This window comes from Sphingomonas sp. 2SG (assembly GCF_005503285.1).
Classification (GTDB): domain Bacteria; phylum Pseudomonadota; class Alphaproteobacteria; order Sphingomonadales; family Sphingomonadaceae; genus Sphingomonas; species Sphingomonas taxi.
Genome location: NZ_SCMZ01000017.1, coordinates 1 through 57671, shown reverse-complemented (window position 1 = coordinate 57671; position 57671 = coordinate 1). Strand labels below are relative to the sequence as shown.

Here is a 57671-nt window from a genome sequence, read left to right as displayed (position 1 = left end):
GCATGCAGCACCACGCCGTCGGGCGCGAACTCGACCACCGCCTGGCTGCGGTCGAGCGCCGCGAGCCGCGCGCTACGCTCGGCATCGCTGCGCCGGCGATCGGTGACGTCGGTCGCGACCTTGACGAAACCACAGACCGCGCCGTCGTCGTCGGTCAGCGGATCATAAGCGGCATGCAGGCGGACCTCGCGGCCGTCCTTGGTGATGCGCGTGCATTCGCCAGAGACCGCGCGGCCGCGTTCCAGATCATGCCACAGCCGCCGATAGCCCGGCGACGCCAGTTCCTGCGCCGAGCAGAACACGCGGTGATGCAAACCCTGCATCTCCGCCAGGCCATAGCCCATCGTCGTGCAGAACCGCTCGCTCGCCCAGATGACGTGACCGACATGGTCGAACTGGACGACGTTGGTCGCACGGCACACCGCTGCCCAGATCTCGGCACCATGACGTTCGGCAGCCATATATTCTCCTGGCCCATAATCGGACCAAAGTGGACACGCCGTCAGCCGTTACCCGCTCCCGACCATTATGCAACCCGCGCGAATCATCGTTCCACCGCAACCGCATAGGGACGAACGCCGAGCGCGTCGTACATTCGGGCGGGCTGGTCGAACCAGAACGGGACCAGTTTGGCGGAATCGACGCGCTCGACGCCGACCGCGAAGGCCGCCGCACTCTGCCCCTCGCTGCCGCCCGCATCGTAGAGCAAATTGACCGCCACGACCGGCACGAACATCGCCCGCCCCCCGGCTTCCAGCGGCCGGATCTCGGCGCGCGGCAGCGCGGCGACGATCCGTACCCGCCGCGTCTCGCCCGGCGCGAGCGCGAACGGCGGCACCGCGGTACGGCCGACCGGCGCCGCGAATACCGCCGCCACGTCGCCCTCCTGCCCCGGACCGGCGCCGGTCAGCGCGACGCCGACGCGGATCGCCGTCGCGGGCACGGCGCCGATGTTGCGCACCTCCAGCTCCGCTTCGACGGTGGCGCTGAGCAGGTTGAGCCCGGCGCGACGTGGATGCAGCGCCAGCGTCAGCCGTGCGCGGTCGACCGGCGGCTCGGGCGCGAGCATCGCCGGCTGCGGCGCTGCCGGTGCCGGTGCCGGTGCCGGCACAGGTGCCGGGGGGCGCGGGCGAGGCGTCGGATCGACAGCCACGACCTCCGCAGGCTGCTCGCTCGCGCGGCGCCGCAACAGCCACCAGCCGACTGCAGCGGCGATCGCCAGCAGCGCCGCCCCGCCCAGCCACCAGCCCGTGGCGGACTGCGACGAAGGCGTCGCCGCATCGACGGGGACGGCCGATGGCGTCGCGACCGGAACCGGGGCCGGCGCGCTCGTCGCGATCGGTGACGGCTCAGCCGCCGGCGTCGGCGCTGCCGTCACCGGCGTCGCGCTGGGAGCCGGTGTCGGCGTCGGGCTCGGCGTCGGCGTGGCGCGTGGCGTCGGCGTGGCGGTCGGGCGCGGCGTGGGACGCGCGGCGGGGGTTGCGGTCGCCCGCGGCGTCGGCGTCACCACCGGCGCCGGGCTCGGCTGCGGCGCTGGCGTCGGCTGCGGAATCGGGGTTTGCTGCGACGGCGTCAGGCTGAAATTGTCCAGCCCCGGAATCGTCTGCGGCGCGGTCGTGTTCGACGTCTGCGCCACGCCGGGAGCCGCAGCCGCGCCCGCCACCAAAAGGGCGACCGCGCTGAGCCGCGCGCCCCGCTTCATGTTCATGTACCCTGATCTCACCCAATACGCTTGCGCGCTCCTTAGTGAACGGTTCACGACCGCCACCCTCGCTGCGACGAACCGCCCCCGTATGACGACGGGGCGAAGCCATGCGATGCCCGAAGGGTGGATACACCCCCTTTGACAGCGTCCACACCTGCGCCTATATCCGCGTCTCACCACAGCTTTCGGGACATGATGCGCCGTCGCGCAGTGCATCGTACGGATAGAGGGTTCTGGTTCATAGACGCCGAAGGCCGACGCACTGCGATGCGCTCGGCTTTTTTGCGTCGCACCTCGCGTCCCGCTCCGGGGGTTCCCGGGCACGATATTCCGGCCGACGCCCGTTTCCGACGGGCCGGCCACGACTGAGGGCATAACACCATGGCCAGCAAGGCGATCCAGGGCAGCACCGCGAAGCGGCGCATCCGCAAGATCTTCGGGGACATCCACGAAGTCATCCAGATGCCGAACCTGATCGAGGTTCAGCGCGAGAGCTACGAGCAGTTCCTCCGTTCGGACAAGAGCACCGGCCACGTGTCGGGCCTCGAAAAGACGCTGCGCAGCGTCTTCCCGATCCAGGATTTCGCCGGCACCGCCTATCTCGATTTCGACGACTATGTTCTCGAGCCGCCGAAGTTCGACGTCGAGGAATGCCGCCAGCGTGGCATCACCTATGCCGCGCCGATGCGCGTCACCCTGCGCCTGACCGCGTTCGAGGTCGATCCGGATACGGAGGCCAAGTCGGTCATCGATATCAAGGAGCAGGACGTCTACATGGGCGACATGCCGCTCATGACCGAGAACGGCACCTTCTTCATCAACGGCACCGAGCGCGTCATCGTCAGCCAGATGCACCGGTCGCCGGGCGTGCTGTTCGACCATGACCGCGGCAAGACCCATGCCTCGGGCAAGTATCTGTTCGCCGCGCGTGTCATCCCCTATCGCGGTTCGTGGCTCGACTTCGAGTTCGACGCCAAGGACATCGTCAACGTCCGTATCGACCGCAAGCGCAAGCTGCCGGTGACGGCGCTGCTCTATGCGCTCGGCATGACCAGCGAGGACATCCTCAATTATTTCTACAACCGCGTCACCTATGTGCGCGGCCAGGGCGGCTGGATCATCCCGTTCGCGCCGGAGAACTGGCGTGGCGTCAAACCGCTGTTCGACATCGTCGACGCCTCATCGGGCGAGGTGGTGTTCGCCGCGCAGCAGAAGATCAGCCCGCGTGCCGCCAACAAGGCGGCCAAGGACGGCCTCACCCAGCTGCTGATCCCGACCGAAGAGATCTTCGGCCGCTATTCGGCCTATGACCTCATCAACGAGACGACGGGCGAGATCTACGTCGAGGCCGGCGACGAGATCGGCGCCGAGAATCTCGAGGCACTCGACAAGGCGGGCATCGACACGATCGAGCTGCTCGACATCGACCATGTCTCGACCGGCGCGTGGATCCGCAACACGCTCAAGGCCGACAAGGCCGAAGAGCGCGAGCAGGCGCTCAGCGACATCTATCGCGTCATGCGCCCCGGCGAGCCGCCGACGCTCGAGACCGCCGAAGCGCTGTTCGCCGGCCTGTTCTTCGATCCGGACCGCTACGATCTGTCGGCGGTGGGTCGCGTCAAGCTCAACATGCGCCTCGACCTCGACTGCCCGGATACGGTGACGACGCTGCGCAGCGAGGACATCCTCGCCGTCATCAAGACGCTCGTCGGCCTGAAGGACGGCAAGGGCGAGATCGACGATATCGACAACCTCGGCAACCGCCGCGTGCGGTCGGTCGGCGAGCTGCTCGAGAACCAGTATCGCGTCGGCCTGCTCCGCATGGAGCGCGCCGTGAAGGAGCGCATGTCGTCCGTCGACGTGTCGACGGTGATGCCGAACGACCTCATCAACGCCAAGCCGGCGGTCGCCGCGGTGCGCGAATTCTTCGGCTCGTCGCAGCTGTCGCAGTTCATGGACCAGACCAACCCGCTGTCCGAAGTGACGCATAAGCGTCGCGTATCGGCACTCGGACCGGGCGGTCTGACGCGTGAGCGTGCGGGCTTCGAGGTCCGCGACGTTCACCCGACGCATTACGGCCGCATCTGCCCGATCGAGACGCCGGAAGGCCCGAACATCGGCCTGATCAACAGCCTCGCCTCGTTCAGCCGCGTCAACAAATACGGCTTCATCGAGACGCCGTACCGCAAGGTCGTCGACCACAAGGTCACCGACGACGTGGTGTATCTGTCGGCGATGGAAGAGGCCAAGCACACGATCGCGCAGGCCTCGGCAGAGCTGGGGCCGGACAAGGGCTTCACCGAGGAGCTGGTGTCGTCGCGTCAGGCGGGCGAGTTCCTGATGGCGCTCCCCGACAACGTCACGCTGATGGACGTCAGCCCCAAGCAGCTGGTGTCGGTCGCCGCGTCGCTTATTCCGTTCCTGGAAAACGACGACGCCAACCGCGCGCTGATGGGCTCGAACATGCAGCGTCAGGCCGTGCCGCTGGTCAAGGCGGAAGCGCCGTTCGTCGGCACCGGCATGGAAGAGACGGTCGCCCGTGACTCGGGCGCCGCGATCGCCGCCAAGCGCGCCGGCATCGTCGACCAGGTCGACGCCAGCCGCATCGTCGTGCGCGCCACCGGCGAGGTCGATTCGGCCAAGTCGGGCGTCGACATCTACACGCTGATGAAGTTCCAGCGCTCGAACCAGTCGACCTGCATCAACCAGCGCCCGCTGGTGAAGGTGGGCGACGTGGTCAACGCCGGCGACGTCATCGCCGACGGCCCGTCGACCGAGTTCGGCGAGCTGGCGCTGGGCCGCAACGCGCTCGTCGCGTTCATGCCCTGGAACGGCTACAACTATGAGGATTCGATCCTCATCAGCGAGCGGATCGTGAAGGACGACGTGTTCACGTCGATCCATATCGACGAGTTCGAGGTGATGGCCCGCGACACGAAGCTCGGGCCGGAGGACATCACGCGCGACATCCCCAACGTCGGTGAGGAAGCCCTGCGCAACCTCGACGAGGCGGGCATCGTCTACGTCGGCGCCGAGGTCGAGCCGGGCGACATCCTCGTCGGCAAGATCACGCCGAAGGGCGAGAGCCCGATGACGCCGGAAGAGAAGCTCCTCCGCGCCATCTTCGGCGAGAAGGCGTCCGACGTCCGCGACACCTCGCTGCGTCTGCCGCCGGGCGTTGCCGGCACGATCGTCGACGTCCGCGTCTTCAATCGTCACGGCATCGACAAGGACGAGCGCGCGATGGCGATCGAGCGCGAGGAGATCGAGCGCCTGAAGAAGGACTCGGACGACGAGCGCACCATCCTCAACCGCGCGACCTGGTCGCGTCTGCGCGAGATGCTGCTCGATCAGGTCGCCACGGCGGTGCCGAAGGGCCTGAAGAAGGGCGCGACGATCGACATGGACCTGCTCGACAGCGTCGACCGCCACGAATGGTGGAAGTTCGCGGTCGCCGACGACAAGGTCCAGGGCGATCTGGAAGCCGTCAAGCAGCAGTATGACGAAGCCGCCAAGCGGATCACGGACAAGTTCCACGATCGTCGCGAGAAGCTGGAGCGTGGCGACGAGCTGCCGCCCGGCGTGCTCAAGATGGTCAAGGTCTTCGTCGCGGTGAAGCGCAAGCTGCAGCCGGGCGACAAGATGGCCGGCCGTCACGGCAACAAGGGCGTCATCAGCCGCATCCTGCCGCAGGAGGACATGCCGTTCCTCGCCGACGGGACGCCGGTCGATCTGGTGCTCAACCCGCTGGGCGTGCCGTCGCGCATGAACGTCGGGCAGATCTTCGAAACGCATCTCGGCTGGGCCGCCCGCAATCTGGGCATGCAGGTCGCGACCGCGCTCGAGGACTGGCGCGAGGCCAACCCCGATGCCAAGGCGGGCGAGATGCCCGACGCGGTCCGGTCGCGCCTCGTGGAAGTCTATGGCGATCACTATGCCGAGGACATCCAGAGCCGCGAGCCCGAGGAGATCGTCGAGCTGGTCAAGAACATCCGGACCGGCATCCCGATGGGCACCCCGGTGTTCGACGGCGCCCGCGAGAGCGACGTGTCGGCGATGCTGGAGCTGGCGGGTCTCGACACGTCGGGCCAGTCGGAGCTGTTCGACGGCCGCACCGGCGACAAGTTCGACCGCAAGGTGACGGTGGGCATCATCTACATGCTCAAGCTGCACCATCTCGTGGATGACAAGATCCACGCCCGGTCGATCGGGCCGTACAGCCTCGTCACCCAGCAGCCGCTGGGCGGCAAGGCGCAGTTCGGCGGCCAGCGCTTCGGTGAGATGGAGGTCTGGGCCTTGCAGGCATACGGCGCCGCCTACACCTTGCAGGAGATGCTGACGGTGAAGTCCGACGACGTCGTCGGCCGCACCAAGGTCTATGAGGCGATCGTCAAGGGCGACGACACGTTCGAGGCCGGCATCCCCGAGAGCTTCAACGTGCTCGTCAAGGAAATGCGCTCGCTGGGTCTCAACGTCGATCTCAAGACGATGCAGGACCAGGTCGACGAGGACGGCATCGCGATCGCCGCGGAGTAAGCCACCACTCTCCCTCTCCCGTCGGGAGAGGGAGGGAGCGGCCGTAGGCCGCGGAAGGGTGAGGACGGTTCGCTGCCCTGCCCTCACCTTCCCACCAGCTTCGCTGGCGGGCCCCTTCCTCTCCCGCTGGGAGAGGAGAAAAGAATTCTGAGAGGTTCATCCCCATGAACGAACTGACCAACTTCGCGAACCCGATCGCAAAGCCCGAGACCTTCGACCAGATCCAGATCGGCATTGCCTCGCCCGACAAGATCCGTTCGTGGTCGTTCGGCGAGATTAAGAAGCCCGAAACCATCAACTATCGCACGTTCAAGCCCGAGCGTGACGGCCTGTTCTGCGCGCGCATCTTCGGTCCGATCAAGGATTACGAATGCCTGTGCGGCAAGTACAAGCGCATGAAGTATAAGGGCATCGTCTGCGAGAAGTGCGGCGTCGAGGTCACCGTCTCGAAGGTTCGCCGCGAGCGGATGGGCCATATCGAGCTCGCCGCCCCGGTCGCGCACATCTGGTTCCTGAAATCGCTGCCCAGCCGCATCGGCCTGCTGCTCGACATGCAGCTCAAGCAGCTCGAGCGCGTGCTGTATTTCGAGGCGTATATCGTCATCGAGCCGGGCCTGACCCCGCTTGAGAAGTTCCAGCTGATGACCGAGGACGAGCTCCTCGAGGCGCAGGACCAGTACGGTGAGGACGCGTTCTCGGCCGGCATCGGTGCTGAGGCCGTGCGCATCATGCTCGAAAGCCTCGACCTCGAAGGCGAGAAGGTCGCGCTGCTCGAAGAGCTGGCAACGACCAAGTCGGAGCTGAAGCCCAAGAAGATCATCAAGCGCCTCAAGGTCGTCGAGAGCTTCCTCGAATCGGGCAACCGTCCCGAGTGGATGATCCTCGAAGTCGTGCCGGTCATCCCGCCCGAGCTGCGCCCGCTGGTGCCGCTGGACGGCGGTCGCTTCGCGACCTCTGATCTCAACGATCTGTATCGCCGCGTCATCAACCGCAACAACCGCCTGAAGCGCCTGATGGAGCTGCGCGCGCCGGACATCATCGTCCGCAACGAAAAGCGCATGCTGCAGGAGGCGGTCGACGCTTTGTTCGACAACGGCCGTCGCGGTCGCACGATCACGGGCGCCAACAAGCGTCCGCTGAAGTCGCTGTCCGACATGCTGAAGGGCAAGCAGGGCCGCTTCCGCCAAAATCTTCTCGGCAAGCGCGTCGACTATTCGGGCCGTTCGGTCATCGTTACCGGTCCCGAGCTCAAGCTGCACCAGTGCGGCCTGCCGAAGAAGATGGCGCTCGAGCTGTTCAAGCCGTTCATCTACGCGCGCCTCGACGCCAAGGGTCTGTCCATGACCCTGAAGCAGGCGAAGAAGTGGGTCGAGAAGGAGCGCAAGGAAGTCTGGGACATCCTGGACGAGGTAATCCGCGAGCATCCCGTGATGCTCAACCGCGCACCGACGCTCCACCGTCTCGGCATCCAGGCGTTCGAGCCGGTGCTGATCGAGGGCAAGGCGATCCAGCTTCACCCGCTGGTCTGCTCGGCGTTCAACGCCGACTTCGACGGCGACCAGATGGCCGTGCACGTCCCGCTGTCGCTGGAAGCGCAGCTCGAAGCGCGCGTCCTGATGATGTCGACCAACAACATCCTGTCGCCCGCCAACGGCAAGCCGATCATCGTGCCGTCGCAGGACATGGTGCTGGGCCTCTATTATCTGTCGATGATGAAGGAAGGCGAGCCGGGCGAAGGCATGCTGCTCGGCGACATGGCCGAGGTGCATCAGGCGCTCAACGCAGGTGCGGTGACGCTGCACACCAAGATCATCAGCCGCGTTCCGCAGACCGATGAGGCTGGCAAGCAGTACCTCAAGCGCTACGAGACGACGCCGGGCCGCATGCTGCTGGGTGAAACCCTGCCGCACAGCCACAAGGTGCCGTTCGAGACCGTCAACCGCCTCCTCACCAAGAAGGACGTCGGCGACGTGATCGACGAGGTCTATCGTCACACCGGCCAGAAGGAGACCGTGCTGTTCGCCGACGCGATCATGGCACTGGGCTTCCGTCACGCATTCCGCGCTGGCATCTCGTTCGGCAAGGACGACATGATCATCGCGCCGGACAAGGACAAGCTGGTCGACGAGACGCGCGATCAGGTGAAGGACTTCGAGCAGCAGTATCAGGACGGCCTGATCACGCAGCAGGAGAAGTACAACAAGGTGATCGACGCCTGGAGCCGTTGCGGCGACCAGGTCGCGAACTCGATGATGAACGAGATCAAGGCTGTCCGTCACTATGAAGACGGTCCCAACAAGGGCCGCGAGAAGGACATCAACTCGATCTACATGATGGCCCACTCGGGTGCCCGTGGCTCGCAGGCGCAGATCAAGCAGCTCGCCGGCATGCGCGGCCTGATGGCCAAGCCGTCGGGCGAGATCATCGAGACGCCGATCATCTCGAACTTCAAGGAAGGCCTGACCGTCCTCGAATATTTCAACTCGACCCACGGCGCCCGCAAGGGCCTCGCGGACACCGCGTTGAAGACGGCGAACTCGGGGTATCTCACCCGCCGTCTCGTCGACGTGTCGCAGGATTGCGTCATCGTTGAGGAGGATTGCGGCACCGAACGCGCGCTGGAGATGAAGGCGATCGTGCAGGGCGGTTCGACGATCGCCTCGCTTGGCGAGCGCATCCTCGGCCGCACGACGGCGGAGGACGTGGTCGACGCCAAGACCGGCGAGGTCATCATCCCGACGGGCACGCTGCTCGACGAGGCGATGATCACGCAGATCGAGAAGATCGGCATCCAGGGGATGAAGATCCGCTCGCCGCTGGTCTGCGAGAGCAAGATCGGCGTCTGCGGCAAGTGCTACGGGCGTGACCTCGCCCGCGGTACGCCGGTCAACATCGGCGAGGCGGTCGGCGTCATCGCCGCCCAGTCGATCGGTGAGCCCGGCACGCAGCTGACGATGCGTACGTTCCACATCGGCGGCGCGGCGCAGCTCAACGAGCAGTCGAACCTGGAGGCACCGGTCGACGGTACCGCCCAGTTCCGCGACCTGCGCCTCATCGTCGACCAGCGTGGTCGCCGCGTGACGCTGTCGCGCTCGGGCGAAATCGCGATCCTCGACATGGACGGCCGCGAGCTGTCGACGCATCGTATCCCCTACGGCGCCTATGTGATGTTCGACGACGGCCACATGCTGTCGAAGGGCGATCGCATGGCGGAGTGGGATCCGTTCACCATGCCCGTCATCACCGAGAATTCGGGCATCGTGAAGTACGTCGACCTGACCGAGGGCAAGACGCTCACCGAGCAGACCGACGAAGCGACCGGTATCGCCCAGCGCGTCGTCATCGAATATCGCACCTCGACCAAGTCGAAGGAGGATCTGCGTCCGCGCCTGACCCTCACGACCTCGGAAGACGGCGAAGCGGCGCGCTACATGCTCGCGGCCGGTGCGGTGCTCTCGGTCGACGACAATGCCCAGGTCCAGGCCGGCGACGTTCTCGCCCGTGTCAGCCGCGAGTCCGCCAAGACCCGCGACATCACCGGCGGTCTGCCGCGCGTCGCCGAACTGTTCGAGGCGCGCATCCCCAAGGAAGCGGCGATCATCGCCAAGGTTTCCGGCCGGGTCGTGTTCGGCAAGGACTATAAGGCGAAGCGCAAGATCGGCATCCAGCCCGAGGATGGCGGCGACGTCGTCGAGTATCTGGTGCCGAAGTCGAAGGTGATCGACGTTCAGGAAGGCGACTACGTCAAGCGTGGCGACAATCTGATCGGCGGTTCGCCCAACCCGCACGACATTCTGGAGACGATGGGGATCGAGCCGCTGGCCGAATATCTCGTCAGCGAAATCCAGGAAGTCTATCGACTGCAGGGCGTGAAGATCAACGACAAGCACATCGAGACGATCGTTCGTCAGATGCTGCAGAAGGTCGAGATCACCGACGGCGGCGACACCACGCTGCTGAAGGGCGAGCAGGTCGATCGCGAGGAAATGGACGCGACCAACGAGAAGCTGGAGAAGAACCAGCAGCCGGCACAGGGCAAGCCTGTCCTGCTCGGCATCACCAAGGCGTCGCTGCAGACCCGCAGCTTCATCTCGGCGGCGTCGTTCCAGGAGACCACCCGCGTCCTCACCGAGGCGGCGGTCCAGGGCAAGCAGGACACGCTGATGGGTCTCAAGGAGAACGTCATCGTCGGTCGCCTGATCCCGGCGGGTACGGGTGCGGGCATGAACCGCCTGCGGGTCGCGGCGTCGTCGCGCGATGCGGCGATGCGCGTCCAGCAGCGTGCGATGGCCGCAGCGATCGTCGCCCCGGCCTCGGCCGCCGAACTCCGCGCCGCCGAGGCGCTGCGCTCGAAGCGTGAGGACGTCGGCACGGGCTCCGACCCGCTCGCCGAGGTCGTCCCCTCCGGCGACGGCAGCGACGAGGCCGCCGGCGAGTATCTGAACCAGGAGTGATCTCCCGGTTCGGGCTCCGGCTCGACTGAATGAAGAGCCGCCGTCCGGGCAACCGGGCGGCGGTTTTTCGTTGGGGTGGCGAGGATCGGCGAGCGTGACGATCTGGCCGCCGCCCCCCGCAGTATCCAATCGGACGATCCGCGATCGATACGGCGATATGCCGGCAAGGCATGTAAGACGCTGCCCATGCTGGGGCCGATCAGAACTATTCGCCTGAAAGTCGTATCGTTCGAAACTAACTATAGCACACGGCAATGTGCCGGCCCGATGACGACGAGCAAGAGCCGCATTGATCGATATCAAGGTTTGCGACTCGCCTAACGGTGGTACCGAGTCTTGATACCGTGCGGCGTCATGCCGACCTCGACTGCTAACGCGAAACGAAACGCCGCCCGGTGTGCCGTTCGGCGATTATTAGTTGCAGATGCGAGCGGACACTTCTCGACGCGCAACAAAAACTTGCACCACTATGGTCATGTTCCGAGTTATATCGTATATGATAATGAAGGCGGTGCTGATCATCCGCCGCGGATCACGGATACGGTGCCCCTGATATGACCTCGCAGTCGCAGCCTCTCGAAACGTTGGAAGCCCTGCTGAGCCAGGCATGCCAGATCGCCGATGCGCTGGGTCTGGACCTCGCCGCCATCCGCATCGAAGAGGCGCTGATGGTCGCGCGCGACCCCTGCGGCAGCAATCCGCTGTGGCAGGATTCCTGGGGCACGATGAGCGTCCTCAACTAAGCGGCGCGCCTGCCACCGGCAGGCGGCGTTCAGGCCCTCGCGGGGTCTTTCGCGACGTCGGTGACACGCACCGTCTCGCCTGCCGACGCCGTATCGCCGGGCATCGTCCGCGCGATCGTCTCGAAAGCGCCGTTGCGGATGCGGATCTCGTTGAAGGCGGGCGGCGAATTGCGCACCCGCTTCGACAGCGTGCCCGCGCCGATCATCCGGATCGTCCGGCCGGCGCGCTCGACGGGTACGTCGAACGGATCGTGGACGTGGCCCGACATCACCGCGTCCGCGCCCGCCTCGGCAAGCGCGGTCAACGCGCTGTCGCCATGCCGGGTGCTCGCCGTCCCCTTGGTGCCCCCTTCGATCAGCGGATGATGCGCGGCGACGAAGATCAGCCGATCCTTGGGCGCCGCAGCGATCATCGCCAGCGCCTTGCGCAGCGAGCCGGCGCTCACCCGCCCCTTCGACCAGTTCCAGCGCCATTGCGCCCGCGCCGTCGTCTTGAGCGGCACGATCGTCACCCCCGGCAAATCGAGCTCGCGCTCGATCATCTTCTCCACCGCGGCATAACGCTGATACGGGGCCAGTAGCCGGCGGAACGGGTCCCAATAATAGGGTATGTCGTGGTTGCCGACCTCCAAGGTCACCGGGACGCCCAGGCTGCGCAGCCAGTCGCCGCCACGCTGGAATTCGCCACGCGTCGCGCGCATCGTAAGATCGCCGGTCATGATCACCGCATCGGGCCGCTCGGCCGCGACGCGTTCGCCGAACCAGGCGATCGCGTCGGGATCTTCGGCACCGAAATGAACGTCGCTGACGTGGAATAATCTGATCATGGTGCCCGAACGCTGCTGCCGCCCGAAGGCTGCTAATCCCGATCGTCGTTCCGGCACAAGTTCGGCGCTCAGGCACTATCGTATTGATTTGTATCAACACACGTTAATTTGTAATGCGCCATGGGTCGGATCATGTCGGACTGACGAGTTACAACGGTGACAATGGCGATTCCTCTCGAGACCGACCCGACCCTGGACCTCACGGTCTGCGATCGCGAACCGATCCACATCCCCGGTGCTATCCAGCCCCATGGCCTGTTGCTCGTCGCCGCGGCAGGTGGCGAGCATCAGGTGCTCGCCGGCGCCGGCGCGATCGAGGCGCGGCTGGCCGCGGACTGGCAGGGACGCCGATTGTCCGACCTGCTCGGGCAGGACGTCGCGCCGCTGCTCGATCATCTGCCCGGCGGCCTCGACACGGTCGGCCAGCTCCCGGTCGAGGGGATCGGCGAGCGCTTTGTCGCCACGCTGCACCGCACCGGTACGCATCTGCTCGTCGAGCTCGAACCCGTCGCCGACGAGCCGACCTCGGTGGCGACGACGCTCGGCTGGCTCGACGCGGTCGCCGGGAGCTTCGAGCGCGCCGCCGATCTGCAGACGCTCTACGATCGCGCGGCCAGCGCCTTCCGCCGCCTGACCGGCTTCGACCGGGTCATGATCTACCGCTTTCTCGACGACGACGCGGGACAGGTCGTGGCGGAGGATCGCGACCCGGCGCTGGAGACCTTCCGCAACCATCGCTTCCCCGCGTCGGACATTCCCCGCCAGGCACGCGCGCTCTACGTCCGCAACCGGACGCGGGTGATCCCGACGATCGACTATGATCCGGCGCCGCTGCGCCCGGCCGGCTTCGCGCAGCTCGATCTCAGCGACATCGCGGTGCGCCACGTCTCGCCGGTCCATCTGCAATATCTACGCAATATGGGAGTCGAGGCGTCGGCGTCGATTTCGATCGTCAAGGACGGCCTGCTGTGGGGCCTCGTCGCCTGCCATCACAACGGCCCGCGCCGCTTGCCGCCCGATGTACGCAGCACCGGTGCGACGCTCGCCAGCGGCCTCGCCCGCCAGATCCGCGCCAAGGAAGAGGCTGCGGCCTATCGCGAGCGGCTTGCGCTGCGCGTCGCCGAGGATTCGGTCGTGCCGCGACTGAACAGCGAAGAGCCGCTGCGCGCCGCGATCGTCGCGGTGAAGGACGAATTGTGCGCGATGCTCCATGCCGACGGCTTCGCGATGATCGCCGGCGATCAGGTCGAACGATTCGGCCGCTGCCCCGACGATGACGTGCTGGTCGGTATCGCCCGCTGGGTGCGCGAACGCGGCGGCGAGCCGATCGCGACGCACGAGCTCGGCGCGCTGTTGCCGATCGCGCGCGGGCACGAGCAGACGGCGAGCGGCCTGCTCGCGGTACCGCTGCACGAGGAGGATGCGATCCTGCTCTGGCTGCGCGCCGAGACGATCGAGACGATCGAATGGGCGGGCAATCCGCACAAGTCGGTCGCGGTCGAGCCCGGCGCGATGCTGACCCCGCGTGCCTCCTTCGCCGTCTATACCGAGACGGTGAGCGGCCGCTCGCAGCGTTGGACGCTCGAACAGATCGAGGCGGGCCATCGCCTGCGCCGTCGCTTCCACGAAGCGCGCCAGCACCTTCAGGTCCGCATCCTCAACCGCGAATATCATCGCGCCTTGGCGGAGAAGGACGCGCTGCTCGCACAGAAGGACGTCCTGATGAAGGAGGTCAACCATCGCGTGCAGAACAGCCTGCAACTGGTCGCCTCCTTCCTCCGCCTGCAAGCCAAGACCGCCAACAGCACCGTCGTCGCCGATCATCTGGCGGAAGCGCAGGCGCGCCTCGCCGCGGTGGCGCTGGTCCATCGCCGGTTGTACCGCGACGATCAGGTCGAGAGCGTCGACCTGTCGCGCTACATCGAAGAGCTGATCGCCGACATGCGTGTCTCGCTGGGTGCGGAATGGGGCCGGCACATCAAGCTCGATCTCGCGCCGGTGCTGGTGCCCACCGATCGCGCGGTCAACATCGGGCTGATCCTCACCGAGCTGGTCATCAACGCCACCAAATATGCCTATGGCGGCGCCGCCGGCCCGGTGGTGATCGCGCTCGAACAGCATGGCGGCAAGCTGCGGCTGATCGTCGCCGACGACGGCCGCGGCAAGGGCGACGGCGAAGGGTTCGGCAGCCGGATGATGGATGCCATGGTCCAGCGCCTGTCCGGCATCATCGAATTCGGCGACAATGCGCCCGGTCTCCGCGCGATCATGACGGCACCCATCGCAGAAGTCTGACGATCACTGCGGGACGTTGCTATCGACGAGATGCCGAAATCTAAGGAAAACTTTACGGCCATTTGCTAGGACGGACGCGACATCGGCCATCGCGGAACGCCTGCAATGATTTTAACTTGGTATTACAAAGCGATGCGCCAAAGCCGTCGCCGCTGATGGCGATCGTGGCGGCACATGGTTCGCGATGGGCGCGGCTGACGGCATGGTGGGGCAACGGTCCCGCCGCCGCCACCGCCGCCGCGCCCGCAGCCCCGCCGGTGGCGGAACCGCTGGTGACCAGCGTCCGGCGCGCCGCGGCGCGCGAGACGTTCGCCCGCATCGGCGCCTTCCTCGACGCGCACGATTTCGCGCCGACGGTGGATCACTTCCACGTCGCCCGCTGCTACATCCTCGGGGAAGACATCGCGCTGACCCGCGCGGTCGACGATCATATCCGCGAACACGGCCGCCTCGACGCCGCCTTCCTCGCCCGGCCGGTGGTCCGCGAGCTGCTCGGCCCGCTGCATCCCGAGCGCATCGCCGAACTGGCCGACGCGCTCGCCGCGCGGCTGGCGGAATCGGAAACCGCCTTCCGCCAGGGGCAGGCGGCCGCCTCCGACTATGAAAGCGCCCTCATCGCCGAAGCCGCGGCGGTCGGCGCCGATCGCGACGGCGACGCCGACGGCACGATCAAACGCCTGCTCGCGCTCACCAACGAGTCCATCGCCCGCACCCGCCAGCTCGCCGACCAGCTGCGCGAGACGCATCGCGAAACCAACCGCCTGCGTCGCAATCTGCAGGAGGCGCGACGCGCGGCGGACGAGGATCATCTCACCGGCCTGCCCAATCGCCGCTGCTACGACCGCCGGCTCGTCGCGCTGGTCGCGTCGCGCCAGCCGGGGTCGGACCATTGCATCGCGCTCTGCGACGTCGACGACTTCAAGGCGATCAACGACCGCCACGGTCACGAGACCGGCGACCGCGTGCTCAAGCTCGTCGCGCGCAAGCTGACCGCCGGGCTCGGTGCCAAGGTGCTCGTCGCACGCCACGGCGGCGAGGAATTCGCCTGCCTGTTCGAGGATTGCCGCCCCGATCATGCTTTTGCGGCGCTCGACCGGGTGCGCGGCAAACTCGGCGCGCGCAGCCTGATCGACCAGAATTCGGGCGACGGCATCGGTCGCCTCACCTTTTCCGCCGGGATCGCGATGCTCGGTGACGACGTCGCCGCGACGATGCGCGCCGCCGACGCCGCCCTCTACAGCGCCAAGCGCGCCGGCAAGGACCGCATCGTCATCGCCTGAGTTCGTCTGCGCGCGCTTAACCACCCATCCGTGTCGTCTTTTGCGCAGGCCGTGCTAAGATAGCGTCATGCATCGCCCGATCTCCTGCCGTTCGTCCGGAGCGGGTCCGCATCGCGGTCGCGCGTCGCCGTCCCGGGATGATGCATTACCCAGTTTCGGCTTGCGTGGCGGGGCGTCCCGCCCCATGCGCCCCCCGCCCTCTACGAAAGGTTTCTTATGGTAGCCTGGTTCCAGGCGCTGATGCCGAAGCAAGGTCGGTTCTTCGATCAGTTCGAGGCGCATGCCGCCACGCTGGTCGCCGGTGCCGACGCCTTGCAGAAGCTGTTCAGCGGCGACGGTGCGATCGCGGTCCATATCGCCGAGATCGTCGACCGCGAGCATGAGGCGGACGATATCACCCGCGACGTGCTGCAGGATGTCCGCCGCGTCTTCGTCACCCCGTTCGACCGGTCGGCGATCACCGACCTGATCGGCGTCATGGACGATTCGATCGACCAGATGAACCAGACCGCGACCACCATCGCGCTCTACGAGGTGAAGACCTTCGCCGACGACATGCGCGCGATGGTCGACCTCATCGTCGAGGCGGCGCGCGTCACCGCAGAGGCGATTCCGCTGCTGCGCAAGCTCGACGCCAATGCCGGCCGTCTCCACGATCTCACCGCACGGCTGGTGCAGCTCGAGGGGCAGGTCGACGATCATCATGCCAAGGGGCTGCATGCCTTGTTCAAATCCTGCGGCAACGATCAGCCGATGCGCTTCATCGTCGAGCGCGAGATCTACAGCCATCTGGAACGCATCGCCGACCGGTTCGAGGACATCGCCAACGAGATCCAGGGTCTCGTCATCGACCACGCCTAGGCCATGACGATCTCCTTCACGCTGCTCGTCGCGCTGATCGGCGTCGCCTTGCTGTTCGACTTCCTGAACGGCCTGCACGATGCCGCCAATTCGATCGCGACGGTGGTCTCGACGCGCGTGCTCAAGCCGCATCATGCGGTGATCTGGGCCGCCTTTTTCAACTTCATCGCCTTCGCGGTCTTCGACCACAATGTCGCGCAGACCGTCGGCAAGGGCATCGTCAGCGCCACGGTGATCGATCCGCAGGTGATCTTCGGCGCGCTGATGGGTGCGATCGTCTGGAACGTCATCACCTGGCGCTACGGCATCCCGTCGAGCTCCAGCCATGCGCTGATCGGCGGCCTGCTCGGCGCCGGGATCAGCAAGGCCGGCTTCGACGGCGTCGTCTGGGCGGGCGTCGGCAAGACCGTCGGCGCGATCTTCCTGTCGCCGACAGTCGGCATGATCCTCGCTTTGTTGCTGGTGCTCGTCGTCGCGTGGAGTTCGCTGCGGCTGACGCCGATGGGCGTCGACAAACGCTATCGCAAGCTCCAGTTGGTCTCCGCCGCGCTCTACAGCCTCGGCCACGGCGCCAACGACGCGCAGAAGACGATGGGGATCATCACCGTCCTGCTCTATTCGCAGGGGCTGCTCCAGGGCGGCTTCCACGTCCCCTTCTGGGTCGTGCTCTCCTGTCAGGCGGCGATGGCGCTGGGCACGATGTCGGGCGGCTGGAAGATCGTCCACACGATGGGATCGAAGATCACCCGCCTCACCCCCGCGCAGGGCTTCTGCGCCGAGACCGGCGGCGCGATCACACTGTTCATGGCGACCGTTGGCGGCATCCCGGTCTCCTCGACGCACACCATCACCGGCGCGATCGTCGGCGTCGGCTCGGCACGGCGGCTGTCCGCGGTGCGCTGGAACATCGCGAGCCGCATCGTCGTCGCCTGGGTCGTCACCCTCCCCGCCGCCGGCCTGATCGGCGCCACCTTCTACGAGATCGCCGCGCTGCTCTCGCGGTGACCGGCATGACGGGGGGATGCAGCCATCCTCCCGTCCCCCGCGGACCTTCCACCCCGCTCCACCGTTATCGTCCCACACCATCGCGGAGCCGCCCCATGCCGACCGAACTCACCGTCCTCGGCGTGTCCGTCATCCTGCTCGTCGTCCACATCATGCTGCAGGGGCAGACGGCGACCCGCGACCGCGGTCTCGCCTGGAACGCCGGCCCGCGCGACGGCGCCGACGAAAAGCCGCTCGGCCCCCTCGCCGGCCGCGCCGCACGTGCGCTGTCGAATTATCAGGAAACCTATCCCGCCTTCGTCGCGCTGGCGCTCGGCCTCGCGATCACCGGGCAGACCGGCGGGTTCGGTGCGGCCGGTGCGATCCTTTGGCTGATCGCCCGCATCGTCTACATCCCGCTCTACCTGCTCGGCATTCCCTATGTCCGCAGCCTCGCCTGGGTCGCCGCCATGCTCGGCCTGCTGCTGATGCTCGTCCGCTTCTTCTAAACGCCCGCGAGCCCAAGATAAATTTACGTCAGTAACGGACCATTAAGCCCACGGACGTATTGCGGGACATGGCCGATCTTCCCGCCGCGTTCATCCCTGCGCTCACCGTCATCCTGCCGCTTGCCGCGGTGCTCATCGCCTCCGCCTGTGCGGTCGATCTCGGCGAAAGATAAGTCCGGAACCGGGGCCCGTCACGCGAGCCCCGGCCCTCGTCACGCGATATGCACCGCCTTGGTGATCAGATGCGCCGCGATCCCCTCGGGGCCGTCCTCCGATCCGAAGCCGCTGTCCTTGACCCCACCGAACGGCGCATCGCCCCAGCTCAGCCGCACGGTGTTGATCGCGACCATCCCCGCCTCGATCTCGTCACCCAGCCGATTCTGCAAGCGACCGTTCTCGGTGAAGCAATAGGCGCCGAGACCGTAAGGCAGGCGGTTCGCCTCGGCGATCGCATCGTCGGCGCTGGCGAACGATCCGATCAGCGCGATCGGACCGAACGGCTCCTCGTTCATCGCACTGGCGGCGAGCGGCACGTCGGCGAGCACGGTCGGCGCGAAGAAGAAGCCATCGCCCTCGCCCGGCACGCCGCCGGTCAGCAGCCGCGCCCCCGCGCCGACCGCATTCTCGATGATCCCCGCGATCGCCTCCGGCCGGCGCGGATTGGCCATCGGCCCCATCTGCGTGCCTTTCTCCAGCCCGTTGCCGACCTTGATCGCCGCGGTGCGCTCGGCGAAGCCCTTCGCGAAACGCTCGTAGATGCCCTGCTGGACGTGGAAGCGGGTCGGCGCGACGCAGACCTGGCCGGCGTTGCGGAATTTGTGCGCCACCAACGTGTCGAGGGTGCGCTCCAGATCGCAATCGTCGAACACCAGCACCGGGCCGTGGCCGCCCAGCTCCATCGTCGACTTCATTACCGTCTCCGCCGCCAGCTTGAGCAGATGCTTGCCGACCGGCACCGAGCCGGTGAAGCTGAGCTTGCGCGTCACCGGCGAGGCGAGCAGCTGCCGCGATACCGCGTCGGGCACGCCGAACACCAGTTGCGCGACCCCGTCCGGCAGCCCCGCATCCTGGAAGCAGCGCAGGATCTCGACCGCCGCGCCCGGCGTCTCCTCGCTCGGCTTGAGGATCACCGAACAGCCCGCGGCGATCGCCGGCGACAGCTTGCGCACCGGGTTCATCACCGGGAAATTCCACGCGCAGAATGCCGCCACGGGCCCGACCGGCTGATGCAGCACCAGCGAGCGCGTACCCGTCGGCCGCGGCAGCACGCGGCCATAGATGCGCACCGCCTCGCCGGCGTGGAAGTCGAGCAGCGCCGCGGTCGCCATCACCTCGCCCTTGGCCTCGGTATAGGGCTTGCCCTCCTCCAGCGTCGCCAGCCGCGCGAGCAGGTCGGCGCGCTCGCGCACCAGCGCCGCGGTCCGCGACAGCACCGCCGCGCGCTCCTGCGGCGCGGTCGCCCGCCACGTCTTGAAGCCGCGATCCGCCGCCGCCAGCGCCCGGTCGAGATCGGCCGGCGTCGCCAGCGGCACCTCGCCCAGCGTCCGGCCGTTCGCTGGATCGAGCACCGCCTGCGTCTCGCGACCGGACGTGATCCATTCGCCGTCGATGAAGAGGCCGAGGCGCGTATCGTAGGTATCGGTCATAACGTTCCGCTTTCGTCAGGCGTGATGCCCCGCCGCGCGGCAGGACGAACGGTCGCGAGGACGCCGGTGCCACCGACGCCGCCACGGACCACGGCGGCTATGTAGGCGCGCGCGGCGCGGGGTGGAAGGCGGTAGGAGCGGCAGCTGGCGACACGGGCGATAGCCGCCGCGGAAGCTGCACTGTCTAGTGATGTGCATCCGATGCGGAATGCCCACCAAGACGCCGCCATGCCAATTGGATCAGCAATACCATGACGAGGTCCTGAAAGAAGAACTGGCTGACGCTGAGCATGCCGATGATCGGCCCCCAGACGAACATCATCACCCAGACACCTCGTACCAGCAGCACCAATCCGACATAGCGGAAAAGCCCGTGAGGATCCCAGGCGGCAGGCCGCAACGTTATGACGTAACGTGCAAGGAGACACGCGATGACCGTCTCGGCAAACAACAGATAGCTTGGCACCAGGATATTGGCACCGTACGGGACGACGTAGACGTCGGGACGAACGTGCCTCGCCGACCAGGCCAACAATGGTCCTAGAAGCGATGCCAGCGCGGGGTTGAGCCAGAACGTCCCCACGCCTGCCAGTATCACCGCGGCGGCCAGCCGAACCGCCGTGCTGCGTACCAGCAGGACAACAGCGAAGGCGAGCGTCCCAAGCAGCAGGTCGAACAGCCCTTGCTGTACGAACCCGCCCACGGATCCGCGGAAGTCTGTCGTTGCAAAGCCTGCCATCAGTGCGTTCCGGAGGACGCCGTTCATGGTCGCGAACAGCAAACCGACGATCGGGCCGCGTGCGGCGGGATGAAAGCGACGAAGCCACGGTAGAAGAGCCGCCGCCAGCGCGACGAGGCCGAGCGATTGCGCCAGGGGGTAGAACAGGCCGAGCCGGCCTATGCGAGAGGTATCGGGATATGGCACCCAGAGAACCTGAAGCATCACCACGTGGATGCTGAGGGAGATGCCGACGATCGCCGCAACCACGGCCACGAGGGTAAGTGGAGACGGTGCAACGAACCTCGAAGAAGCAGCCATATGCTGGTCGATACAGGCTTCGCCTTCGTCGATCCAGCAAATCGGGTAAAGGCACGGCCCCATTCGCTCTAGGAATGGGCCAATTAAAAGGGACAGGCCATAACGTACCATCCCGAAGGCGCGCTGGGCAGCAGCGCAGCCGCGACTGCCAATTTTTGGTCGTAGCAGGGCCAGCGTCGCTTGCCTCAAAGCGGCGGGTCGTTCAGCTTGCCGGTAGTTCGGCCGGAGCTTGCACGTGCGTTCGTTGATAATCATGGCGATCGTCGGACTAATCGCCGTGAGCTGGTCTTTCGTAAACCATCGCCGACCTCCGTACCGCGTGTCGGGATACAGCGGCACCATCTCTCCCGGTAAGGCCAGTGCGCTGATCGTGACCATGATTGGCATCGCATTGCTCGCACTTGGCGTCGGGAAGACCTGTTCCGGCGACCCAGCCATAGGCGCAACGTGCGCCATCGTCGGGTTTATGCTGGCCTTTTTCATGACGCTGTCGCTGACACACCGGCATGATCTGAGTTGGGACGAAGCTGGAGTTCACGGTCCGTCTCGACTCTTTGGTCCTGCTCTCGGCCTCAGTAGGGCTTCGATCCGTTGGGAAGAGATCGGCACGGTCGGCGCAACAATCACGAGCTTCTGGTTTGTTCAAGCCGGTGACGGGCGCAGAGTGTATTGGAGCTATCTCTATCCCGGATATGGCTCCTTTACCAAGCGCCTGCGGACGAAACGCCCCGATCTGACGCTCCCAAGCGAGCTGAGATGATCGAGGAACATCGTAGGCTTACGCGCTCTTACGCCCCCTTTTCCAACCATGGCCTATTGAGCAGCATCACGGATGAGGAACGACCCTTCGATAAGAAGGACCGGGCCGCGGCAAGGAAAGGCTGATGGAGCGGGTGAAGGGAACACGCCATAAGCGTACATTCCTGAAGGCCCGCGTCTAAAGCCGCCACGTCCGCTTTCGCCCAATTGCGGTCGCCCAAGTGACCAAGTCGCACTGCCGAAAGCCGTCATTCGTTCAGCACGGCCATGCCCGATTTCCTGTCGCCAAGCGGCGATATCGGACAGCGTACGCCGTCAGCCTGATCGATGGGGAGGTTTCCAGCACTACGTTCGTTTTCGGGCTAGCGTACGAGCAAGATCATCGCAAGGCTGAGAAGCGCGATCATCGTGATGCAGATGTAACGGACCGGCTTCCAGCGACTTAGCAAGTAGAGGCCTGCCAAAAAAGCCGTCAGCTGCAAGCCAGCTTCTGCATAGCCATGAATGAAACCAGTCGCCATGCCGTTCCCGGCGAGATCGCTGCTTGTGACTTGACGGTGCAATCCGATCCAGCCCAGAACGACGCACCAGCAGCTCAGCGCGATCATCACGCACGTCAACGTCGTTGGCTTCCACCAAGGCCGCTGGTCGCCAGCCTTACCGGATGTCACCGGATCACGCCGAACCGAACACGTGCGGTCAGATCAAGGATCACGATCCCGTCCCATAGAGGGGCGTTGCCGAGCACTCCATCGGTTGGAACAGGCCAGTCGGCGAAGCTTTCCGGGGCATCAGGGTTCGTGAAGACAGTGACGGTCCCGAGCGGTATGTCACCGAGCATTACGGGTGCTGCGGCAGGTGCGCCGGCGAGCGTGAAAGGCTTACCCCAGGCCGTTCCCTGAATTGCAGAAGGGGCCGCGGCTGTCGTCGCCCGCCCTGTAATGCGCTTCCATGCAGCGATATCAACGTGCAGCGGCATCTCGCTCGATCCGGTGTCGAACACGATCGTGTCGCTCGTGAACGCGCCGGTTCTTATGGGCACATGGAACTTGGCGTTGCGGAGCATGGCGCGGACGAACGTCGCCCTTTGCAGCGGTTCCGGCAGGTCGGCCTCGGCAAACAGACAGAAGCGCTGCCGTGGGTAATCAATGACGGCGATCCGGCCCATCAGCGCCGGCAGCCCAAGCGTCCCGCGCAGGCTTGCATCCTCCTCCATGGCGGGGTTGAGATAGACCTCGGAGCGGTCGACGCTCGCCCCGGATACCTCGAACGTCTTGGCTCGGAACGTCTCGCTCCCTTTCACCGTCCATCCTGCCGTAACCGGGAAAGCACCGTAGAGGATGGTGACGTTGGCTCCGGTGTCGAGCTGCATGGGGAGCGTCCGGCCATTGATGCGAACGGGTACGCTGATGCCGCCGCGTGGCGAGCCCTTGTCGTTCGCCAGCCACGTGAATGCGGAGCATTGCCGCTTGCCAGCCAAGCTTGCGGATGCCTGCGCAAGTGTCGCGTGCGCGGCGGCTTTGGCGGCGGTAACCGGAGCCGGAACAGCCGCTAGCGAAGCAGAGATGACGAATGTGAGAGCGCTGGCGAGCATAGGCATCGCTCGGTCTTAAAGGTCACGCTTTGCGGATCAACCATCCTTTTCGGGAAAAGAGCAGCCTCGCAATGTCGGCTGTTGCCACCGCCCTTCCTCAAAGCCGCCGTTCCGCTTTCCTCCCAATTCCGGTCATTGGCGACGCACGCGGCACGCGCCGAAAGCGGCCGGTCCGCTTTCGCCTAGAAGCAGACATTGCAGGCGGAGCATGGATGTAGCAGTTTGCCGTCGTGACAGAGGCACGCACATTCCTGCTCGCGGCCTTGCGGCACGTCGTCGACGGCGGCGATGTGACGAATGAGGAGCTTGATGCGGCGATCACCACGCCAGCTCGTCTGCGCGGTGCGGAACGCAACGCGTGGCACGGCCTAAGTTACTGGGCCGATGACGACGACATTCGTGCAAAAGACCCAGCTTATGCACCATCGCGGAGGCGACAGCTTGCAAGCCTGCTATCCGCCTTGGAAAACGAGATAGTCTGAGAACGCCCAATAGCGGACATTCGCCGCAGGTATAGGCTCGATTAGTGGGGGTAAGATGGCTATGGTATCCGGCCATAAAAATATAACCACGGCGGAGGATATCTTTGCCATGTTATCTATAACTGGGCTTAATCGATGACAGACGACGATCTGAAAGAGATAGAGCCGATTATTGAGAACTGTGGCGGCCTGATCGATGACGCGCTCCTGCTGGTAGAGGCGGAACGGTATCCGCGCGCATTTGCGCTAAACGTCCTCGCCTTGGAGGAACTTGGTAAGGCCGTCCAGGTCCGTTGGAAGCAGCTCGGCGTAACCACTACGAGGCAAAAGCGAGCAGCTCATATTCAGAAGCAGATGGCGGTCGCGTGCCTGCTAATCGCCGAGAAAGTGCTACCCTTCTACCGAAGGTTCTTCGCGGGTGAAGTCAGCCAGCCGGTGATGATGGTTGAGCTGGCGGCCGCGTTCATAGATTCGGACGAGCGACGATTTTTCGAACGCGTCGCTGCGATCGAGCTGGATCGATCGAAGCAGGTAGGTTTTTATCATGATGACGTGACGGTTGCGACGCACTCTCGCGACGAGATCGACGCCGCCTTCACGCTGCAGCTTTCGCAGACACTCGCCAAGGCGATGCCGCTTCTGAAGAGCGAGATTGCGACACAAGTCGCAGGCATATTCTACGAGATCATGCCGCAGCTCACCGACCAGATACTGGCCGACCGAAACGCCTACTGACCCCGGAGCGGGTGAAACGATCGATCATCGCGTCAAATAGATATTTGTCCGGATTGTTGTTCACAGTGGACGCTGGAGCCTCTCGACGCGACGGCCGAAAGCGGCCTGTCTGCTCGCGCTCACAGCGGACATTGCCCCCCCCTACTGGGCTGGAGCCGGTTTGCACGAGGGGGAGCGGAGCGAGTGAAGGGAACACGCCATAAGCGTACATTCCTGAGGGCCAAGGTATGAACCTTCGCAGTGGCCACCGGCGTATAACGCTCGCTACCACGCCGAACCTTGTCAACATTGAAGGACGCTGACCGTCGCACGCCTAGCAGCAATAGGCTAACTTCAATCGCTAATGGTCAGCTTTAATGTTCAACCTTTTGTCAGCACCCGCATGTAGACGCGCGCCTGTCGAATTAGCTTTTCAACGAGAGGTGGCACCGATACTCGAGAAGATAGCAGGAGCGTTCCACATGTAACCCCTCGAACATTTGCACCATAGTACCGGCTCGTCACCTTCTTATAATTTCGACGAGTGCCGTCATTTTTGTGGGCAATGTGATTCCGAATATATCGAACCTCCGTCAAAAAAGCCGCGAAATTGATCATAGTTTGATAGCATGGGTCAGCCCCGTCTACGATGTGCCTAACATTCTCCCTTACTTCGGCACCATCGTTCCAAGGCAAACTTCTTGGCCTTGGTCGATTTAGTAGTCGCATCGCTGAAACGGCGGCTGGACTGCTTGCGTAGGGACCGCTCACTAGCAGCGGCGCAGAACCGTCAAGGTACGTAGAGCCGCAGGCGATCCGACAGAAAGCGACCTTCGTTCCATTTTCGATCAGTATGGCCAGGCGGAGCAAAACCACCTCAGCGATCACCTTTTGGTGAGCCGGTGCCAACGTCCCGGTAGAACCTAACAGAGCTAAGAGCCGGTCGGTTTCGCTTCGAAATGTGGCGTAATCGGCAGGCCAGCCGGCCATCTATCGAAGCGCAGCACGGATGACCTCATCACGTTTGCGTCGCGCCGCGAGACGATGAAGATTACCGCCGGTGAACGCCTCCACTAGCTGAAGCTCCATACCCATCAGTTCGCCCGCTGCACGAGCAGCAACCGCCTGCGCGTCAATCGCACGCATTGCTGCCGCTAGGCGATCCCTATTCGGCATATTATCACGTAGGCTGTCGAGCACGATCATCAAGCTGAAGGCAACCTGATACTGACTAAAAACAGTGTCCCTGAATAGCTCTGACTGCATTTCTGCCAGCAACTGAAAAATTCGCTCCATCCGCGAAGTGAGGTCAAGAGCAGCCTCAAATTCAGCATCATACAATTTGTAGTAGCGGTCTATCTTCGGCGCAGAATAATCCTGAAGCCCTTCAATCATGTTGATTGCAAGATCGGATATAAATTGAACTTCAACCATCCTAGAGATGTCACTGGCCGAGAAGATTGACGTTGCACGCCAGAACGGCACACGCGCTGCCGCCTGCTGCAAACTGAACTGCTTAAATTCGCCGCTGTATTGCGCATTTCTCTTTTCTTGCGGATTCAACGTCTTCGAGATAGAATTTATTCGACCAAATATTTCAATGACATCGCGGTCATCAGCTCCAATGAGATAGCCAACAGAAACCGCGGTTGCTAGAAATGCCTCCTTCTCACCCCTTGCGAGTTCGGAATATAAAACTTTCCTAGGGTGACTCGGATGCTTTGCTGCAAATTCATCGAGTCGATATGAAATGATTGTTCGAATGCGCTGCTGACCATCCACCACTTCCTTGACGCTGCGTTCATTTTCGATGTCAATTTGGTGCCTGATGTACAAGCTTGGAACTGGCTTCTGCTCTAATATGCTGTTGATTAGGTAAGCTTTTTGCGGCGTAGACCACACGGACCTCCGCTGGTACCATGGATTTAGGTCAAGTGTCCGATCGGTATTCGACGCGATCAGGTCTTGAATTAGCAGGGATTGATAGTCTACGCGGTCCATGCCTGCACGGTATCGGCACCATCGGCTGTCGTCCACCCTACAGGTCGTACAAGCCACCGCTTAGCCATAAAAGCGAACCGTCGAGCGCGATCTCACTTTCGCTTAAATCGACACAACCGTTCACTTGGCGCACGATTCGCATCGAAATGCCAGCCGACGCCATTTAAAGAACGAACCAAGCGCCTGCAGCAAGCCAAGTGGCTTCCAAACCGCGGCAGACTTTCAGGAGTAGAAATGGCTATCTGGAACCTATTCTCGCAGCGCGAAGAAGAAGCTGCCAACGCGGGTGTAACCGACGTTTACCAGTATGATGAAGTGCCAGGCCCTCTGCGAATCCAAGTTGCGCAGATTGCGACAGAGGGTATCGGTTTGGGAAGTAGCTCGTCTGGATATATGATGAGCCAAAGCAACGAATGGTGGGATGAACTCGAAGGGATATTTTTACGAGAAAAGGGCATGCATAGTTTAAATCGGCGCGAAGATGCTCGACTCCGCTTCCTTAGCTTCATGGAGACGTGCTCGGTAGCAGATTGGCTTGATATGCTGGAGCTAATCGCGGTTGGCATCAATATCGTCGGACAGCCAGATAGCCACAATCACCGTTATGCATGGGGACTGGTAGATCAGGGTGAGAAACTGATCGAGGAGATCAACTATCGATTACGTCGAGCAAAACTAGGTTTCCAAATTGAGGATGCGCGACTTGTACGAGTTGATAGCCAATTTATACATGCAGAGGTCGTCAAGCCCGCACTTGCCTTATTGTCAAAGGCCGGCTTCGAAGGGCCATCCAATGAGTTTCGTGAAGCACACCGACACTATAGGGATGGAGACTACCGCCAGGCAGTAGCGATGGCAGCAAATGCATTTGAGAGCACATTTAAAGCGATTTTTGACAAAAAAGGGTGGTCGTATAAAAAGGGCTCCAGAATCTCTGACCTAGTAAAGGTTGGTAGGGCTCACGGTCTGTGGCCGGATTATCTAGATGCCTCATTCGATCAGTTGCTGGCGACACTTCAGTCTGGACTGCCGAAAATACGCGATAATGACGCAGCGCACGGGCAAGGCTCTGAACCGAAAGAGCTACCAGCCTACGTTGCCGCCTTCGCGCTTCATCTCGCCGCAAGCAAGATCGTATTCATCGTCGGTGCAGCAACCCACCCTGGCACTTAATCTTGAAAAAAATTGGCGTTGATCGGCCGCTCCTTAGCCGTGGAGCCGAAAAGTCGTACGTTTTCAATGGCGGTTGCCGCTTTCACCCGCCATTTCGGATCATTGTAAATCAATGACTTATCCGTGCGGGGGAATCGATCTACGCTGCAATGGCCGGTGGAGTGGGCACTAGGAACGAACGAGATCTTAGGGCTTTGGTGACAACGCTAAGGCAAAGGCGTAGCTGCCCACATGCTCGCTCCAATTCATCGTCAAAGGTGTCATGGCAAAGTCTTACCATCTGCTCATTCTCCCTGTTCTCCTCGCGGGTTGTCACAAATTGACTCCCGAGCAGCAGGCATTCGCGGCAAAAGCGGAAGCTGCTACTAAGAAATTCGGTCTCTCAAAACCGCTAGAAGCCGAAGTTGTAAGTCGCGATATGACGCTTAACGAACGTCGCGCTTGCGGACATATCTCAGCTGATGACGAGTGGACTTACGTCGAGGTGGCCGGCAAAGGTGCAACGCTGTTCCGCCGGGCGACAAAGGACTCGGAGGTGGCTATATCCAACTGCCAAGATCCAAAGAACCTAACGCGGGTGCCGAGCGGATTCAGCCGCTGGCTTTCTTTCCCGTGGTAAGGATTGTCTCGGTGTAAACGAGACGCTCTACCAACTGAGCTAATCGCCCCCTCTCGGGAGACCCGCGTAATACCGCCATTTTTCGGCCGATCAAGCGGCGGTTTTGCGGACCCGAACGGACCAACAGGGAAACGACGGGACCCGCGAGTCCCGCACTATTCCCGAACCCAATAAGGGGCACGGGATAGCCTTAGCATTGCGCTGAGTCGCCCTCCCGCAGTTCCGAGGGCGGCCCCGTGCGGGCTTTAACCAGAGGTTTGAGTGTGCCACGTTCAGGCATGACAAACGGCCCCTCGCTTCCATCTTTTCCAGCTAGACCTACCGATTCAAGCGACAAATCGTCATCAGCGACCATGTTTCATGTACCGGGAGCGCTTGAGCATCCAGCGTTTAAAGCTGCGACGGCGATGTCTGCTTCTCTTCTAGTAATTGGCGCAGCCGCTGCATACTTGGCTGGCTGGTCTCAACGATCGATCGTATTTAACGCATTCGGATTATCACCGTCGATGCTTGAAGAGTCGATCCAAGCCACCATGGTTCGTGGTTATCGCTCGTTGGTAGCCCTCCTTATCCTCACGGCAATTTGGATTGCTGCTTTAGATTTTTTAATTGGCAAGATTTGGAAGCTAAGCCACGCCATAGGCGGCTCTAAAGCGATTCGTCTGTCAAATGCGATGATGAGGCGCGCGAGCCGAATGGGAAACACGCTATTTATCTTTAGCGCGACCACCGCTCTCCTAGTGCTTGGCATTGCCGCTGGCGACATTGCAGGCGCATTTGAGGTTCGACAAACCCTCAACGAGGTTCGGTCAGATTGCAGAAGATGCTATATATATAAGACAGCACACGGTAGCATAACGGCACTCCCGCTGGCGGGGGATAAGACTAATCTTATCGTTGCATCCAGAAATGGCGCTCAGATTATCTTGGTTGCCGACATTCGTTCGACAACACGACGCGCGCCACTGAGGAAAGTTTTCGCATGGCCATGAAGAGACCGCGGCATTACCCTTAACTCCCGCCACCCCACGCTTTAGCCGTGGAGCCGGAAAGTCGTTTGTTTTCAACGGCGGTTGCCGCTTTAGACCCCGAAACCAGATCATTGTAGATCAATGGGTTACGGGTGCGGGTGCATCGCACGCGCCCGATCTGGCGTTCACGGCTTGGAGAACAGACCTAGAACATCTATCTAACTGATGACGCGAGTCTCAGGAGGATATGACCATGGCCACGGCCTGTGATCACGACGACGTCGAGCGGGAGCCGTTCGGCAAATGGCTGATGAAGCAGCGCGAGCGCGGCGGGTTCGTCGGCCAGCTCGCGAACAGCGCGGCGCAGGATCGCACGTTCCCGAGGAGCGGCACCTATGAGGACGCCCGCAAGTGGATGCAGGCGCAACGCGCCAGCGGCGACGACTGGGAGGCGCTGGAGGACGCGGAAAGCGCGTGGCTGGCGTCGTGATCGCCGGCACCGCGAAGCATCGCAACGGCACGCCCGATCCGCGCGAGGCGCTGGCAGCGGTGATCGACGGCAGCCGGGACAGCTACGCGGCGCTGTCCCGCATGCTCGATCGGCCGCCCCACTACCTGCGGCGGTACGTCGTCGAGGGCATTCCCCGCGCGCTTCGCCCCGACGAGCATCGCCGCCTCGCGGACTATTTCGGCCTGACCGAACGCGCGCTCGGCATCCGGGACCTATGGGCCGACCAACCGTGAGGCTGCTCACCCGCGAGCAGCTGCGGACGCAGGTCTGGGTCGCGTTGACCGTGCTCGAGCCATACGAGAAGCGCGCGCTCGGCGTGGTCGTCGAGCAGACCCGGAAGGACGTGACCGAAGATCTGGTCCTCCGGATCATGGGCGAGCCGGAAAGCGAGACGGTGATCCTCCAGCCAGATCTCGTCGGCTCCCCCTATTCGCGCGTCGGCGTATGGAACGTCGACGAGCCCCATCCGCACCCTGACATGGTGAGGCCCCGATGAGCCGTTGCCTTCTATGCACCAGCAACGACATTGAAGCCGTGAACGAGCACCTTGCGGAGAAGCTATGGGATAGCCGGATCGCGCGGATCGAGGATCCAATACCGTGGAGCGAAGCTGGAGCGACATGGCAGGCTGCATTTCGGGAGCTCGCTGTGGCCGCGCGGCAGGCGCTTAGTCAGGCGTGATTAGCTGGGTCGATGTTGTGCCGGCGCTTGGCCAAGCTCGGCGCGATATCAATAACACCCTCTCCGAACTTTGACTCGTCACCCTGACCGTTTCCCAGCTCTCTAATCCGGCGGGCTCTTACGGTACCGCTCGGCCCGGCAGCGTTGACGTAAAGACCGTTCGGTTCGGTGTCTTCGGTCACCACGCACCCTGCCCCAATCATGCAACCTGAAGCGATCGTCACGCCGGGGTTCACCGTCACACGTGCCATAATCCAAGTGCCGGTTTTTACGGTGATTGGGGCAACGATGATACTGGGCGACGATCGGCGCTCTGGATTGCCGCTATGCGGGTGGGAACTGGTCGTAAAGATGCTGTATGCCGCAACCCGTGCACCGTCTTCGAGCGTCAATCGGGCACCGCCATCATAATACGCGAAATTGTTTAGCATCGCATTCCGCCCCATCACGATGTCAGCAGATGCAAGCCAGCAGGAATGACGAACGGTAGCCGTCGGATGTATTTGCGCCCCAGCGTAGTTCAGGAGCGCACGCCTCATTCGATCAGGGAGGAATTTGGAACCCTGAACTCGAAGAATCACCGACCGGAATTTAGTTCGTTTCCATCCCGCTTCACTCATTCCGAATCCTCCGACACGATACCTCGCCAATGGCAGGGTTCCTGACCTAAGATCAAGCTTATAACAGTTTTGTCATGAACGTTATACTCCAGCTGGCCAACGTCTCGTCGTGAGGTGCATCTTTCGTTTGATCGGCTGCGTAACTCTCAGTGGACAGAGAATTCCGGTATGCGGCTTCAAGCCGTACAGCTATGACGCGGCAACCAACCGGGGCGTTCCCGAAGTGGGACAGTGGGGGCGGATGATGAAGAGAGTTGTCGAAATTGCTGAGGTGCTCGTAGGAGTGCCGGTCTTGTTGGTTCTGATCGCCGCCGGCATGCTCGTCACGATCTTCCGCGACACATCTGTAGGCTGAAACAAAAAAGGGCGGTTCCGGCCCGCTTCAGCGCCGCACTCCCTACCCTAGCGATCAACTTACACCTCGTTTAGAGAGGCGGATCATTGGTCGCTATGAGGTAGAACCATGATCCGCCGGGCTCTCGACAATTCTGCCGTCCAATGGGTGCTGGTAGTGCTCGTGCTAGCTGTAACCCTTTTCGGGTTTACCGCTTAAGCAAGCGCGTCGCTCAAGCGGAAACCGTTAGATCGGCGTGACCGTGAAGTTGTCCCACCGAACGCCGGTCGTATCCGTCGGCGTTGACGAGCCGGACTGGCGCACGCCGGCATAGCCCGCAGAGGTGTAAGTCCCCGCATCACCGACATAGGCGCCGATCGTAACGCCATCGACGATCAGGGTGGTCGTGACCTTGTTGGTGGACGTATCGAGCCTGAACTGCACCTTCACCTTGTAGGTGACGTTGTCGGTGACATTCGCAGAGGCGACGTCCGTCTTGTTCGAGTAGCCGTTGCCGGTGACCGGACCGATCGACCAGATCCGACCAAGCGACCCGTAGAAACCCGCCTGGAAGCGGTTCGCGCCGTCCTGCGAGCCGTGGCCGATGAGGAAGGCATTCTGGTTATTCGAGCCGCTATTGAGGAAGATGAGGTCGCCTTCGACATCGTAATTCGGCGACGACACGGCCGTATCGACCATGATGACGCCGCTGCCATCGGCGCGCATCTGGCCTCCGCTGGTCGTCCAGGTCCCCGACTTGGCCGACCAAACTTGCCCGGTATCAAGCGCGCGACCGCTGATCGCCGTCCCGTCTGCCGCCGTGAAGGTGTCCTTCATGGTGGTGGACGTGGGAGTCGGCGAAGGCGTGGGGGTGGCGATTGCGGCGATACCGACCGGCCCCGATAATGTCGGCTGCAGCTGACGCCCGATCGAAATACCGTCGGCGTTATACGTGTCGTAGATCATGTTTGCCGCCGCACCGCTGCCCGACGGGTCGGGATGACGGAGCCAATGCAAGTCAAGCGCCGTGCTGCCCGGATCGGCCGACAGGGTGACGGTGATCTTCGTTCCGCTGGCGGCAAGACTCGCGATTGCCAGCGCAGTCGCCGACGTGCCGGCCGCGAAAACGGCAAAGCGATCGGTCGGGCTGCCGACGAGCGACACGGCCGCCGACGTGGTGAGCGTGATCGCGACGCCGGAGCGGGTGCCAGAAACGATCGTCGGCCCCTGATCGGTGGCAGCGGTGGTGGCACGATGGAGGTGACGGGCAAGGGTGATGCTGCCCGGCTGCCCCTGGTGAACGGCGTCCTCAAGCACGACATCGTGCGGTTCGAGGTAGGTCGCTCCATTCGACGCCGACCAATCAAGCGCCGCCTTGCGGATCGTCTGCACCGAAGCCGTCGAGCCTGCACCGCCCGAGGTCCGGGTCGCCATCGTCGTCACGTAGCGCTCGAACGACGAACCACGGGCTGCATTCCGCGCCGCCAGATCGCCGAAGATGCCGCTAAGCCCCGTCTGATAGGCCGCAGCGCTGGTGCCGCCGCCGGCGTCGTCGCCGCCCTGGTGCCAATAGAAGGCCTCGAAGCCGCCGGCCGCCTCAAGGACGGCGCGCAGGTCGGCGTTGTTTGTCTGCCCCGGCTGCCACGTCGAGATGGCTGTCGCACCAACAGCGTGGCCGATCACGCCGCAATTGACGCCACGATCGGCGACCTGCCGGCGGAGGAACTCGGCGACGAAGGTGCTGTCATAATTTGAGCTATCGGCGGGGACGGCCCAGGCCGGGGTTGTGACACTGCGCGAGCTGTCAGAATAGCGAGCGAAGACCGCGCTATTCGGCTCGATCGACACCCCAAGCGAAGCGTTGGTGCCACTGTAGGACGGCATCTTGCCGAACTGCCGGACGGCCTGCGACTGACCCGACATGGCGACGAGGCGACCCATACCAACTAGCACGGTGCCGTTCTTCCACGTCGATCCGTCGGCAGAGAGGTCGAGATAAAACCATCCGGCGCGGGCATCGATGCCCGTGACCTGAAGAGTCTGCGCACCCGTTGCGGTGAACGCGGGAAGTGCGGTGCTCGCCTGAAGAATCGAACCGTCAGCCGCGCGCGTCCGAAACCGGGGGGTACCAAGCGATGCGACGTTGACGGCAACCGAGATCGTGCCAGCGCCCTTACCCTGCCCGCCGCCGGTAAGGGTCTGACGCTGATAGATGCGATTCGGCGCGGCGAGTTGCGTCATGGTGAAGTCGGCGCCGGCCGATGCCGAAACAGTTACGGACACTGCCGACGACTGCGTGGTGCCGCCCGAGCCAGTCGCGACCTCCCTATAGACCAGCGTGCCGGCAAAGGTGGGCGTCGCGGTGACGCTGGTGCTAATCACCGTCCCATCGAGCGTCCACGAACGCGATGAAACCGTCCCGTTCGATACCGTCCCGGGGGTGGCAGTGAAGGTGGTTCCCGCCGCATCGCCGCTCGGGCTGACAGTCGGCTGCGCGGTGAAGGCCGGCGCAGGCGTCGCTGCCGCTGCCGATACGGTGACAGACACCTCCGACGACTGCGCGGTGCCATTCGAGCCGCTCGCGACCTCCTGATAGACGAGCGTGCCAGCGGAAGCAGGCGTCGCGGTAAGGCCGCTGCTGATAACGGTTCCGTTGAGCGTCCACGAACGCGAGGCAATCGAGCCGTTCGACACGGTGCCCGGTGTGGCGGTGAAGGTCGTCGAGCCAGCAGCGCCGCTGCTTGGGCTGATCGTCGGCTGTGCAGTGAAGGCTGGCGCGGGCGTGACCGCCGCCGCCGCTACCGTGACGCTGCGAATGGTTGACGTTGCCGTGCCTCCCGTGCCGGTCGCAGTCTCCTGATAGGTCAGCGTGCCGGCCGCGGCCGGTGCGGCGGTAAGGGCGGTGCTGATCACGCTGCCGTTGAGCGACCACGCGCGCGACGTGACGGTGCCGTTGCTGACGGTACCGGGCGTTGCAGTGAAGGTCGTCGCGCCGGCGGTGCCGCTGCTCGGGCTGATCGACGGCTGCGCCGTGAAGGTAGGCGCGGCCGCGGCTGCGGTTGCGACGGTGACTTGCACAACCGTCGACTGCATGGCGCCGCCCGAGCCGGTCGCCGTCTCTTGATAGGACAGCGTGCCGGACGATGCCGGCGACGCAGTAAGCCCGGAGCTGATCACCGTGCCGTTGATCGTCCACGATCGCGAGGTGATTGAGCCGTTGCTGACCATGCCGGGGGTGGCGGTAAAGGTCGTCGCGCCAGCCGTGCCGCTGCTTGGGCTAATGCTTGGTTGCGAAGTGAAGGCGGGAGCCGGCGTCGGCGTAGCGGTAGCCGCAGCAACCGCCGCAACCTGTACCGTCGAAGTGGTCGTCCCGCCGGCGCCCGACGCGGTCTCCTGGTAGGTGAGCGTGCCCGACGATGCCGGCAGCGCGGTAATGCCGTTGCTGATCGCGGTGCCATTCAGCAGCCAGACGCGCGAGATGACAGCGCCGTTGCTGACGACGCCCGGCGTTGCTGCGAAGAGCGTCGTGCCAGCCGTACCGCTGGTCGGGCTTAGGCTCGGCTGCGTCGTGAACTTAGGCGCCGGAACCGCCACTGGAACGCCGGCTGCTTCAAGCGCGGTGACGCGGCCGATCAGCGCATTTACCGTGTCGCGCCAGTCTCGGGCGGACGCATTATTCGGGATATTCGTCAGCACGGACATGCGCGGACACTCCTAAGGCGGGAAGGATTAAGGGGGGGGTCAGCGGAGCGGAGCGTCGGGATCGATCTCGTTGCTGAGCTTCTTCACGCGGTGACCGGGCCACCATGCGTGGCGCGATCCCCAGGCGATCGGCGTTCCCTCAGGCGGGTCGTCGCCGATCGGCACGAAGAACAGGAGGCGCTCGCCCGTCAGCCGGTCGACCAGCACGCGGCGCGCCGCCTCGTTGGTGTTGGGGACCGTGCCGGCGTCGACATGCACGACGCGGCCGGTGCCGCTCATTTGACGCCGAACAGCGGCAGGAGGGCGCGCGCGAGCAGCGCGGCGCGAGGCGAGGCGACCTGATTGTAAAGGGTCTGCACCAGCTCGCGGGCGATATCCTCGACGTCGCCGTCCGGCACCACCATGCCTTTGTCGGCGATCAAGCCAACCAAGGCGGGCAGCGCCTTACCGATGACGATATCGGCCTTCTGTCTGCCGGAAAGGCTGTCATTTGCCAGCGCGAGGATGTTGTCGCTGGCGTCCGACGCAATCGGCAACGTCAGAAGAACGGCGACGATCTTCTGCGTATCGGTCGGGACGACCTTGATAAGGGCTCTCGGCAGGAAACCGAGCACGCCACGGAGGAACGTAGGGATCTTCATGGGGCGCTCCTGATCAGCGACGTGGATAGGGAGGAAGCGGGACCGTCCGCCCCGCGAGGTGGTGGGTGCAGTCCGACAGGAACTGGATCTGGCCATCCACGACGAAGGAATGGCAGACGCCGCAGGTGAAGCCGTACGGCTCCTTGCACTGCTCCACCCGCTCGCGATTGGCGTCGCACCAGCACCGCTTCCCCGCCTGCGATGGAATGTGGTGGCCGGACTGGATCAGCACCGACGGCGTGAACGTCGGGCGTTCCACGTTCCGATCCCAGCCCCAAACCGCGCCCGGTCCGGATATCGACAGGACGTGGGTGTGGTCGCAGCCGGGACAGAAGAACGCGACATGATCCTCGCCATAATCGGCGAGCACTGACGACAGCCGACGCGTCACGCCTCGTTTCTCGATAGGGGAAGGCCAGCGATGGCCTTCATCGCGACGGGGCCGCTGCCGAGGGGCCGGCCCGCCGGCCAACGCCGCGCGACGCAGCGATCCTTCGCGATCCGCGTGATGGTGACGGCATCGCTCTGGTTACCGCCAAGGACGTGATAGGCCGCGGCATCCTCGCCGAGGTAGAAGCCAACGTGGCCACCACCTTCCCTCTTGAAGACGAGAACGGCGCCCGGCGCGAGCTTGTCGGGCGACAGCGGGACGCCCCACGACGACCAGGACGCGGCTCGCAATGCGATCGAGACGACCGGCAAGCCGGCTTCGGCGACGCAGGTGGCAACGAACAAGCCGCACCACGGCACGCTATCTGCGTTGTAGATCGTGCCAAGCACCTTCGCGCCGAGCTTCTTTGCCCAGCCGATGATGGTCGGATTGTTCGCCGCCCCGGCCGCCTCACGCGTGCCAAGCTTCGCCCGCGCAGCACGAAGCCACGCCGGCTCTAATGCCGTCGTCATGTCGATTATCTCCAGGTGGGGTCCCCGCGCTTTCGCAGGGACGGGTCAGGGGTTCTTGTCGATCTCGCGTAACGTGGCGGTCATGTCGGGCGGCACGGGCCGCTTGCCGGGAATGACGGCATCGAGCGCGTCGATGGCGCTTTGGCCACGGCGCTTGAAAAAGGTGATGATGCCCGCGCCAGCTGCGCCGCACATGCCGCCCGTGCCGAGGGCTGCGAAGAGGTCGACCTGATGCTCAACGATCCACACGGCGGTGACGAGCAAGGCGATCCCGGTAACGATGCCGTCGAGCAGCCACCGTTTCGGCCCCTTGGCGTCGAGGGTGATGAACAGCCGGACCATGAAGCAGGTGAGCAGCCCGACGCACATTGAGCCCGCCGGGAACGAATAGCCCAGCACCGACCAGATAACCGGCACGGTGGCGGCGGGCGCGGCAGAGATAACCGCTTCCCTCATCATCGAAGCCCGACGGCGGCACCCGCCATCAACAGGCTGACCACCAGCACCAGGGCGGCGCGGCGCAACTCCGGCCACCGCGACCACATATCGACAGGCAGGGGGGCCTTGCGAAGCTGATGCTCGATTACAGGCTCGGCGAGCACGTGGATCGCCATCCACAGGAAGCCGCAGCCGACTGACACAGGGTCGAGCCACCGCTTGGCCTCGGCGACGCGCTCGATCGTGCCAACGTCGCCGGATGACCAAGACCAGAGACTGACCGCCTCGGCGGCACCGCGGCTGGCGATCGCGCAGCCGGCGAGGAAGACGATGAGACGATAAACCGACACGGGATCGGTCGGATGGTCAATGGATCGGGCCTTCCAGATGCGGCGGCCTTGCTTGCCGGCCATCATCAGGCCTAGGCACATGGCGGCCGTCATGACGAACAGGTTCCACGCAAGCAGGCCGGGATTGTCGGCCAGCGAAGGCGGCGCGAGGGCGGTCGTCGCCCTCATCGCCTCGCCGATATAGTTGCTGGTTGCGGAAGCGTTCATGCGTCACCTCGATCAGCCGACGGGGAAAGGATGGAGCTCCAGGCAACGCGGCTTGCGCTGACAATCGCGCCGAGCGTTGCGGCATTGGCAACGGCGGCCTTCGCCCCGATCCGAAGCGCCTCGATCGCGGCAGCGGCCGCCGTCCATGTGTCCGCCCGCTTGATTACAGCGGCGGCCAGCTCGGCGATCGGCACGGCGCGCGTCGCTGCCTCGGCCGCAAGGAACGGGACGGCCGCGGCATGGTCGGCCACCCACGCCCGCGCCTCGGCTTCTTTGCGCTGATAGGTCAGCGCCTGGCCCGCGCCCGACGTAAGGAAGACCTGCCGCGCCTGCTCCGCCTGCATGTCGATCTGGCCGACAACGGCCGCGCGGATCACGTCGAGGTCGACGTCCGCCTGCTGCACCGCTGCCGCCGGCACCAGCGCGATGCCGAGCCCCTCAGGCAGCGATTGCAGCTCGGCGGTGCCAACAGAGCCGGCACCACGATAGCGCTCGATGCCCGAAACGAGGTCGTAGACAATCCAATATTCCATGATGATGCCCTCGGGTGTCAGCGCTTGAATTCGGTCACGGCGATGGCTGCGCTGCTGTACGCCCAGGACGTATTTGCCGTGCGGACGTAATAGCGGAGGTAGAACTGGACGGTTTCACCCGCGTTGAATAAAACCTGATGGAAGAAGGACACCGGCACGGCCGTCGTCGACGGCGAGAATGCCACCTCGCGCGACAGCGGGATGCTACCGCCGCTGTACGCCGCCCATAGCTGCACCGACATGATGCCCGAGCCGCCGGTGCGCCGGCCGTCCGACTGCACGTTGACGAGCATGCGCCCGCCCGAGCTGAGGATCGACAGCCGCTCCGTCTCGCCGTCAGTCTCCTGGCTGACGCCGCTCCCCGCCATGTTGCTGTTGGCGGCACCGTTGGTCATCTGGTTGGCGCCGACCTTGCTCGTCGTGATCGTGCCGTCGACGACGAGGTTGCCGCCAATCCGACCGTTGCCGATCAGCTCCCAAGCCCCGCCAAACTGATCCGACCAGAGGCTGAGCCGAGCGACCCCGTTACCGCCATCGGCGAGCAGGCGGACATAGGCTGTGGCCTTGCCAGCAAGGTCGACCAGCGTGCCGGCCTGCTGCTGCACGGTGGCGGCGGTGCCGTTGTACGCGCTGCGCAGGTCGGTGACGCTTTGGGTCACGGCGCCGATCTTCGGGTCGACGACCGCCGTCACCCGCTCGTCGATCTTCGCCGTCAGATCGCCGCCGGAGCCATTCACCTGCGCTTCGAGGTTTGATACCCGCTGGGCCGAAGCAAACCGGCCATCGGTTACAGCAGTCTCGACGCTGCCCAGACGTGCCCGAGCATCGTTTAAAGACGCCGTGATCGTGTCGCTGACCTGCGCAAGGGATGTGTCGCGGTCGACCGATGCTCGCTCGACACGACTGATCTCGGCGCGGACGTCGGTATTCGTGGTCAACAGCGCAGCCGACACCGTGTCGACGCGGATGCCGAGGGCGCGATCGGCCTCGCTCATCGCGCTGTTGGTCTGGTCGACGCGCGTGTTCGTCTTGCTGTCCCGGCTGACATAGTCGGTCGTGATCGAGTCGATCCGTTGCCCGATCGCCGTGTCGGCATCGCTGAGGGCCGTCACCGACGTGGTGATGCGCGAATTGGTCGTGGCGTCGCGCCCGAGATAATCGGTGGCGATGGTGTCGATCCGGCGGCCGATTGCGGCATCCGCGCTGCTGAGTGCCGCGACTTCCGTCGTGATCCGGGTCCCGGTCGCGGTATCGGCCGCTTTGTAGTCGGCGGTGACGGTGTCGATGCGCTGCCCGAGTGCGGTGTCGCGGGTCGTCGACGCAAGCTCGACCCGGCTGATTTCGGCGCGGGTGGCGGTGTCCTTGGTGGTGACGTCGGTCACGATGGCGTCGACGCGCTTGCCGATCGCTGTATCTGCGGCGGCCAGCGCGGTGACCGAATCAGTGATCCGCGTGCTGGTCGCCGCGTCTGCCGCCTTGAAGTCGGTGGTGACGGTGTCGATGCGCTCACCGAGGGCCTTATCGGCAGACGAGAGCGCCGTGACTTGGGTCGTGATCCGAGCCTGCGTCGCTGCGTCGAGCGCTTTATAATCGGTCGTCACCGTGTCGATGCGTTGCCCGAGCGCCGTGTCGCGGGTCGACGATGCCAGCTCGACGCGGCTGATCTCCGCGCGAGTGGCGACATCTTTGGTGGTTACGTCGGTCACCACGCTGTCGATACGGCGACCGATCGCGGTATCTGCATCGGACAATGCTGCGACCGAATCCGTGATGCGGGTGCTGGTCGCCGCGTCCGCCGCCTTGAACTCGGTGGTGACCGTGTCGATGCGCTCGCCGAGCGCCTTGTCGGCCGCCGAGAGGGCGGTGACCTGCGTCGTGATGCGCGTGTTGGTGACTGCGTCACGGCTCGTAAAGTCGGTGACGACGCTATCGATGCGTCGCGCGATCGACCGGACGTCGTCTGTACGGACCAGCCGCTCGGTCTCGATCAGCGCGCGTACCTCGCCGTCGTTCTTGTTGGTGACGACCGTAAGGGTGTCGATGCGCCGATCGAGCAGCTCGTCCTTGCCCTGCGCGCGGTTCGCCTCGGCGTTGAGATCGCTCATCGCGGCATCGATGCGGGCGTTCGCGCGCGCCGTCGCTTGATCAGCTTCGGCGCGCGCCGCCACCACGACACGATCTGCGGCAGCCAGCGCCGCGTCGAGAGCAATGCCTCCTGCCAACAGCCGACGATTGAGATCGGCAAGCGCCGCATCGGCCTTATCGCCCGCGGCCTTGATCAGAGCTTCGGCCGCCGCAACCGCCCGGTTGATCGCAGGGATCGTGACTGTTTCGAGGATCTCCGACCGGCGCTTCACCGATTCCGCATCGGCGATCACCTGTCCGGCCGGGACGCCGGCAACGGCGTCCGTATCCTTCGACGTGTTCTTACCCGTGTTATCAGCATCGTCCGTCGGCTTGGTGCCGTCGGGATCGGTGACGCTGGTCCATGGAATGGTGAGCGGCGCGACGGTCGCCGCTTCGCTGAAACCCTCGATCGAGAGCGACACCGTGCTGACCGACTGGCCAACCTCAACCGAGAAGTCCTTGAAGAACCCATAGACGGTGAGGCTTTCGGTGGCCCGATCCGCGAGCCATAGCGACGGCACCGCACGCACCGCGGCGATACGCCCGATGACCTGATCGACAGCGTCGGTACGGATCAGCGCCTTGGCCGCCATCCGCTTTGCCCATGCGCGCGGTACGATCGCGATCTCGCCGAAGTCGTCCGTCTCGCGCTTGCTATAGTCGGTGATGCCCGAGGTTGGCGACGAACCGGTGCGGCCGAGCGGGCGCAGCGTGCCGACCATGAGCGTTCCGACCGAAACCGTGCCATCTCCGACGCGGGTGTCCTGCCATTTCGTCGTGTCGCGCACCGCCCCAGTATCGTCCCACCTGGGCGGTTCTGCCGAGGCGGTGCCCGCGACGGTATCCCGGAAGGTGCCGGTGTCGTCAAAGGCGGCGGCATCCTCCAGCAGCACGCGCTGCGCGCTGTTGCCGACGGCCGTCAACGTGACGGTCAGGCTCGCACCGGCAGCCGCGATCAGATCCAGGAACAACGCCGACGTAGCACCGCCCGTCACAACGACGGTGCGATCATAGCTCGGTGCCTGGACGCGCACCCTCGCGGCATTGGTGTCGAGGATCGCCAGCCCGGACACCGCCGGCCCCGGCCGCAGTGCAACGGTGATGGCATTGTCGTCGGTGGTGGTCGACCCGATCGCCTGATCGAACATCGCCCAGCGGTTCGTTGGGCCGACGTCGAGCCACGCGCCGACGGTCGAGGCCGGATCGTTGCCGATGTTGCTGGCGATGATGCTTTGGTAGACGCGGTGCGTGCCGCGGCGGACCACACGGGTCCCGGCAGGATAGCCGCCTGCCGAGGACCATTCGATTGCGTCATCCTCAGCGACGCTGCTCGACGTCAGGACGGCGTCGGTGACCGTGATCGGCTGCAACACCTGCAACGTCGATGGTTTGCCGCCTGCCGCGGGGTCGACACCATTGTCGGTGAACTCGGCCTCGCCGGTCAGGCCCTCGACCGTCAGCGTGCAATAGCTGATCGGCGGAACCGCGTGATCGACCTCGAAGCTTTTGTAGAACCCGCGGACCGTGAGGTTGTCATAGCGATCGTCGCCGATCCACGTCGCTGACGTGGCGCGCAGATCGGCGAGCTGCCGCTGGAGCGCGTCCACGCCGACGGTTGGCACCGCCAGCCGGACGGAGATCTGTCGCGCGAAACCGCGCTTGACGACGGTCGTGACGCCGAACTCGTCGGTAGTCCGGCGGCTATAGTCGGTGATGCTGATCGTCGGGGACGTCTCGACCGTCCCCAGCTCGATCGTACCGGTCTCGGTGACAACCCTCATGCTGCATTCCCGATGCTGATCGCTTGACCGCTATGGTCCGAGGTAACGGCATCGAGGATGCGGGCGGTCGCCTTGGTGTTGTTGACGATGGCGGCCTGCCCGGAATTGTTGTCACGCCGCATGGCAGCCACTTCCTCCTTTAGCTCTGCGAAAGCAGTGGCCAGCGCATCATCGTTCGCCGGCATCGTCGACACCGCTGCGGCGGCCGCTGCGGCAGCTCCGCCGTCTGCGGCCGCGGTTCCCTTGTTGGACGTCGCCACGCCCCTCGCGAGCGCGCCCACGACGCCGTACGTCGCTTCCAAGCTGGCGGCCGTCTGCGCCCGTACGCGCTCCAGCTCCTGCCGGCTGGTCGCCCGATCGGCCGCGGCGGAAAGCAGCGCTTGGCTTAGCGCCGGCAGGCTCTTGGCGGCGTCCTGATCGCCAGCGCGAGCGGACGCGGTCGCGGCGTTGAACTGCCCCATCAGCGTCGCGAAGCCGTTTCCGCTTGCCGTATCGGTGAGACCGCGGATGCGCTTGACCTCATCCATGATGCTGTCGCCGACCGACGACCACGCATCGCGCAGCGCCTCGGCGGCCTTGGCCGCTTCCTGCGCATCCTGGATCGCCCAGATCTGCTGCTGCAATGCGCGGTTGCTGACGTCGATCTTGGCGAGATCGAGCGCGCGAAGAGCCGCCGTGTTGCCCTGCAATTCCAGCAACTGGCGTTCGAGATCCTGCCGCTCGGACGCGATGTCAGCCGCGCTCTTCGCGCCTTCCATTGCCGATTGCAGATCGGCGAACGCCGGTGCCAGCTTCAGCAGCGTGGCGTAGGTCGCCTGCCCGGCCGCGGTGGTGAGATCCTGCGCGTCGACGAGCTGGCGGAAGCCGGCGAGGCTCGACGGCATGGCCATGCCGAGGCTGTCGAACACCTTGGCGAACTGCGCGGTCTTGGCGGCCGCCTGCTCTTCCTTGCTGTAGAACGCCTCGAAATAGGCGCCTGCCGCACTGGTCAGGTCGCTGACGCTGTCGAACTGGTCGGCGAGCGCGATCTTGGCATCAATGCTGAAGCCGCGCGTCGCGGTGCCGAGCAGGTCCAACGAGGCGCCGACCGCCTCCACAGTTGAGGCGACGCGGACAAGCGTCTCGAACGCGCCCTCGCCAACCTTCTGGAAGCGTTCCAGGCCAGGAATCGCCGTCGCTGCCATCTTGTCGGCTGCGGCACCGAACACCGCGGTCAGCTTCTCCTGAATCTGCTCACCAGTGAGACCCTTCAGGTCGATCTTGCCGATGCTGACGACGAAGCTGTTGAGCCGTGCCTGCACGTCGCTGGTAGCGATGCCGAGCGGCCCGGCCGAGGCGGCAATCGCATCGTTGAACTGCTTCAGGATCAGCGTGAACTGGTTCTCCAGGCCAGCGTCAGCGGCGCTGTACTTGGTTGAATAGGACGTCCCCGTCTTGATCCCGAGGAACTTCTTCTGCTTTTCGATATCCGAATAATAGGAGGCGTCGTATCCGCCGGCGAGCACGCTGCCGAGCTGCTGATCCTTGCCGTAGAGACCGCTGCCGACGACCGTCGTCTTGGAGCCGAACAGCGAACCGATGAGGCCGCCGACCGCGCCGATGATGCTGCCGACGACCGGGATCTTCGAGAACAGCCCGCCGCCCGTCACGATGCCCGAGAGCAGCTTGCCGGTCGTGTCGGACTTAAACCCTTCCGTGACGCCCGCCGACGCGTTGACGTCGCCTGCGCGCACGACCAGCGCCGCGACGTTGCCGATCTGGCTGTCGATCGACTTCAGCGAAGCCGCCATCTGACGCGCATAGGTGTTGGTCAGCGTGTCGACCTCCTTCAGCGCGTCCATCGAGCGCTTGAGGCTCTCCGACTGCGTAGTGCTGTTGCCGAGTACGGTGCCGGTGCCCTCGTTGGCCTTCGGCAGCGTGTTCTTGCCGCTGCCGCCGAAGAACCCGGTCGCAACGCCGATCGAGGCGAGCGCGGCGGCCATTACCGCCATGCCGGCGAGGTTGAACGGGAACGGCGACGATGCCGCAGTCTTCGCCATGGCCGCGGTGCCGTCGGCCGCCGCGCGAACGGTCGAGTTCGCGACGCTCGCGGCGGTGAAGGCGGTATCGGTGGCCGCGCCCGTCGCCGCGGCGGTGGTGCGGGCGATGGTGACACCGCCGTTCAGGCCGAGCTGCACCGCGGCGTTCTTGACCGCCATGGCGAGTTCGACAGCGCGGAACACCTTCTCGGCCGACGCCATCGCCTTGTACCCGCCGGTGCCTTCCTTGAAGAACCCCCTGGCGGCCGATGCCATGTCGCCATAGGCGCCGATCTGCGCCGACGCCGTCCGCAGCGCATAGAGGCGGCTCTCGTGATCAAGACGCGTCTGGTCACCGTTCGCGGCCTTGATCGCGGCGCGGTGCTCCTCCTGAAGTCGCGCCTGATCAGCGTAGTAGCCGGTCATGATGGTGGCGGCATCGCCAATGGCTTGACCGACATTGCCGAAGGCGTCCGCCATGCCCTGCGCGGCGCGCTGTGCGGTCTGGTCGACGGCATCGAGCAGTTCGGACGTCGCGGACAGCGACGCATTGAAGGCGTTCTGCTTGTCGGTAACGGCCTGCTGCGCATCGGCGATGGCGACCTGCTGAGCCACATAGTCAGCGCCGTCGCGGCCGGTGAACTCGTTGGCACGCGCTTCCTGCGTTGCCTTCAACGTGGCGAGCGCATGCGTCCGCGCCGCATCCGTCGCACCCACGAGACGCAGCTCTTCCGCGAGGGTGTCGAGCTGGTCGCGGCCACCCGCCATGGCGGATTGATAGCGCGCCTTGGTCTCTGCCGCGGTCAGCCGGTCACGCGCCGCGCGCTGATCGTCAAGGGCCTGCTCTGCTGCCGCGGCACCGATCAGATCCTTGCGTCTGGAAGCCGCTTCCTGCGCCGCGAGGAGCGGGAGGTCGGCCATCCGATCGCGCAGCAGATCATTGGCCTTGGAGGCCGGCACATTGCCCTCGGCGATGATGCCGTTGACCGTCTCTTGAGCGAGCGCCTGGTCGCGCATCGCGGCGGTTCCCTTGGCGGCGTCGCTGACGCGCTGAGCAACGACAAGCCGGACCTCGCGGTCGACCATGATCTCGATATCGCCACGCTTCTTGATCGCCGCGCTCTCCGCCTTGACGCGGGCCTCGGCGATCAGGGCGGCTGCGCCCGAGACGCTATAGGCCTTGGCCAGCTCGTAGAGGTTGCGAATCTGCGCCTCGGCCGCCTGCGCTTCGCGGGCGAGCTGCTCGGCGTGATGATCGACCTTCGGGGCAGGCGTGTTGTTGAACCCGATCGTGCCGGCGAGACGCTCACGCGCGTTCTGGATCGACGCCTTCTTCACCCGCGCGCCAAGCTTGCCGAGATACGCATCCGCCTTGCGATAGGCCTCGCCATAGGTGCGGTCGATCAGGGTAGGATCGCCCGTAACGAGGTTCACCAGCCCCTTGCGGCTGCTGATCTCGCCCATGTACGCCTTCGTGCCGGCGACGCCCGCATACAGGCCAGCCAGCGCTTTGCGGCTGTACGACGTGAGATCGTCGAGGACGCCCTTCACGTCCTTGCCCATGGCCTTCATGTCGCCGACGAACACGCTGGCGACGTCCTTGCCGACCTCCGAGAACAGCGCCTTGGACACGTCGCCCCATTCGACGGTCGCATCCTTCAGCTTGAACAGCTCCTGCTTGGTCGCACCCGCCCCGCCGGTGATATCGCCGAGGTCGCGCGTCAGCTGCTTGTTGGTGACGCCTTCGCCGACCCACCGGGCGAACAGCGCGAAACCGGCGCCGGCCGCCGCCAGACCGACCAGCAACGGCGCGAACCGGACGGCAAGACCAGCAACCTCGCGACCGAACCCGCGCAGGCCGCCCTCGGCCATCTGCGCGACCTGTACGATCTGGAAGCCCTGCTGGATGAACACGGTCATGGGCTTCTGCCCGGTGAGCAGGCCCTGCGTGATATCGGGGAGCTGGAGTGCGATCGTCTGCAACGCAAAGCCGCTCTTGCGCGCGGCCCCCGCCATCGCGTCGTGCTGCTTGGCCGACACGTTGGCGCGATCGGCCAGCATGCTCTCCGCCCGCGCCATCTCCTCGGCCGACAGACCCGCCGCGGTCATCACCCGACGCGCCTCGGCGATCTCGCTGTTGAGGCGGTTCTGCGCCGCTGCGGCCGGATCGAGCATCGCGCGCAGCTTCGCCAGCGCCTCAGCATCACGCTCGGCCGCGGCGTCCGCCTCGCGCATCGTCGTGATTCCCCGGCGAGCGGCGGCCTCGAACATATCGTGCGCAGCCGCGGCCGAGCGCAGCTCCTGCTGATAGCCGGCCATGGATGCAGCCTTGGCGGCGGCTTCCTCTTCCTTCAGCGCCTGCACGCCGGTACGCACCCGCGCCTCGAACATCTCGTGCGCCCGTGCGGCCGATCGCAGCTCCTGCGCTTGCGCAGCCATGGCGTCTGCCTTGAGCGCGGCCTCCTGCTCCTTCATGGCCTGCACGCCGGCACGCACACGGGCCTCGAACATCTGGTGCGCGAGCGCGGCCTCGCGCATCGCCTGCGCCTCGACCACGGCCGCCTGCGCGGTCTGCGCCTCCGCAGACACGAGCAGCGTCAGCTCCGACCGCAGCCGGGCGGCAAGGTCGGTGTTGCGGGTGCGCTCGGCGGCTAGCGCCGCCTCCTCGACCCGCATGGCACGGATCTCGGTGCGGCTCTTGCCGTACGTCGCGTTCTGGCGCTCCAGCTGGCGCACGAGCGATTCGCCGGCACGTTCGGCGCTCGCCGCTTCCAGCGCGGCAGACCGCAGCTCGCGCGTCGCGGTCGCGCCCAGCGCCTTGAACTGCGCCGAGGCGTCCTTGAGATCGAGGCCGTTCGACACCGATGCCTGAATGCGCTGGAAGTCACGCACCGCGTTAGCGCTGGTCGTGCCGATCAGATCGTCGAGCGACTTCAGGCCGCCGAAGCTGTCACCGAAGTTGATGACGAAATCGACGCCGAGATCGGGAGAGCCCGTATCCATGCTCACGCCCTCCCTTTCTCAATCAGCCAAGCACCGCTTCTAGGCGGGCCTGCTCGGTTTCAATGGCGCGCCGGTCCGGGCCTGAGTGCCACGGCGCCGGGTGGTTCTCGCTTTCGGCGAGGCGGCTTTCGGTGAGGTACGCCTGCGACAGGGTACGCATCAGACGCGCTTCCCATGGAGGAAGCCTGACCCATGTCCCCTCCTGCCACGCGACGATCTCGCGCCAGCTCAGCGGCACGGCACCCATGCCGGCGGCTTCGGTGATGCCCATCTCGATCAGACGATCGATGATGTGCGGCGCGGGGTTCGGCGGCATCTGCGGCGTGATCTTCTGCCGCTTCAGATCCTCCAGCCGGGTCAGCTTGTTTTGCGGCGCCTCGGCTTGCCCGCGCCTGCTGTCCCGGTCCGGCTTCGGCACGGCATTGAGCCATGCCATGTGCCGGACGTAGAGGCTCAGCTGGTCGCCGAGCCGCCCGTGAACTTTCCCCAGTCACCCAGGAATTTGACCACCTGTTCCTTGATCCAGCCGAGGGTCGGATCGGAATAGACAGCGAGATAAAGTGCACGGTTCGACAGCGGTACACCATCGCTGCCATCGTGCTCGATGTTGCGGAAGCCGGCGGTCAGGTCGGCGAGATCCTCGCTGGACTCGGTGCGGCGCTGCTCGACCGGGACATGCGCGACCTTGTTGTCGTTGTCCTGCAGGCGCCTGATCGTGCGCGCCGACTGGCGCTCTTCGATCCGGGCATATTCGGGCGAGCCGGGGCTGTAGAGGTCGATGCCGACGGCGGCCTTGTCGTCCTCGTACAGGAACGAGCCGTCCGGCCCCTTCAGGTGCAGGAAGGCGGTGGCGGCGACGGCGAGCGTCTTGATCTTCATGGGTAATATCCTCGCGGGGGATGGTCGCACCGACCCGCCCCGCACCCGCGATAGCGGGGCGAGCCGGTACGTTATGGACGGCGTCGCGGGCGCCGGAACTGGGAAAGGGTTAGGCCGCGGCGGGCGCCTTCAGCACGTCGGTGCTGATCTCGATCGACGGGTTCGCCATCACCATCGAGTTCGCGGCGCCGATGTTCTCGGGATAGCCGAACACACGGGCACCGAAGAAACGGCGCGAGCCGTTCGGGAGGGTGATGCGGAACCAGTAGAGCTTGCTGGTCTTGTCGTCGGCTGCGGTCCGCAGCAGCGTCTGGCCGGCGTCTTCGTCATCGTGCGCCAGCTGCGGCTGGATTGCGCCGGAGTTGCTCGGCCCCTTGTACTTTTCCAGCGGTCCGTCGAGCGGCTGGAAGTTCACGACCTCCTGCGTGGCGCCGAATGCGCCCAGCTGCTCGACCTTCCCGATCGCGGTGTAGGTGAGCGCCGAAGCACCGGCGACGTCAGCCGTCGCCGGGCTGCCGACGGAAATGGCGAGCTTGGAACCCGCCGCAGTCATTGCAGTCATAATCTACGTCCTTGGTCAGCGAGCCGGCGGAGCCGGCGGGACAGTCCTGTCGCGGGCAGGAAAGTGGATCAGGCGGTGCCGTTCGCCTCGTCGACCAGCTGCTGCGCGGCGGACGGCGCGTCGATCAGGCCAGCGGCAGTGTAATTCGCCAGCGTGTCGTCATCGACTTCCACCGGCTTGCCGGCCTCGAAGCTCTTGCCGGTGCCGGCGTCCTTGAAAAATCGCGTGGCGATGTTGTGCTTTGCGGTGCCGGTGTTCTTGGCGGCCATGGGTCGTCTCCTCAGAAAGGCGCGTCGAAGGACACGCGGAAATCCTGCGTCTGCTCGAAGCTGTCGGCCGGGCCGGCCACGTCCGGGCCGGCGCCGGCAGAGAGCACGGCGACGCTGTCGAAGCCGGCGATCGTGCCGGTCTGCCCCGCACAGGCAGCAAGGATCAGCTTCATGATCTCGCGCTGCTCGCGGTAGCTGGCGGCCCGAACCGTCGCGGCGACGCGGTCGGTGGTCGGCACGATCGCCTCGCGGCTCAGCGCCTGCCATTCGGTAGAGCTGATTGTCCGGAGCAGGATAGCGGGCAGCGGTATCCCGTCCGGCAGCCGGCCAGCCTTGATCCGGTCGAGCGGCACGCGACTGGTGACGGTCGCCGCGGCGCGCAGCAGCTCGCCGACGATCGAGACGCCGCTCATAGGTCTTTCTCCTCGGCGCCACTGTCCGGCAGGACGGCGCCGACGCTGATGCGCGAATTGATATGAGCCTGCGCCGCGGCGATGGCCTCGCCGGCCTTCGTGTCGCGCGCGGGGCGCAGGAACGGAAATGGCTGCGCACCGGGATGGTAGACGGTAGAACCGACCGGCTTGCCGTTGATAACGAGCGTTGCCTTGAACTCAGCATCGCCATTCCGATTGATGCGGCGGGCTGTTCGACCCTGCCGCACCTGATCGTCGACCGAGATGAAGTGCGGAGAGGTGCCGTACTCCATCCAGATAGCCATCGATCGCGCATAGCCAGGCTTCACCGTCACGGTGACACGGATATGATCGGCCTCGATCTGGCTGTTCGCGACGATATTCTCGCTGACATAGTCGGAGCGCGACCGCAGCTTCGCCTCCTCGGCGATCACGTCGCCACCGGCACGGCCGGCGCCGCGCAGCACCTTGGTGAGGTCCGCCGGCAGGTCGCGGAGGTAGCGAGACACCTCGGCGCGGCCACGAACCGGTGCCATCAGGCCCCGTTGCCCGCCGAGCTGTAATCCTCGACCATGAATTCGAGACCGTCTTTCCAGCCGATCTCTGCTGGGCCGGCGATGATCTGCATGACGCGCGCGCCCATCACGAACCGCATCGCGGCGGTCACATCGGTGCGGAAGCGCATCCGCACCCGCGCCGGCCGCGCAGCGACGTTGATCCCCTCGGCGAGGCGTTCGCCGCGGCTCGGCAACGCATCCTGCACGCTCGCCCAGACTTCGGCGACAGGCTCCCAGGTGCCCGAGCCCGCGCCTTCCAGCGTGGTATCGGCGACAGGCCGCTCGATCCGGATGCGTCGATCGAGCGAGCCGGCGGCAAGGCCTGCCATCAGGCCATCACCGGGGTGCGGATGTCACCGATCAGCATCTCGACGCCGAACGGCATGTTGGCGAGCGCTGCGGCAGTATTTTCCTCGCGGTTGCGGTAGAAGTGGCCGGCGAGGAGCAGAGCGGCAGTCTGCAACGCCGGCTCCTCAGCGCCGAGGTCGAGATAGCCCGCCTGATATTCGATCGTGACGGACATGTCGGCGAATGCCGCGAACCACGAAAGCCCCGTCACAGTTCGCAGATCGAGGCCATCGAAAACATAACTCAATGCAGGGCATGCCTGCGGCGTCAAACCAGACCGACCGTAGGTGATGGCATCGACCGACGCCGGCCCCATCGGCAAGCGGATCACACGCTCGTGCGGCGTCAGATCGGTATAGGTCGCCCGCCATCTGCGCCGAGTGAGCGAGATCCCGACGCGCTTTTCCAACCAACCGAGCGCGCCCATGCGCGCCGAGGCGACGATCAGGTCTTCGCCTTCAGGGTCTTTCAAATGCTGCATGAGCAGCTTCATCGGCAGCGCAGCTTCCGCGTCGAGCGGGGCGGCAGCCTTCAACGTCATGGCCATGCCGCCCCGCCTTTCGCTTACTTGGTCGTCTTCGGCTTGGTTGCCGCGGCGAGCTGCTGCTCGAGATCGGCGATGCGCGTCGCGTCCGCGTCGGCTGCCTGACGCAGCTCGGCATAGTCGGCGGTCACCTTGTCGTGCTGCTCGCGCAGCGCCGCGAGGTCGGCGACAGCCTGATCGCGGGCGGCCACAGCGTCGTCACCCTCGGCATTCGCATCGGACAGCTCCTGCTTGAGCCGCTCGTTTTCGGCCCGAATGCCTTCCTTGTCCGTGACATGGGAGTTGTTCATGTCGCGGAACAAGTCCTCGCTGGTGCCTAGTGCGGTCTTCAGACGCTCGATCTCGGCTTCGAGCACGACGGCAGGGCTGCCAGCGATGCCGGCGGCCGGCTCGACGAACGGGACGCCCGGCCCGGACGACGCACGGGGCGGCTGACCGGTCATCACTTCGCCCGCACGGAACGCGAGATCCGCGCGACGATCACCGGGCTGGACAACCTCAACTTCGACGGTCTTGGTGACGATCGGGCGGAAGTGATCATCGACCAGCTTCCCATCCACGACATAGCCTGCAAGGCCGCGGCCGACGAAATAGTCCTCGCTGCCCGCCGACCGCTCGACCTGCTGACCCTTCTTGAAGCTCTCCGGGGGAAGGGCCTCGGTGGTGTAGTCCTGAAGAAACTCGATCATTGGAGGCCTCCTCAGCCGACGGTCTGGGCGAGCGATGCCGCCGAGTTCTGGGTGCCGGTGCCGGCGCGGAAGTCGGTGCCGATAACCGACGCGGCGAGCTGGGTCGCAGCGCCTCCCACGGTCACCGTCAGCCGGAAGAAGCGAAAGCCGGCGTTGCGATCGAAATCCTCCTGCCGAAGGTTGATCTGCGCCTGCCGGTCATTGCCGCCAGCCGCTACGAGCTGCGTGATCTGGCTGCCGGGGATCGGCTTCACATTGGCGCCATTGGCGTCGGTCGCTTGCTCGATCTGTGCATCGACGGTCGCATTCGCTCCGAATGCGCCGATGCTGATCAGCACCAGGACGGTGAAGAGCGACTGCATGTCGAGCCATGCGGTCGACACGGTCCCGACGCCGGCAGCGCGGGGGCTGACGCCCCCGATCACGCCGATGCGCGAGGACAGGTTGAGATTGTGGAACATCGATGAGGTCCTTCTGCTCCGGCCGCCACCTGCGGCCGGCCCGCGCGGGGCGCGGGTCCGGGGTGGTGGTTCAGGCGCGCTCGGCGAGCGTGACGAAGTGCGACTTGGTCCGGTTGCTCTTCGGCATCTGGACCGGCTTCGACAGCACCGGCTGTCCGCCGATGCGGAACATCCAGCGATATGCGGTCAGCGCATAGTCGAAGTAGAGGTGGATCGACTCGGCGAACGTCGCGGCGTTCTGCCGGCGGAACGCCTCGTAACCGTTCGGATTGACGAACTGGACGTCACCGCGCTGCCCCAACGAAGGCGAGTGCTCGTTGAAGATCACGGGGCGCCCAAGGATCGCACCGCCGGGGCTGTCGTGGAAGTTCTCCAGCCAGACCGGGCGCTTCGCCTCGTCGTTGAGATCGGCAAGAGCTTCGACCGCCTCGCTGTTCATCAGCCACGTCGCCTGGCTCGGCATGATCATGCGCGAGTAGAGCTGGAAGAAGTTGCGCCGCGTGAAGGACATCGCCTCCTGACCCGGCTCCTTCGGCACGGTGATGGTCGCCGGGGCCGCCATCCATCCGAGCGGTTTCTCGACGCCGTCGCCGAACATGAAGGCTTCTGCGACCGTCCAGCGGATCGCGGCCGACGCATGATTGGTGAGCAGGCCGGCCACACGCGGCGCATCCTGCAGAAGCTCTTCGCTCGCGAGGACGAACGCGTAGATCTCGTTGAGCTTGGTTTCGCGCGGCGTCAGCTGCGAGCGGGTCGGGCGCATCTGCTCGGCTTCGGCGCGCCAGAACGCCTTGACGCCAGTCGATCCCCAAGGCGTCGTTTCATCGCCGAGACCGACGACGCGATTGCTGCCCGTGGCCTCCGGCGAGATCAGATCCATGATCGGATCGTTGCCTTCGCCGAACACGAGGTTGGTGATCTGCTGTCGGAACTCGGGCGGCACGAGATAGCTGCCCATCTCGTCGCCGCCTTCCATGTGGACGTTCGTCGGCGCCGCCAGACGATCGTCCACACGGAAGCCCTGACCCGCTTGCGGGTTGGCACAGCGGACGGCGCCGGCGAACTCCGCGAGATCACGGAAACCGCCGGTGTCGAGCGCAGCGCGGGGCTGCGCAGGCACGGTGCCGCCGTTGGCCGCCGGGGACCCGGTCGATGGCGGGGGAGACGCGGGATCGGCGCCGATCGCGGACGCGGCGGCCATCGCGGTTTCGGCGCGCTGGATCTGCGCGGTCAGCCGCGCGAGCTTCTCGGCGTCAGCCTTGTCGGCGGCTTCCTCCTCGGCCGTGAGGTCGCGGTTCTCGGTGATCGCGGTGTTGAGGCGCTCCTGCTGCCGCTTCGCGGTGGCACGCGCCTCGGTCCTGAGCACCGCCAGATTGATCGTCATGGCTGTTCCTTGTTGCGGGCGCGTGGCCCATAAAAAAGGGCGGCCGAAGCCGCCCCGTACCTCCCCAATGGAGGATCTCGTCAGATGGCCGCAGCCATCTCCGCGACGGCTGCCTGCCGGCGCATCAGCGCCAGCCGCGACCGGCTCGTGTTGTATTTGGCGACGACGTCGCGCAGCGTGGCGATCCCGTCGATCGCGCCGTTCGCCAGCGCCTTCGGTGCCGAGAAGGTCTTGCCCGAGCCATGGGCACCAGCGACTTCGCTCGCCTTCATGCCGCGACCGCGCGCGATGGCGTTGGCGAAGGCGACGTTGCTCTCGTCGACGGACGCCTGGATCTCCGCGCGATCCTCGTCGGTCAGCGGCGCATAGGGATGCCCGGCGATCTTGTCCGGCGACGACGCGATCAGCGTGGTGACCATGCCGATCTTCTGCTCGAAGCCGCTGACGTCCGAATGGCCCGACCGGACACCAACCGATCCGACCTCGCCACTGGTGGTGCAGTAGAAGGCACTGCACTGGGTCGCGAGCCAATAGGCCGCCGAGAAGCAATAGGGGTCGGCGACAGCTACGATCGGCTTGGCTTCGCGAGCCTCGTAGATGGCATCACCCGCCTCGGCACAACCCCAGACGTAACCACCAGGCGAGCGCACGGCGAGGATGATCGCCCCGACCTTGCTATCGGCCGCAGCTTCGCGGACGCGATCGGCCAGCGTGTCGTAATAGGTGCTGCCGTACAGTCCGCGCGGCGCAAGCGTTCCGGTCACCGGTATGATGATCGTCGATCCGTCGCGGATCGGGTCTGCCGGCTTCGCAGCTTCCCGGCCGCCGGCCATGGCGGTTGCTAGGCCACGAATCGAGTCGGGCACCATCGCGTCGAGCGACCCGCTCTTGAGCAGCTCGGCAAGAAAGCCAGGGTGCATCGCCCACAGCGCCGACGAGGCGAGCATGCGGTCCATCTCAGTTCACCTTGTCTTGCGGGGCAGTCTCGCCGCCCGTCGTGGTGTCAGCCGCGCGGTTGCTGTTGAGCGGCGTACGTGGGTCCTTCGACCAATCCTCACCGACCGGCGTTTGCCCGAACCAATTCGTCCGGATCTCGTCGACGCTGAGGATGGATGCCGTTCGCGCAAGCACGGCGTTGCGCCACTGGGTGGCGGCGTCGCCGCGCAGCATGCTGTCCAGATTGAACTTCGCCCGGACCTTCTGAAGTCGCAGGTCCGGCGGCAGCAGACGGACGGTGACGGCCTGCTCCATGCGACGCGTCAGGGGCCGAACCGCCCAGTTCACGAACGAGCGGGTGTCCTGCTCGTTATTGCCGGCGTTGCCCCCTTCGTCACCCGTCATCGACCGCGGGATGCGCCAGTAGCGGCCCAGCTCCAAAGTGCGCTGCTTGAACAGTTCGACCAGCTGTGCGTCGCTGTTGCTGCTTGCGACCGCATCGTACTTGAGGCCCTGCTCGAAGACCGGCGTACCGCCGCGCTTCCATGCGCGAACGCCCTCGGCGATCCGATCGGCGGACTCGGCGGTCAGCGTCTTGTCCGTCGTAACGATGCCGGAGGGTCGGCGATCGTTGCGGAAGAAGGCGCGAGCGCCGACCTCTAAAGCGAGTTGGAAGTCGATCGCGCCCTTCGCCTGTTTCCATGGCGTCAACGGCTTCAGGCCACCATCGGCGATCCCGGTAAACCAGAACAGCTCCTGCGGCATCAGCCGACGCACCGGTCCGATCTCAGGCTGGTAATCGAGCGACATGCTCCGCTCGCCCCAGTTCGACACGGTGCGTAGCGGGTTGAGCGCCCAGATCTCCAGCCCGTCGACCCCGACGGTCGGCTCGGCAAACGCTTCGCCACGCAAGACACAGGTGAAAGCCATCGACGCCCAGAACTCGGCACCCGTCTGGAGGTGGTTGGGCTCGTATGCCAGCACGTTCGCCAGCGGAAAGTCGTTGCGGGGACCGTTGTCGTCCTTGAACTCCAGCGACAGGCTGCCGACCGCCTCGGCGATGATCGAGACGCAGAAGAACACGGCTGCGACACGTGCGGCCGTTTCGGCGGTGTTCGCCTCCATCGGCATCGAGGCCGACAGCACGTTCCACGTTTCATCCCCAAAGAAGCGGCCATCCGTCACGTTGGAGGGCTCAGGGCGACCTCCTACCGGCGCGGCGGCCATCAGACCGTCGGACGAGTTGAAGCGTCCCCTGGACGCGCGGCGATAGTCATCGGGGCTAGCCATCAGATTACCAACATGCCCCTTTCTTCGTAGACGAAGCCGCCGGCGGCCTCTGGGTTAAGACTCATCAGCATCGCGGCCGAAAACATCGCCGCAGCAGGATCGATTTTGGCGCTTGGCGACTGCTTCGTGATGGCGACGCCGTTTGCACCGCGAGGCTCCTGCTTCACGTTGCCGATGCACCAGGTCATCAATGCCGTTCCGGCATGCCGGACCGTCCTCGCCGCGCATTTCCGTGCCAGCCCTTTGATGGCACTGCCGAGACGCCACCCTTGCGGGATCGCCTTCAGCATCTTGTCGTCGAAATCGTTCGCGGCCAATTCGTCGACGATGGCCGCGACACCAGCGGGATCGAGACCGATCGCCTCTTCCTCAGGGAAGAGTCCCGCATCGCGAACCTTGATGAGAACCTCAACGACGCCGCGAACATCCTCCGTCAGATCGTCGTCGGCGAGATCCGCGTCGTCCCCTTCAGCAACATCGCCGAGATCATCATCATCCGGCATCTCGCACCGGGTGAGCGATCCCTCCGCTAACAGCTCGTCGAGCTTCGAAACGATGTCCTGCCGGCGTTTCCAAACGATTGACCAAGCCCAGGCATGCGCCCAGATCAGCCACCGCTTGCTGCCCTTCTCGCGGCCGATCAGGCAGAGGCCGAGCAAATCGTCTAAGCCGCCACCGTCGACAGAACCGACGATCACCTCACTGCGCCGGATCAGGTCATCCAACGACAGCACCGGGATCGCGCAACGTGGCCAGAATTTAGCGCCAGTCCAGCGATCCCGCGCGAGGCGCTGGCCAATCTCGACGTTAAGATACTTAGCCAGCACGATCTGTTCGGACGTATCGCCGTCCTCGCCCCGGCCTTCTTTTACCTGCCGCAGCTTGCGCTGAATGAAGGCTACCGACTGCGACCGGCCCATGTTCGGGTTGGTCACGTAGAAGTTGTCTGGATCGAGGTACGCCTCGTCCTCGCGCATCTGCTCCGGCCACTCGTAGAGCATGCCGAAGCTGCGCGGATCGTCGATCGTGCCGTCGCGCACGCCGCGGAAATAGTCGAGCTTGTCCTTGAACACGCCGCGCGGCGGCTCGTCGCTATGCGTCGTCAGGTAGATGACGAAGCCTTCGGGGCGCGACGCTAGACCGCCGGTCGCCTCCTCCAGCATCGACTCGGCGTTGGCCTTCTTCCCGAAGAGCCAAAGCTCGTCGACCAGGACGAAGCCGGCCTTGCTGCCGCCGACCGTGCCGGTGTCAGCCGCGATCACCTGCAACTCGGCGCCCGTCTTCCGGTGCCGGATCAGCCGTTGATTGTCGATGACGTGCAAGATGACCTTCAGCGCCGGATCGGCGCGGACCATCGCGGCGGCCGGGCCGAAGCTGTTGCCGGCCACCTTCTGCGTCGGCGCGAGGATGCTCAACGATGCGCCGTGCCGCCAATTGCGGATCAGCGCGGTCAGCATGATCCCCGCCGCGATCGTCGACTTGCCGTTCTTCTTGCTGATGAGGAGGAGGAACTCCTCGATCAATCGCTGACCGCTGTTCGCATCGTATGCGCCGAAGATCGCCTCGACGAGGTCGAACACGAATGGCTCGCATGCCTCGCCGAAGGTCGGCTGGCCGGCGACGTCGACCATTCGCAGCGACTTGAACACGTCGAGCGCTGCGGCAGCCTCGCTAGGGAACAGCGGCGTGAACGGCACCAGCGAGCGCCGCTCGACGATCCGCTTTTCCCAGTCCAGGCACGCCGTGCTCCAGACCGGCTGGAAAGCCGGCGCCGCCATGTCAGTTCAGCAGCCCAGGCGGCGGGGGCGGCGCCTCGTACTGGCCACGCAGCTCGTCGGCCGCCTGCTGCATCGTTGCCTTTTTGCCGAGCTTCTCCGCCTTCGGGGCGCGGGCGTTCCGCGAAACCTGATCCGACAGCAGGTCGATGCGGGCCTTCTCCAACCGGCGGCCGAGTTCCTTCTCAGCCGAGACACTGCCGGCCTTCGCGCCTTCGTTGAGGCGGCTCAGCTGGACCATTTCAAACCGGATGGCTGCCGCCTCGCGCTGAGCGACCTCGGAAGAATAATGCTTGCGCAGCGTCGGGACCGAGACCCCGATCGCCGTCGCCGCCTCTTTGACCGTCAGGCCGCGCGCGAACGCCAGCAGGACCTTGTTGGAGTTCGCAAGGGTCCGGACATGCTCCGGTCGTCCACGGCCTTCGTGGCGCGGCATGACCGGGTCGCCGAACAGGTCGACCTTCCGAAAATCCGCGTCGGCCAAAAAAAATCTCCAGATGAGAGGACTAGCGGTCTAAAGGCC

50 protein-coding genes, 1 tRNA gene and 1 pseudogene (1 of these 52 running past the window's edge) are annotated in these 57671 nt (G+C 64.8%); 17 read left to right on the top strand and 35 right to left on the bottom strand.

Translation table 11 applies throughout. From position 1 onward, the window contains the following. Positions 1 to 461, bottom strand: the start of a protein-coding gene (locus tag FFS23_RS09225; protein WP_137898383.1) for a PAS domain-containing protein. 520 nt of this gene lie to the left of the window's left edge; the window shows 461 of its 981 coding nt (coding positions 1-461); its start codon is at positions 459 to 461; the stop codon falls past the left edge of the window. Positions 462 to 544: 83 nt separating this feature from the next. Beyond that, positions 545 to 1708 carry a hypothetical protein gene (locus FFS23_RS20420; RefSeq protein ID WP_249340605.1) on the bottom strand — a complete coding sequence of 388 codons (1164 nt, stop codon included), beginning with the start codon at positions 1706 to 1708 and terminating at the stop codon, positions 545 to 547. Positions 1709 to 2086: 378 nt separating this feature from the next. Between FFS23_RS20420 and rpoB the strand changes: the two genes are divergently transcribed. From rpoB to FFS23_RS09200, 3 genes are all read left to right on the top strand, one after another. Beyond that, complete coding sequence (gene rpoB / locus FFS23_RS09210; RefSeq protein WP_038660772.1) at positions 2087 to 6241, top strand: DNA-directed RNA polymerase subunit beta; 4155 nt, start codon at positions 2087 to 2089, stop codon at positions 6239 to 6241. A 164-nt stretch (positions 6242 to 6405) separates the two neighbouring features. After that, on the top strand, positions 6406 to 10695 hold the full coding sequence (gene rpoC / locus FFS23_RS09205; RefSeq protein ID WP_038660775.1) for a DNA-directed RNA polymerase subunit beta': 4290 nt from the start codon (positions 6406 to 6408) through the stop codon (positions 10693 to 10695). A 554-nt stretch (positions 10696 to 11249) separates the two neighbouring features. Continuing rightward, positions 11250 to 11438, top strand: coding sequence for a hypothetical protein (locus FFS23_RS09200; RefSeq protein ID WP_038660778.1), 189 nt, complete (start codon positions 11250 to 11252; stop codon positions 11436 to 11438). Positions 11439 to 11467: 29 nt separating this feature from the next. Here the strand turns inward: FFS23_RS09200 and FFS23_RS09195 are convergent, their stop codons facing one another. Next, positions 11468 to 12265, bottom strand: a complete 798-nt coding sequence (locus tag FFS23_RS09195) for a metallophosphoesterase family protein (RefSeq protein WP_137898381.1) — start codon at positions 12263 to 12265, stop codon at positions 11468 to 11470. A gap of 162 nt (positions 12266 to 12427) precedes the next feature. Between FFS23_RS09195 and FFS23_RS09190 the strand changes: the two genes are divergently transcribed. From FFS23_RS09190 to FFS23_RS09170, 5 genes and pseudogenes are all read left to right on the top strand, one after another. Beyond that, the gene (locus FFS23_RS09190) at positions 12428 to 14560 is read left to right on the top strand and encodes a histidine kinase dimerization/phosphoacceptor domain -containing protein (protein WP_038660780.1); all 2133 of its coding nucleotides are present in this window, start codon (positions 12428 to 12430) and stop codon (positions 14558 to 14560) included. A 116-nt stretch (positions 14561 to 14676) separates the two neighbouring features. Beyond that, on the top strand, positions 14677 to 15840 hold the full coding sequence (locus FFS23_RS09185) for a GGDEF domain-containing protein (RefSeq protein WP_137898380.1): 1164 nt from the start codon (positions 14677 to 14679) through the stop codon (positions 15838 to 15840). A 204-nt stretch (positions 15841 to 16044) separates the two neighbouring features. Beyond that, positions 16045 to 16701, top strand: a pseudogene (locus FFS23_RS09180) (DUF47 domain-containing protein); the annotation flags it as partial. Between the two features lie 3 nt (positions 16702 to 16704). After that, on the top strand, positions 16705 to 17706 hold the full coding sequence (locus FFS23_RS09175) for an inorganic phosphate transporter (protein ID WP_038660785.1): 1002 nt from the start codon (positions 16705 to 16707) through the stop codon (positions 17704 to 17706). A gap of 95 nt (positions 17707 to 17801) precedes the next feature. Further along, a complete protein-coding gene (locus FFS23_RS09170) occupies positions 17802 to 18194 on the top strand; it encodes an MAPEG family protein (RefSeq protein WP_137898379.1) in 393 nt (130 codons plus the stop codon). Between the two features lie 212 nt (positions 18195 to 18406). Here the strand turns inward: FFS23_RS09170 and FFS23_RS09165 are convergent, their stop codons facing one another. Further along, positions 18407 to 19840, bottom strand: coding sequence for an NAD-dependent succinate-semialdehyde dehydrogenase (locus tag FFS23_RS09165; RefSeq protein WP_137898378.1), 1434 nt, complete (start codon positions 19838 to 19840; stop codon positions 18407 to 18409). Between the two features lie 184 nt (positions 19841 to 20024). Further along, complete coding sequence (locus tag FFS23_RS09160; protein WP_137898377.1) at positions 20025 to 21257, bottom strand: hypothetical protein; 1233 nt, start codon at positions 21255 to 21257, stop codon at positions 20025 to 20027. On the opposite strand from FFS23_RS09160, the gene FFS23_RS09155 reads away from it, so the two are divergent. Next, positions 21250 to 21639 carry a hypothetical protein gene (locus FFS23_RS09155; protein ID WP_137898376.1) on the top strand — a complete coding sequence of 130 codons (390 nt, stop codon included), beginning with the start codon at positions 21250 to 21252 and terminating at the stop codon, positions 21637 to 21639. The two genes, FFS23_RS09160 and FFS23_RS09155, sit on opposite strands and share 8 nt — an antisense overlap. Positions 21640 to 22000: 361 nt before the next feature. Here the strand turns inward: FFS23_RS09155 and FFS23_RS09150 are convergent, their stop codons facing one another. Together FFS23_RS09150 and FFS23_RS09145 are read right to left on the bottom strand one after the other, a co-directional pair. After that, a complete protein-coding gene (locus tag FFS23_RS09150) occupies positions 22001 to 22249 on the bottom strand; it encodes a hypothetical protein (protein ID WP_137898375.1) in 249 nt (82 codons plus the stop codon). 56 nt (positions 22250 to 22305) lie between these two features. After that, positions 22306 to 23238 (bottom strand): pepsin/retropepsin-like aspartic protease family protein, encoded by a 933-nt coding sequence (locus tag FFS23_RS09145; RefSeq protein ID WP_137898374.1) that lies wholly within the window; start codon positions 23236 to 23238, stop codon positions 22306 to 22308. Between the two features lie 224 nt (positions 23239 to 23462). On the opposite strand from FFS23_RS09145, the gene FFS23_RS09140 reads away from it, so the two are divergent. Next, positions 23463 to 23714: a hypothetical protein gene (locus FFS23_RS09140; protein WP_137898373.1), complete on the top strand. Its 252-nt coding sequence runs from the start codon at positions 23463 to 23465 to the stop codon at positions 23712 to 23714. 135 nt (positions 23715 to 23849) lie between these two features. After that, positions 23850 to 24449: an AbiV family abortive infection protein gene (locus FFS23_RS09135; RefSeq protein WP_137898372.1), complete on the top strand. Its 600-nt coding sequence runs from the start codon at positions 23850 to 23852 to the stop codon at positions 24447 to 24449. A gap of 969 nt (positions 24450 to 25418) precedes the next feature. Here FFS23_RS09135 and FFS23_RS09130 read toward each other — a convergent pair. Continuing rightward, entirely contained in the window at positions 25419 to 26429 is a 1011-nt protein-coding gene (locus FFS23_RS09130) for a DUF262 domain-containing protein (protein WP_137898371.1), read from the bottom strand. 234 nt (positions 26430 to 26663) lie between these two features. Between FFS23_RS09130 and FFS23_RS09125 the strand changes: the two genes are divergently transcribed. Further along, positions 26664 to 27602: an abortive infection family protein gene (locus FFS23_RS09125; protein WP_137898370.1), complete on the top strand. Its 939-nt coding sequence runs from the start codon at positions 26664 to 26666 to the stop codon at positions 27600 to 27602. A 514-nt stretch (positions 27603 to 28116) separates the two neighbouring features. Here FFS23_RS09125 and FFS23_RS20075 read toward each other — a convergent pair. After that, positions 28117 to 28270 (bottom strand) — tRNA-Val (locus tag FFS23_RS20075). 304 nt (positions 28271 to 28574) lie between these two features. On the opposite strand from FFS23_RS20075, the gene FFS23_RS09115 reads away from it, so the two are divergent. The 4 genes from FFS23_RS09115 (at position 28575) to FFS23_RS09100 (ending at position 30199) form a co-directional block, all read left to right on the top strand. Next, on the top strand, positions 28575 to 29213 hold the full coding sequence (locus tag FFS23_RS09115) for a hypothetical protein (RefSeq protein WP_137898368.1): 639 nt from the start codon (positions 28575 to 28577) through the stop codon (positions 29211 to 29213). Positions 29214 to 29445: 232 nt separating this feature from the next. Next, positions 29446 to 29682, top strand: coding sequence for a YozE family protein (locus FFS23_RS09110; protein WP_137898367.1), 237 nt, complete (start codon positions 29446 to 29448; stop codon positions 29680 to 29682). Then, positions 29667 to 29936, top strand: coding sequence for a hypothetical protein (locus FFS23_RS09105; RefSeq protein WP_137898366.1), 270 nt, complete (start codon positions 29667 to 29669; stop codon positions 29934 to 29936). Before FFS23_RS09110 ends, FFS23_RS09105 begins: the two co-directional genes overlap by 16 nt. Beyond that, positions 29933 to 30199 carry a hypothetical protein gene (locus tag FFS23_RS09100; protein WP_137898365.1) on the top strand — a complete coding sequence of 89 codons (267 nt, stop codon included), beginning with the start codon at positions 29933 to 29935 and terminating at the stop codon, positions 30197 to 30199. Before FFS23_RS09105 ends, FFS23_RS09100 begins: the two co-directional genes overlap by 4 nt. A gap of 175 nt (positions 30200 to 30374) precedes the next feature. Here FFS23_RS09100 and FFS23_RS09095 read toward each other — a convergent pair whose 3' ends face one another. Beyond that, positions 30375 to 31004 (bottom strand): acyltransferase, encoded by a 630-nt coding sequence (locus FFS23_RS09095; protein ID WP_137898364.1) that lies wholly within the window; start codon positions 31002 to 31004, stop codon positions 30375 to 30377. Positions 31005 to 31113: 109 nt separating this feature from the next. Between FFS23_RS09095 and FFS23_RS09090 the strand changes: the two genes are divergently transcribed. Further along, complete coding sequence (locus FFS23_RS09090; RefSeq protein WP_137898363.1) at positions 31114 to 31359, top strand: hypothetical protein; 246 nt, start codon at positions 31114 to 31116, stop codon at positions 31357 to 31359. Between the two features lie 225 nt (positions 31360 to 31584). Here the strand turns inward: FFS23_RS09090 and FFS23_RS09085 are convergent, their stop codons facing one another. From FFS23_RS09085 to FFS23_RS08965, 25 genes are all read right to left on the bottom strand, one after another. Next, the gene (locus FFS23_RS09085; RefSeq protein ID WP_137898362.1) at positions 31585 to 35040 is read right to left on the bottom strand and encodes a beta strand repeat-containing protein; all 3456 of its coding nucleotides are present in this window, start codon (positions 35038 to 35040) and stop codon (positions 31585 to 31587) included. A 39-nt stretch (positions 35041 to 35079) separates the two neighbouring features. Further along, positions 35080 to 35319: a hypothetical protein gene (locus FFS23_RS09080; RefSeq protein ID WP_137898361.1), complete on the bottom strand. Its 240-nt coding sequence runs from the start codon at positions 35317 to 35319 to the stop codon at positions 35080 to 35082. Then, complete coding sequence (locus FFS23_RS09075) at positions 35316 to 35681, bottom strand: hypothetical protein (RefSeq protein ID WP_137898360.1); 366 nt, start codon at positions 35679 to 35681, stop codon at positions 35316 to 35318. The genes FFS23_RS09080 and FFS23_RS09075 overlap by 4 nt, the downstream gene beginning before the upstream one ends. A 13-nt stretch (positions 35682 to 35694) precedes the next feature. Then, positions 35695 to 36072, bottom strand: a complete 378-nt coding sequence (locus tag FFS23_RS09070) for a ubiquitination-like system serine protease family protein (RefSeq protein WP_137898359.1) — start codon at positions 36070 to 36072, stop codon at positions 35695 to 35697. Then, on the bottom strand, positions 36069 to 36584 hold the full coding sequence (locus FFS23_RS09065; protein WP_137898358.1) for a TIGR02594 family protein: 516 nt from the start codon (positions 36582 to 36584) through the stop codon (positions 36069 to 36071). The genes FFS23_RS09070 and FFS23_RS09065 overlap by 4 nt, the downstream gene beginning before the upstream one ends. A gap of 45 nt (positions 36585 to 36629) precedes the next feature. Beyond that, entirely contained in the window at positions 36630 to 37040 is a 411-nt protein-coding gene (locus FFS23_RS09060) for a hypothetical protein (protein WP_137898357.1), read from the bottom strand. Beyond that, a complete protein-coding gene (locus FFS23_RS09055) occupies positions 37040 to 37579 on the bottom strand; it encodes a hypothetical protein (RefSeq protein WP_137898356.1) in 540 nt (179 codons plus the stop codon). The genes FFS23_RS09060 and FFS23_RS09055 overlap by 1 nt, the downstream gene beginning before the upstream one ends. After that, positions 37576 to 38112, bottom strand: a complete 537-nt coding sequence (locus FFS23_RS09050; protein WP_137898355.1) for a hypothetical protein — start codon at positions 38110 to 38112, stop codon at positions 37576 to 37578. The genes FFS23_RS09055 and FFS23_RS09050 overlap by 4 nt, the downstream gene beginning before the upstream one ends. A 17-nt stretch (positions 38113 to 38129) precedes the next feature. After that, positions 38130 to 42020 (bottom strand): hypothetical protein, encoded by a 3891-nt coding sequence (locus tag FFS23_RS09045; protein WP_137898354.1) that lies wholly within the window; start codon positions 42018 to 42020, stop codon positions 38130 to 38132. After that, positions 42017 to 46594, bottom strand: a complete 4578-nt coding sequence (locus tag FFS23_RS09040) for a phage tail length tape measure family protein (RefSeq protein WP_137898353.1) — start codon at positions 46592 to 46594, stop codon at positions 42017 to 42019. Before FFS23_RS09040 ends, FFS23_RS09045 begins: the two co-directional genes overlap by 4 nt. 469 nt (positions 46595 to 47063) lie before the next feature. Further along, positions 47064 to 47477 carry a hypothetical protein gene (locus FFS23_RS09035; protein ID WP_249340604.1) on the bottom strand — a complete coding sequence of 138 codons (414 nt, stop codon included), beginning with the start codon at positions 47475 to 47477 and terminating at the stop codon, positions 47064 to 47066. 17 nt (positions 47478 to 47494) lie between these two features. Further along, positions 47495 to 47920, bottom strand: a complete 426-nt coding sequence (locus FFS23_RS09030; RefSeq protein WP_137898351.1) for a hypothetical protein — start codon at positions 47918 to 47920, stop codon at positions 47495 to 47497. A 109-nt stretch (positions 47921 to 48029) separates the two neighbouring features. Further along, entirely contained in the window at positions 48030 to 48473 is a 444-nt protein-coding gene (locus tag FFS23_RS09025) for a hypothetical protein (protein ID WP_249340603.1), read from the bottom strand. A gap of 77 nt (positions 48474 to 48550) precedes the next feature. Further along, positions 48551 to 48751, bottom strand: a complete 201-nt coding sequence (locus FFS23_RS09020; protein ID WP_137898349.1) for a hypothetical protein — start codon at positions 48749 to 48751, stop codon at positions 48551 to 48553. An 11-nt stretch (positions 48752 to 48762) separates the two neighbouring features. Further along, positions 48763 to 49164, bottom strand: a complete 402-nt coding sequence (gene gp17, locus FFS23_RS09015) for a tail completion protein gp17 (protein WP_137898348.1) — start codon at positions 49162 to 49164, stop codon at positions 48763 to 48765. Then, entirely contained in the window at positions 49161 to 49700 is a 540-nt protein-coding gene (locus FFS23_RS09010; protein WP_137898347.1) for an HK97-gp10 family putative phage morphogenesis protein, read from the bottom strand. The genes gp17 and FFS23_RS09010 overlap by 4 nt, the downstream gene beginning before the upstream one ends. Beyond that, a complete protein-coding gene (locus tag FFS23_RS09005) occupies positions 49700 to 50050 on the bottom strand; it encodes a head-tail adaptor protein (protein WP_137898346.1) in 351 nt (116 codons plus the stop codon). Before FFS23_RS09005 ends, FFS23_RS09010 begins: the two co-directional genes overlap by 1 nt. Then, positions 50050 to 50616: a head-tail connector protein gene (locus FFS23_RS09000; protein WP_137898345.1), complete on the bottom strand. Its 567-nt coding sequence runs from the start codon at positions 50614 to 50616 to the stop codon at positions 50050 to 50052. Before FFS23_RS09000 ends, FFS23_RS09005 begins: the two co-directional genes overlap by 1 nt. 17 nt (positions 50617 to 50633) lie before the next feature. Then, the gene (locus tag FFS23_RS08995; RefSeq protein WP_137898344.1) at positions 50634 to 51302 is read right to left on the bottom strand and encodes a hypothetical protein; all 669 of its coding nucleotides are present in this window, start codon (positions 51300 to 51302) and stop codon (positions 50634 to 50636) included. Between the two features lie 11 nt (positions 51303 to 51313). Beyond that, complete coding sequence (locus FFS23_RS08990) at positions 51314 to 51763, bottom strand: hypothetical protein (protein WP_137898343.1); 450 nt, start codon at positions 51761 to 51763, stop codon at positions 51314 to 51316. 70 nt (positions 51764 to 51833) lie between these two features. Then, on the bottom strand, positions 51834 to 53147 hold the full coding sequence (locus FFS23_RS08985; protein WP_137898342.1) for a phage major capsid protein: 1314 nt from the start codon (positions 53145 to 53147) through the stop codon (positions 51834 to 51836). A gap of 80 nt (positions 53148 to 53227) precedes the next feature. Then, the gene (locus tag FFS23_RS08980; RefSeq protein WP_137898341.1) at positions 53228 to 54103 is read right to left on the bottom strand and encodes a S49 family peptidase; all 876 of its coding nucleotides are present in this window, start codon (positions 54101 to 54103) and stop codon (positions 53228 to 53230) included. A gap of 1 nt (position 54104) precedes the next feature. Then, positions 54105 to 55373 (bottom strand): phage portal protein, encoded by a 1269-nt coding sequence (locus tag FFS23_RS08975; protein ID WP_137898340.1) that lies wholly within the window; start codon positions 55371 to 55373, stop codon positions 54105 to 54107. Continuing rightward, positions 55373 to 57151 (bottom strand): terminase large subunit, encoded by a 1779-nt coding sequence (locus FFS23_RS08970; protein ID WP_137898339.1) that lies wholly within the window; start codon positions 57149 to 57151, stop codon positions 55373 to 55375. Before FFS23_RS08970 ends, FFS23_RS08975 begins: the two co-directional genes overlap by 1 nt. Position 57152: 1 nt before the next feature. Next, complete coding sequence (locus tag FFS23_RS08965; RefSeq protein WP_137898338.1) at positions 57153 to 57632, bottom strand: hypothetical protein; 480 nt, start codon at positions 57630 to 57632, stop codon at positions 57153 to 57155. Positions 57633 to 57671 lie beyond the last annotated feature (39 nt).

Coding starts and splice junctions, on each gene's coding strand:
- FFS23_RS09160 (WP_137898377.1), bottom strand. CDS start 21,257: ATGGTCACGATCAGCGCACTGGCCTTACCGGGAGAGATGGTGCCGCTG.
- FFS23_RS09080 (WP_137898361.1), bottom strand. CDS start 35,319: ATGAGCGGCACCGGCCGCGTCGTGCATGTCGACGCCGGCACGGTCCCC.
- FFS23_RS08995 (WP_137898344.1), bottom strand. CDS start 51,302: ATGATCGAGTTTCTTCAGGACTACACCACCGAGGCCCTTCCCCCGGAG.
- FFS23_RS09020 (WP_137898349.1), bottom strand. CDS start 48,751: ATGGCCGCCAAGAACACCGGCACCGCAAAGCACAACATCGCCACGCGA.
- FFS23_RS09165 (WP_137898378.1), bottom strand. CDS start 19,840: ATGACCGATACCTACGATACGCGCCTCGGCCTCTTCATCGACGGCGAA.
- FFS23_RS09060 (WP_137898357.1), bottom strand. CDS start 37,040: ATGAGGGAAGCGGTTATCTCTGCCGCGCCCGCCGCCACCGTGCCGGTT.
- FFS23_RS09125 (WP_137898370.1), top strand. CDS start 26,664: ATGGCTATCTGGAACCTATTCTCGCAGCGCGAAGAAGAAGCTGCCAAC.
- FFS23_RS08990 (WP_137898343.1), bottom strand. CDS start 51,763: ATGTTCCACAATCTCAACCTGTCCTCGCGCATCGGCGTGATCGGGGGC.
- FFS23_RS09175 (WP_038660785.1), top strand. CDS start 16,705: ATGACGATCTCCTTCACGCTGCTCGTCGCGCTGATCGGCGTCGCCTTG.
- FFS23_RS09055 (WP_137898356.1), bottom strand. CDS start 37,579: ATGAACGCTTCCGCAACCAGCAACTATATCGGCGAGGCGATGAGGGCG.
- rpoB (WP_038660772.1), top strand. CDS start 2,087: ATGGCCAGCAAGGCGATCCAGGGCAGCACCGCGAAGCGGCGCATCCGC.
- FFS23_RS09130 (WP_137898371.1), bottom strand. CDS start 26,429: ATGGACCGCGTAGACTATCAATCCCTGCTAATTCAAGACCTGATCGCG.
- FFS23_RS09095 (WP_137898364.1), bottom strand. CDS start 31,004: ATGAGTGAAGCGGGATGGAAACGAACTAAATTCCGGTCGGTGATTCTT.
- FFS23_RS08980 (WP_137898341.1), bottom strand. CDS start 54,103: ATGGACCGCATGCTCGCCTCGTCGGCGCTGTGGGCGATGCACCCTGGC.
- FFS23_RS09110 (WP_137898367.1), top strand. CDS start 29,446: ATGGCCACGGCCTGTGATCACGACGACGTCGAGCGGGAGCCGTTCGGC.
- rpoC (WP_038660775.1), top strand. CDS start 6,406: ATGAACGAACTGACCAACTTCGCGAACCCGATCGCAAAGCCCGAGACC.
- FFS23_RS20420 (WP_249340605.1), bottom strand. CDS start 1,708: ATGAACATGAAGCGGGGCGCGCGGCTCAGCGCGGTCGCCCTTTTGGTG.
- FFS23_RS09050 (WP_137898355.1), bottom strand. CDS start 38,112: ATGGAATATTGGATTGTCTACGACCTCGTTTCGGGCATCGAGCGCTAT.
- FFS23_RS08970 (WP_137898339.1), bottom strand. CDS start 57,151: ATGGCGGCGCCGGCTTTCCAGCCGGTCTGGAGCACGGCGTGCCTGGAC.
- FFS23_RS09025 (WP_249340603.1), bottom strand. CDS start 48,473: ATGACTGCGGCGGGTTCCAAGCTCGCCATTTCCGTCGGCAGCCCGGCG.
- FFS23_RS09170 (WP_137898379.1), top strand. CDS start 17,802: ATGCCGACCGAACTCACCGTCCTCGGCGTGTCCGTCATCCTGCTCGTC.
- FFS23_RS09195 (WP_137898381.1), bottom strand. CDS start 12,265: ATGATCAGATTATTCCACGTCAGCGACGTTCATTTCGGTGCCGAAGAT.
- FFS23_RS08985 (WP_137898342.1), bottom strand. CDS start 53,147: ATGACGATCAATCTGGCGGTGCTCAGGACCGAGGCGCGTGCCACCGCG.
- FFS23_RS09135 (WP_137898372.1), top strand. CDS start 23,850: ATGACAGACGACGATCTGAAAGAGATAGAGCCGATTATTGAGAACTGT.
- FFS23_RS09010 (WP_137898347.1), bottom strand. CDS start 49,700: ATGGCACCGGTTCGTGGCCGCGCCGAGGTGTCTCGCTACCTCCGCGAC.
- FFS23_RS09000 (WP_137898345.1), bottom strand. CDS start 50,616: ATGGCCATGACGTTGAAGGCTGCCGCCCCGCTCGACGCGGAAGCTGCG.
- FFS23_RS09065 (WP_137898358.1), bottom strand. CDS start 36,584: ATGACGACGGCATTAGAGCCGGCGTGGCTTCGTGCTGCGCGGGCGAAG.
- FFS23_RS09045 (WP_137898354.1), bottom strand. CDS start 42,020: ATGAGGGTTGTCACCGAGACCGGTACGATCGAGCTGGGGACGGTCGAG.
- FFS23_RS09030 (WP_137898351.1), bottom strand. CDS start 47,920: ATGAAGATCAAGACGCTCGCCGTCGCCGCCACCGCCTTCCTGCACCTG.
- FFS23_RS09145 (WP_137898374.1), bottom strand. CDS start 23,238: ATGCCTATGCTCGCCAGCGCTCTCACATTCGTCATCTCTGCTTCGCTA.
- FFS23_RS09115 (WP_137898368.1), top strand. CDS start 28,575: ATGTTTCATGTACCGGGAGCGCTTGAGCATCCAGCGTTTAAAGCTGCG.
- FFS23_RS09200 (WP_038660778.1), top strand. CDS start 11,250: ATGACCTCGCAGTCGCAGCCTCTCGAAACGTTGGAAGCCCTGCTGAGC.
- FFS23_RS09085 (WP_137898362.1), bottom strand. CDS start 35,040: ATGTCCGTGCTGACGAATATCCCGAATAATGCGTCCGCCCGAGACTGG.
- FFS23_RS09190 (WP_038660780.1), top strand. CDS start 12,428: ATGGCGATTCCTCTCGAGACCGACCCGACCCTGGACCTCACGGTCTGC.
- gp17 (WP_137898348.1), bottom strand. CDS start 49,164: ATGAGCGGCGTCTCGATCGTCGGCGAGCTGCTGCGCGCCGCGGCGACC.
- FFS23_RS08975 (WP_137898340.1), bottom strand. CDS start 55,373: ATGGCTAGCCCCGATGACTATCGCCGCGCGTCCAGGGGACGCTTCAAC.
- FFS23_RS09075 (WP_137898360.1), bottom strand. CDS start 35,681: ATGAAGATCCCTACGTTCCTCCGTGGCGTGCTCGGTTTCCTGCCGAGA.
- FFS23_RS09005 (WP_137898346.1), bottom strand. CDS start 50,050: ATGGCAGGCCTTGCCGCCGGCTCGCTCGATCGACGCATCCGGATCGAG.
- FFS23_RS09035 (WP_249340604.1), bottom strand. CDS start 47,477: ATGGCATGGCTCAATGCCGTGCCGAAGCCGGACCGGGACAGCAGGCGC.